At 47.7% G+C, this 57,671-nt stretch carries 54 protein-coding genes (2 of these 54 running past the window's edge); 11 read left to right on the top strand and 43 right to left on the bottom strand.

The window, feature by feature from the left end; genetic code table 11:
- On the bottom strand, positions 1-937 hold the 5' portion of the coding sequence (locus QZT80_RS22010) for an amidohydrolase (RefSeq protein WP_295127337.1). The gene continues 695 nt to the left of window position 1, outside the view; only the first 937 of its 1,632 coding nucleotides appear in the window; the start codon lies at positions 935-937; its stop codon lies off the left edge, out of view.
- Positions 938-987: 50 nt separating this feature from the next.
- Between QZT80_RS22010 and ligA the strand changes: the two genes are divergently transcribed.
- Positions 988-3,099: an NAD-dependent DNA ligase LigA gene (ligA, locus tag QZT80_RS22005; RefSeq protein ID WP_295127334.1), complete on the top strand. Its 2,112-nt coding sequence runs from the start codon at positions 988-990 to the stop codon at positions 3,097-3,099.
- Positions 3,099-3,542 (top strand): nucleoside deaminase, encoded by a 444-nt coding sequence (locus QZT80_RS22000; protein ID WP_295127331.1) that lies wholly within the window; start codon positions 3,099-3,101, stop codon positions 3,540-3,542. The genes ligA and QZT80_RS22000 overlap by 1 nt, the downstream gene beginning before the upstream one ends.
- 66 nt (positions 3,543-3,608) lie before the next feature.
- Here QZT80_RS22000 and QZT80_RS21995 read toward each other — a convergent pair whose 3' ends face one another.
- The 3 genes from QZT80_RS21995 to QZT80_RS21985 form a co-directional block, all read right to left on the bottom strand.
- Positions 3,609-4,544 carry an SPFH domain-containing protein gene (locus QZT80_RS21995; protein WP_295127329.1) on the bottom strand — a complete coding sequence of 312 codons (936 nt, stop codon included), beginning with the start codon at positions 4,542-4,544 and terminating at the stop codon, positions 3,609-3,611.
- 204 nt (positions 4,545-4,748) lie between these two features.
- Positions 4,749-4,958, bottom strand: a complete 210-nt coding sequence (locus tag QZT80_RS21990; protein ID WP_295127326.1) for a hypothetical protein — start codon at positions 4,956-4,958, stop codon at positions 4,749-4,751.
- A 262-nt stretch (positions 4,959-5,220) separates the two neighbouring features.
- Positions 5,221-5,922 carry a LuxR C-terminal-related transcriptional regulator gene (locus QZT80_RS21985; RefSeq protein ID WP_295127323.1) on the bottom strand — a complete coding sequence of 234 codons (702 nt, stop codon included), beginning with the start codon at positions 5,920-5,922 and terminating at the stop codon, positions 5,221-5,223.
- Positions 5,923-6,260: 338 nt separating this feature from the next.
- On the opposite strand from QZT80_RS21985, the gene QZT80_RS21980 reads away from it, so the two are divergent.
- Positions 6,261-6,866 (top strand): superoxide dismutase, encoded by a 606-nt coding sequence (locus QZT80_RS21980; protein WP_295127320.1) that lies wholly within the window; start codon positions 6,261-6,263, stop codon positions 6,864-6,866.
- 57 nt (positions 6,867-6,923) lie between these two features.
- Here QZT80_RS21980 and QZT80_RS21975 read toward each other — a convergent pair whose 3' ends face one another.
- From QZT80_RS21975 to QZT80_RS21875, 21 genes are all read right to left on the bottom strand, one after another.
- Positions 6,924-8,309 (bottom strand): Gfo/Idh/MocA family oxidoreductase, encoded by a 1,386-nt coding sequence (locus tag QZT80_RS21975; RefSeq protein WP_295127317.1) that lies wholly within the window; start codon positions 8,307-8,309, stop codon positions 6,924-6,926.
- Positions 8,310-8,695: 386 nt separating this feature from the next.
- Complete coding sequence (locus tag QZT80_RS21970) at positions 8,696-10,354, bottom strand: S41 family peptidase (RefSeq protein ID WP_295127314.1); 1,659 nt, start codon at positions 10,352-10,354, stop codon at positions 8,696-8,698.
- Positions 10,355-10,386: 32 nt separating this feature from the next.
- Positions 10,387-10,620, bottom strand: a complete 234-nt coding sequence (gene yidD, locus QZT80_RS21965; RefSeq protein ID WP_295127311.1) for a membrane protein insertion efficiency factor YidD — start codon at positions 10,618-10,620, stop codon at positions 10,387-10,389.
- Positions 10,621-10,657: 37 nt separating this feature from the next.
- Entirely contained in the window at positions 10,658-11,050 is a 393-nt protein-coding gene (locus tag QZT80_RS21960) for a ribonuclease P protein component (RefSeq protein WP_295128110.1), read from the bottom strand.
- Positions 11,051-11,078: 28 nt separating this feature from the next.
- Positions 11,079-11,234 carry a 50S ribosomal protein L34 gene (gene rpmH / locus QZT80_RS21955; RefSeq protein WP_012788729.1) on the bottom strand — a complete coding sequence of 52 codons (156 nt, stop codon included), beginning with the start codon at positions 11,232-11,234 and terminating at the stop codon, positions 11,079-11,081.
- Positions 11,235-11,421: 187 nt separating this feature from the next.
- Positions 11,422-11,931, bottom strand: a complete 510-nt coding sequence (locus QZT80_RS21950; protein WP_295127296.1) for an OmpH family outer membrane protein — start codon at positions 11,929-11,931, stop codon at positions 11,422-11,424.
- A gap of 29 nt (positions 11,932-11,960) precedes the next feature.
- Positions 11,961-12,470: an OmpH family outer membrane protein gene (locus QZT80_RS21945; protein ID WP_295127293.1), complete on the bottom strand. Its 510-nt coding sequence runs from the start codon at positions 12,468-12,470 to the stop codon at positions 11,961-11,963.
- A gap of 46 nt (positions 12,471-12,516) precedes the next feature.
- Positions 12,517-13,032 carry an OmpH family outer membrane protein gene (locus QZT80_RS21940; RefSeq protein ID WP_295127290.1) on the bottom strand — a complete coding sequence of 172 codons (516 nt, stop codon included), beginning with the start codon at positions 13,030-13,032 and terminating at the stop codon, positions 12,517-12,519.
- A gap of 137 nt (positions 13,033-13,169) precedes the next feature.
- Positions 13,170-15,905, bottom strand: a complete 2,736-nt coding sequence (locus tag QZT80_RS21935; RefSeq protein ID WP_295127287.1) for a POTRA domain-containing protein — start codon at positions 15,903-15,905, stop codon at positions 13,170-13,172.
- Positions 15,886-16,647 (bottom strand): isoprenyl transferase, encoded by a 762-nt coding sequence (locus tag QZT80_RS21930; protein WP_295127284.1) that lies wholly within the window; start codon positions 16,645-16,647, stop codon positions 15,886-15,888. The genes QZT80_RS21935 and QZT80_RS21930 overlap by 20 nt, the downstream gene beginning before the upstream one ends.
- 175 nt (positions 16,648-16,822) lie before the next feature.
- Positions 16,823-17,638: a DUF6089 family protein gene (locus QZT80_RS21925; RefSeq protein WP_295127281.1), complete on the bottom strand. Its 816-nt coding sequence runs from the start codon at positions 17,636-17,638 to the stop codon at positions 16,823-16,825.
- Positions 17,639-17,736: 98 nt separating this feature from the next.
- Positions 17,737-18,636, bottom strand: a complete 900-nt coding sequence (locus tag QZT80_RS21920) for an NAD kinase (protein WP_295127278.1) — start codon at positions 18,634-18,636, stop codon at positions 17,737-17,739.
- 27 nt (positions 18,637-18,663) lie between these two features.
- On the bottom strand, positions 18,664-20,088 hold the full coding sequence (locus QZT80_RS21915; protein ID WP_295127276.1) for a BamA/TamA family outer membrane protein: 1,425 nt from the start codon (positions 20,086-20,088) through the stop codon (positions 18,664-18,666).
- 39 nt (positions 20,089-20,127) lie between these two features.
- On the bottom strand, positions 20,128-20,799 hold the full coding sequence (locus tag QZT80_RS21910) for a CBS domain-containing protein (RefSeq protein WP_295127274.1): 672 nt from the start codon (positions 20,797-20,799) through the stop codon (positions 20,128-20,130).
- A 165-nt stretch (positions 20,800-20,964) separates the two neighbouring features.
- Complete coding sequence (locus tag QZT80_RS21905; protein ID WP_295127271.1) at positions 20,965-21,723, bottom strand: alpha/beta hydrolase; 759 nt, start codon at positions 21,721-21,723, stop codon at positions 20,965-20,967.
- Between the two features lie 75 nt (positions 21,724-21,798).
- A complete protein-coding gene (locus QZT80_RS21900) occupies positions 21,799-22,338 on the bottom strand; it encodes a CvpA family protein (RefSeq protein WP_295127268.1) in 540 nt (179 codons plus the stop codon).
- Between the two features lie 2 nt (positions 22,339-22,340).
- Positions 22,341-22,793 (bottom strand): GatB/YqeY domain-containing protein, encoded by a 453-nt coding sequence (locus tag QZT80_RS21895; RefSeq protein ID WP_295127266.1) that lies wholly within the window; start codon positions 22,791-22,793, stop codon positions 22,341-22,343.
- Between the two features lie 68 nt (positions 22,794-22,861).
- The gene (gene gldC / locus QZT80_RS21890; RefSeq protein WP_295127263.1) at positions 22,862-23,212 is read right to left on the bottom strand and encodes a gliding motility protein GldC; all 351 of its coding nucleotides are present in this window, start codon (positions 23,210-23,212) and stop codon (positions 22,862-22,864) included.
- Positions 23,213-23,267: 55 nt separating this feature from the next.
- On the bottom strand, positions 23,268-24,344 hold the full coding sequence (locus tag QZT80_RS21885; RefSeq protein WP_295127261.1) for a glycosyltransferase: 1,077 nt from the start codon (positions 24,342-24,344) through the stop codon (positions 23,268-23,270).
- A 102-nt stretch (positions 24,345-24,446) separates the two neighbouring features.
- Complete coding sequence (locus QZT80_RS21880) at positions 24,447-24,872, bottom strand: hypothetical protein (protein WP_295127258.1); 426 nt, start codon at positions 24,870-24,872, stop codon at positions 24,447-24,449.
- A gap of 71 nt (positions 24,873-24,943) precedes the next feature.
- On the bottom strand, positions 24,944-26,089 hold the full coding sequence (locus QZT80_RS21875; protein ID WP_295127256.1) for an ABC transporter permease: 1,146 nt from the start codon (positions 26,087-26,089) through the stop codon (positions 24,944-24,946).
- A 750-nt stretch (positions 26,090-26,839) separates the two neighbouring features.
- On the opposite strand from QZT80_RS21875, the gene QZT80_RS21870 reads away from it, so the two are divergent.
- Positions 26,840-27,835: a hypothetical protein gene (locus QZT80_RS21870; protein ID WP_295127253.1), complete on the top strand. Its 996-nt coding sequence runs from the start codon at positions 26,840-26,842 to the stop codon at positions 27,833-27,835.
- 51 nt (positions 27,836-27,886) lie between these two features.
- On the opposite strand, the gene QZT80_RS21865 is transcribed toward QZT80_RS21870, so the two are convergent.
- Both QZT80_RS21865 and QZT80_RS21860 read right to left on the bottom strand, forming a co-directional pair.
- Entirely contained in the window at positions 27,887-29,032 is a 1,146-nt protein-coding gene (locus QZT80_RS21865; RefSeq protein WP_295127250.1) for a glycosyltransferase, read from the bottom strand.
- Complete coding sequence (locus QZT80_RS21860) at positions 29,029-29,841, bottom strand: alpha/beta hydrolase (protein ID WP_295127247.1); 813 nt, start codon at positions 29,839-29,841, stop codon at positions 29,029-29,031. Before QZT80_RS21860 ends, QZT80_RS21865 begins: the two co-directional genes overlap by 4 nt.
- A gap of 83 nt (positions 29,842-29,924) precedes the next feature.
- On the opposite strand from QZT80_RS21860, the gene QZT80_RS21855 reads away from it, so the two are divergent.
- From QZT80_RS21855 to QZT80_RS21840, 4 genes are all read left to right on the top strand, one after another.
- Entirely contained in the window at positions 29,925-31,718 is a 1,794-nt protein-coding gene (locus QZT80_RS21855; protein ID WP_295127244.1) for an acyl-CoA dehydrogenase family protein, read from the top strand.
- A 142-nt stretch (positions 31,719-31,860) separates the two neighbouring features.
- Positions 31,861-33,591, top strand: a complete 1,731-nt coding sequence (locus QZT80_RS21850) for an N-acetylmuramoyl-L-alanine amidase (RefSeq protein ID WP_295127242.1) — start codon at positions 31,861-31,863, stop codon at positions 33,589-33,591.
- Positions 33,592-33,685: 94 nt separating this feature from the next.
- Positions 33,686-34,033 carry a carboxymuconolactone decarboxylase family protein gene (locus QZT80_RS21845; RefSeq protein ID WP_295127239.1) on the top strand — a complete coding sequence of 116 codons (348 nt, stop codon included), beginning with the start codon at positions 33,686-33,688 and terminating at the stop codon, positions 34,031-34,033.
- Positions 34,034-34,207: 174 nt separating this feature from the next.
- Complete coding sequence (locus QZT80_RS21840) at positions 34,208-35,245, top strand: 2-oxoacid:ferredoxin oxidoreductase subunit beta (protein WP_295127236.1); 1,038 nt, start codon at positions 34,208-34,210, stop codon at positions 35,243-35,245.
- Between the two features lie 160 nt (positions 35,246-35,405).
- Here QZT80_RS21840 and QZT80_RS21835 read toward each other — a convergent pair whose 3' ends face one another.
- Positions 35,406-35,588 carry a hypothetical protein gene (locus QZT80_RS21835; RefSeq protein ID WP_295127234.1) on the bottom strand — a complete coding sequence of 61 codons (183 nt, stop codon included), beginning with the start codon at positions 35,586-35,588 and terminating at the stop codon, positions 35,406-35,408.
- Positions 35,589-36,051: 463 nt separating this feature from the next.
- Here QZT80_RS21835 and QZT80_RS21830 point away from each other — a divergent pair, with 463 nt between their 5' ends.
- On the top strand, positions 36,052-36,357 hold the full coding sequence (locus tag QZT80_RS21830) for a hypothetical protein (RefSeq protein ID WP_295127231.1): 306 nt from the start codon (positions 36,052-36,054) through the stop codon (positions 36,355-36,357).
- Between the two features lie 3 nt (positions 36,358-36,360).
- On the opposite strand, the gene QZT80_RS21825 is transcribed toward QZT80_RS21830, so the two are convergent.
- On the bottom strand, positions 36,361-36,999 hold the full coding sequence (locus QZT80_RS21825; RefSeq protein WP_295127227.1) for a LysE family transporter: 639 nt from the start codon (positions 36,997-36,999) through the stop codon (positions 36,361-36,363).
- Between the two features lie 18 nt (positions 37,000-37,017).
- Positions 37,018-38,556, bottom strand: coding sequence for a GH3 auxin-responsive promoter family protein (locus QZT80_RS21820; protein WP_295127224.1), 1,539 nt, complete (start codon positions 38,554-38,556; stop codon positions 37,018-37,020).
- Between the two features lie 115 nt (positions 38,557-38,671).
- Between QZT80_RS21820 and QZT80_RS21815 the strand changes: the two genes are divergently transcribed.
- Positions 38,672-39,442 (top strand): inositol monophosphatase family protein, encoded by a 771-nt coding sequence (locus QZT80_RS21815; protein WP_295127222.1) that lies wholly within the window; start codon positions 38,672-38,674, stop codon positions 39,440-39,442.
- 78 nt (positions 39,443-39,520) lie between these two features.
- Positions 39,521-40,549: a thiamine-phosphate kinase gene (gene thiL / locus QZT80_RS21810; RefSeq protein WP_295127219.1), complete on the top strand. Its 1,029-nt coding sequence runs from the start codon at positions 39,521-39,523 to the stop codon at positions 40,547-40,549.
- A gap of 137 nt (positions 40,550-40,686) precedes the next feature.
- Here the strand turns inward: thiL and QZT80_RS21805 are convergent, their stop codons facing one another.
- The 13 genes from QZT80_RS21805 to QZT80_RS21745 form a co-directional block, all read right to left on the bottom strand.
- Positions 40,687-41,400 (bottom strand): SGNH/GDSL hydrolase family protein, encoded by a 714-nt coding sequence (locus QZT80_RS21805; protein WP_295127216.1) that lies wholly within the window; start codon positions 41,398-41,400, stop codon positions 40,687-40,689.
- 13 nt (positions 41,401-41,413) lie between these two features.
- On the bottom strand, positions 41,414-42,082 hold the full coding sequence (locus QZT80_RS21800; RefSeq protein ID WP_295127212.1) for a DUF4998 domain-containing protein: 669 nt from the start codon (positions 42,080-42,082) through the stop codon (positions 41,414-41,416).
- 17 nt (positions 42,083-42,099) lie between these two features.
- Complete coding sequence (locus QZT80_RS21795) at positions 42,100-43,260, bottom strand: DUF5000 domain-containing lipoprotein (protein WP_295127210.1); 1,161 nt, start codon at positions 43,258-43,260, stop codon at positions 42,100-42,102.
- Positions 43,261-43,320: 60 nt separating this feature from the next.
- Entirely contained in the window at positions 43,321-45,210 is a 1,890-nt protein-coding gene (locus tag QZT80_RS21790; RefSeq protein WP_295127208.1) for a RagB/SusD family nutrient uptake outer membrane protein, read from the bottom strand.
- A 36-nt stretch (positions 45,211-45,246) separates the two neighbouring features.
- Positions 45,247-48,675, bottom strand: coding sequence for a TonB-dependent receptor (locus tag QZT80_RS21785; protein WP_295127205.1), 3,429 nt, complete (start codon positions 48,673-48,675; stop codon positions 45,247-45,249).
- A gap of 156 nt (positions 48,676-48,831) precedes the next feature.
- Positions 48,832-49,869, bottom strand: a complete 1,038-nt coding sequence (locus tag QZT80_RS21780) for a FecR domain-containing protein (RefSeq protein ID WP_295127203.1) — start codon at positions 49,867-49,869, stop codon at positions 48,832-48,834.
- A gap of 101 nt (positions 49,870-49,970) precedes the next feature.
- On the bottom strand, positions 49,971-50,612 hold the full coding sequence (locus QZT80_RS21775) for an RNA polymerase sigma-70 factor (RefSeq protein ID WP_295127200.1): 642 nt from the start codon (positions 50,610-50,612) through the stop codon (positions 49,971-49,973).
- Between the two features lie 352 nt (positions 50,613-50,964).
- The gene (locus QZT80_RS21770) at positions 50,965-52,644 is read right to left on the bottom strand and encodes a glycosyltransferase family 39 protein (protein ID WP_295127197.1); all 1,680 of its coding nucleotides are present in this window, start codon (positions 52,642-52,644) and stop codon (positions 50,965-50,967) included.
- A 21-nt stretch (positions 52,645-52,665) separates the two neighbouring features.
- On the bottom strand, positions 52,666-53,766 hold the full coding sequence (nagA, locus tag QZT80_RS21765; protein ID WP_295127194.1) for an N-acetylglucosamine-6-phosphate deacetylase: 1,101 nt from the start codon (positions 53,764-53,766) through the stop codon (positions 52,666-52,668).
- A 75-nt stretch (positions 53,767-53,841) separates the two neighbouring features.
- Positions 53,842-54,633 carry an amidohydrolase gene (locus tag QZT80_RS21760; protein WP_295127192.1) on the bottom strand — a complete coding sequence of 264 codons (792 nt, stop codon included), beginning with the start codon at positions 54,631-54,633 and terminating at the stop codon, positions 53,842-53,844.
- A gap of 85 nt (positions 54,634-54,718) precedes the next feature.
- A complete protein-coding gene (locus QZT80_RS21755; RefSeq protein ID WP_295127189.1) occupies positions 54,719-55,180 on the bottom strand; it encodes a regulatory protein RecX in 462 nt (153 codons plus the stop codon).
- Entirely contained in the window at positions 55,180-57,525 is a 2,346-nt protein-coding gene (locus tag QZT80_RS21750) for an ATP-dependent helicase (RefSeq protein WP_295127186.1), read from the bottom strand. The genes QZT80_RS21755 and QZT80_RS21750 overlap by 1 nt, the downstream gene beginning before the upstream one ends.
- Positions 57,526-57,626: 101 nt before the next feature.
- Positions 57,627-57,671, bottom strand: the end of a protein-coding gene (locus QZT80_RS21745; RefSeq protein ID WP_295127183.1) for an HdeD family acid-resistance protein. Its footprint extends 501 nt past the window's final position; 45 of the gene's 546 nt are visible here — the last part of the coding sequence; its start codon lies beyond the right edge, outside the window; its stop codon occupies positions 57,627-57,629.

Here is a 57,671-nt window from a genome sequence, read left to right as displayed (position 1 = left end):
AATCATGTAACAGGCAGGCGCCGCGGGAGCCGAGTGCGCCATCCGCATAAAACTTCATTCCACCTATATTGATATGATCGGTTTTATACGCGCCTTTCTGCTTCAGCCAGTTCCAGTTTTCATCGTTATCACTCAACATTACGTAAGCACGCATTTGTAGTTTGCCTGCACGCTGTAAACTATCGAGCAACAGCGCCTGCCGTAGTTCCAGTCCACAGTCAGACACCGTGGTGAGACCCGCTGCGAAGCAATTACGCTCGGCCAGCTGCCAGCTTTTCTCATATGCACCGGCATCTGGTGCCGGTATAACTGACTGTACAAGCCCCACTGCATTATCCACCAATATGCCCGTAAGCCGTCCATTTTTTGTTTCTACCAGCCCACCGGTAAGGGTTTGGCCCGCTGTGATCTTTGCAGCATTGATAGCGGCCTGGTTTACGATAGCCGCATGCCCGTCTACCCGCTCCAGGAACACAGGGGTATTTGGAAACAGGCTGTCAAGCTGCGCTCTGTCAGGAAAATTCTTATCCTCCCAGTCGTTTTGGTCCCAGCCACGGCCCAGTATCCAGGGTTGAGAACTGGAGGCAGCGAAGGCTTTTAGCTTGTTTATCACCTCCTGCCAACTGCCTGTACCATCCAGCGCTACCGACTGCAGGCCCAGGGCGTAACCGGTAAAGTGGGAATGTGCGTCTATGAAGCCCGGGTAAACGAATTTCCCCGCGGCGTCCCTGGTTTCCGTGGCTTCGTATCTCTTTAAAATATCCGCATCACTGCCTGTAGCCACAATACGTCCGTCCTTAACCGCCAGTGCTTCCGCCACAGCAAAAGAATCGTTAACGGTGTAGATAACGGCGTTATGCAATACCAGGTCTGCCTTCTGTTTGGTTTGGCAGGAGGCAAGTGTAAGCAACAGGCTGCTGTAAAGAAGATACTTCATGTCTGGAGTTTAGGGCTATAAAGTTTAAATTTACGGCACAGATCTCATCTATGTATACTAAAGAAACGGAAATAAATCTATCGCAGGAGGCCAAAGCGCTTCTTAGCCTGTTGCCCGGGGAAGGACTCATGAACGATAATCTCACAGATACGGTGGAGGCCTTACGCCGTGTGATCCGTTACAACGATTACCGTTATTACATCCAGGACGACCCTGTAGTATCCGACTTCGAGTACGACCAGTTGTTCGCCTGGCTTAAAAAGCTGGAAAAGGAAAACCCGGAACTGAAAACGCCGGACTCTCCAACCTCGCGTGTTGCGCAGGGTTTGTCGAAAAACTTCCCGACAGTGCAGCACCTCGTCCCGATGCTCAGCCTCGATAACTCTTACAACGAAGATGACCTTACCGACTGGGACCGTAAGGCCCGTGAGTTTGCCGGTGTGGACGAACTGGAATATTGCATAGAACCGAAATTCGACGGCGCAAGCATTTCTCTCATCTACGAAAACGACCTGCTTACACGCGGTGCCACGCGCGGCGATGGGGTAGCAGGTGATGATATTACCACCAACATCCGCCAGATACGTACCATCCCGCTTTCTGCACCCTTCTCTAATTATGGCATTCAGCAAATAGAGATAAGGGGCGAAGTGCTCATCAACAAAACTACTTTTAAGAAATTCAATGAGCAGCGTATGGCCGAAAACCTGCCGCCACTCGCTAATCCACGCAACGCCGCATCGGGCTCACTGCGCATGGTAGATCCGAATGAAGTAGCCAAACGCGGACTGGAAGCGTTTCTTTATCACATGAGTTATCATGTAATGCTCGACGGACAAACCGAACCGGAAATACTGCAAACGCATAGCGGTACGCTCGACCTGCTGTACACCATGGGCTTCCGCAGTCCGGCGAAAGAAAAGATAGTGGTGAAAGGCATTAAAGCGGTAATCGACTATGTTCATGAGTTTGAATCGAAGCGCGACGATTTGCCGTACGAGATCGATGGTATGGTGATTAAAGTGAACAACTACGATTTGCAGGATAAAATGGGCATGACCACGCATCACCCTCGCTGGGCCATAGCCTTTAAATTCAAGGCACGCCAGGCAACGAGCAAACTGCGCAGCGTAGAGTTCCAGGTAGGCCGTACCGGCTCTATTACGCCGGTAGCCAAAATTGATCCTGTGCCCATTGGAGGCGTGATGGTGGGTTCTATGTCGTTGTTCAATGAAGATGTAATCCGTGAAAAGGGCCTTAAGAAAGGAGATACAGTGTTGGTGGAAAGGGCAGGCGACGTTATTCCTTACATCGTAAAGTCCATGGCCGACCTCCGCGATGGTTCTGAAGAAGATATTATATTCCCCACTAAATGCCCGGTATGCGACCATCCGCTGTTTAAGCCCGAGGGCGAAAGCGTTTGGCGTTGTAATAACATCAACTGCGAAGCGCAGGTGGTAGAACGTATCATCCACTTCGTAAGCAAAGACGCCATGGACATCCGCAGCTTTGGCGAAAGCAACGTGCGTAAATTTTATAACCTCGGTATCTTGAAAGATGTACCCGGCATTTATGAAATGGATTTTGGCGTGATAGGGAAGATGGAAGGTTTCGGCGCCAAGTCCATCACCAATCTTACCGCTGCCATCGAAAGCTCTAAATCGCAACCACTGCACCGTCTTATATTCGGCCTCGGCATCCGTTATGTGGGCGAAACCACGGCCAAAACACTGGCCAATGCGGTGAAGGAACTTACCGAACTGAAAGACTACACCGAAGAACAATTGCTGGCTTTGGAAGATATCGGACCTAAAGTAGCAGGCTCTATCCGCCAGTTCTTTGCCGACCCGGGCAACCTGGATATGCTGGAGAAACTGCGTTCATTAGGGGTGAATCTTTTAAACACACAAGGCAGCCTCTCCGCCGAAGGTACACTCAGCGGACAAACATTCCTGTTTACCGGTACGCTCTCTAAATTGAAACGTAGTGAAGCGGAGGGCATGGTGGAACAACATGGCGGCAAACTGCTGAGCGGCGTTAGCAGCAAACTCAATTACCTGATCGTGGGCGATGATGCCGGCAGCAAACTCGAGAAAGCGAAGAAAATTAACACCATCAAAATACTGACGGAAGACGAATTCATTAAACTGGTAGAAGCCTAATGGAAGCAAACGACGAACACTACATGCAACAGGCGCTTAAAGAAGCGCGCAAAGCCGGGGAAGATGGAGAGGTGCCTATTGGCGCCGTGGTAGTGATGAATGGCCAAATTATTGGCCGGGGCCACAACCAGGTAGAGCGCCTTACCGACTGCACGGCCCATGCGGAAATGATCGCCCTTACTTCGGCCTTCAGCACCCTGGGCAGCAAATACCTGATGGACGCTACCCTGTACGTTACACTGGAACCCTGTGTAATGTGTTCCGGCGCCTTATACTGGAGTAAAATAGGCCGCATCGTTTACGGCGCGCAGGACGAGAAAAACGGCTATCGCAGGGTAACAGGCGAGCAATCGCCCTTCCATCCCAAAACAAAAATTGAACATGGGGTATGTGCGGACGAAAGTCTCAAACTGGTGAAAGATTTTTTTGCCTCAAAAAGGTAAGTATCGCATTAACAAAAAAGTGGCCGCCTCGTTATGAGACGGCCACTTTTCTATCTGTAACAAATATTATTTAGCATGATTAGGGTCCATCAGTTTATTGAGTCCCATCAGTTGCTTCATGCTATGGTCCATCCCTTCTGACGATCCATCGAGGAACAGCACATTACCTTTAGAGTTTTCAGCGAAGTGTTTGATGGCTTCTGTCCACATCGAGAACAGGATTACCGAGGTATCCAGGTTAGCCTGCTGCATTTCCTTCGCAGCCATGGTCATACCCTTAGCTACCTCCTCCCGGAACAGGGCAACACCCTGGCCACGTAACTGGGCCGCCTGGCGTTCTGCTTCAGCAGCGATCTTGATCGCATTACCATCAGCTTCCGCAGCTTTGGTTTTGGTGATCAGTAATGCCTGCCCTTCATTTTCGGCCGCAGCCTTCAGGTTGTTAGAGGCCACTACCTGCGCCATCGAACGCATAATAGCATCATCAAAAGTAATATCGTTCATCTGCAGGTCCTGCAGGTGAAAACCCCAACTTTCCAGTATCTGGTCAATCTGCTCCTTTACATGTTCTGTAATGTCGCGGCGAAGGCCTAATACTTCCGACTGTTTCTTTGTAGCTACAAACCCACGGATAGAGCCTTCGATAGTACGCACCAGCGCCTGCATAAAACTGCGCTCGTCCATAAATTTGAACGCTACGTTTTTGATGGTATTTTCCTCCTGGTTCAGTACGGAGTAAAGCAACATGGCCTTAAAGTAAACATTGGCCTGGTCTACAGTAATAGCCTGGAACTCCAGTTCCACAGAACGGTTCTGGATAGTAATGCGTTTGAACACCTTCTCAATAAGTGGAATCTTGAAATTTAGTCCGGGGAACAAAATGCGGTTGTACTTACCGAAAATAGTAGTTACGCCAATGGTACCCTGCTGCACGGTAACAAAGGAGGTAAACAGGATAAGCACTACCAGCACGATGAGTGCATACAATAGGTAATTGTCCATGGTTATGTGTTGATTTTATTTAGAACATAAATGTAATATAAAATCCATAACTATAGTCAAATGTAAAAATCGAAGATGGGGAGAGAAGGGGTTAATTAACACCGGGATGCCAGGGCCGGACTCCATCCAGGTTTGTTGTGGGTTAACAAACAATGAATGAAAGTCCGGTATCTTAATGGCATAAGTACAGACCCAAAGGCCTTACTATATCTTTTGGCATTTTCTTAAGTATATGAACACATCGTCCAGTTCAATTTGCTTTAACTGATACGCCAGACGCGTTTTCAAGTCTTCTGTTTCCTCTTTGATTTTCTTATACTGGTCTTTTAACGCCTCATACCTGGCTATAATCTCTTCGGGTGTTGCAGAAAGTTCGAGATCCAGGATAAAATAGGCCTTTTCATCGGTTATCATAGTGATAAGTAAGTTGTACTAAAACTATCCAAAATGAACTCCTCAATAATCGAGTACTAAATTAGTGGAGATTAAGACGTGAGAAAATACCCAAGCTTGGGTATTTTTCCCTGTTTTATGTTAAAAAAAATACAAATAACATAAGCCGTCAAAACCAGCTTCCCGAGGGTATTACAGGAGTTTTATCTAAAAAAAATTAATACGAAAACAACTGATTAATGGAGAATTGTGGGCTAAATTCAAACTATAGGCCATGTCCGGGTTATTGTAATCCTGTTTGTTTGGCCAGGGCAACAAGCTCTGATGTATTTCTTACCTTTAATTTCAGCCTGATGTTCTTACGGTGGGTTTCTACCGTGTAGCGACTCAAACTGAGTTTCTCGGCTATCTCCTTATTATTGAATCCCTGGGCGGCCAGGGTAAAGATTAACTTTTCTCTGGAGGTTAACTTGTTAAGCACGTCCTCATTCGTTCTTCTAAGCACATCCCTTAAAGCCTCACTTATCTGGCTGCTGGTATCAATGGCGAATGAGAAGTCGAGGAACACGCAAATTACTTCTATTACATTTCCCTGCTCATCAAATGTAAAAGGATAACCAAGGCCTACTACCCAAAACCATTGATCGGTATCCTTCCGCTTTACGCGTAATACACCGCCAAATATGTTTTTATTTTCCCTGAACGACTGGCTGGATACTGCAGTAATCATTGCATCATCCGGATGCATGATCTGGGGAAAAAACTGCTCGCCTAACTGCTGAATTTCTTCCAGGGTATATCCAATGGTATCTGCCATCGTCTGGTTACACCAGGTAACCGATTTTTGGTCGATGTTAGAAAGGTACACCATTGCAGGCATTTGCTGTACAATGGATTGGAAGTGCTGTAACCGGCTGCTTAAACGTGCATTCTCCGATATCAGCGCATCTGGAGAGTCACTGTGTGCTGTGCCCTTGTCCTGCATATTTTATCTTTTAAACAAACAATAGTGAAACTAACGAGTTGTACTATACGAATATAGTGAAATCAATAATAACCGTTGTAACACTTATATGTAAATATAACTTTAAGGTAACGCACACTGGCCATCATCATCGGTATGGGAAGCCTCTTCTTATTTATCTTAGATTTCGGTCAGTTAACAAAAGGGGCTACATGCTCTAATTTACTACAAAAAAGCTTACGCCCGTTAAATATCCATAAGTTTCTGCGAACAAACGTTTTGTCATTTCCCGCATTAGGTACTAAATTTGATGACTTTTAGATCATAAACGAATTTTTTTAACCAATAAAAATTGGATCATGGCATTTACACTCCCAAGCTTACCGTATGCTTCCGATGCGCTCGAGCCGCATTTCGATAAACAAACTATGGAAATTCACCATGGTAAGCACCACCAGGCTTATGTAGACAATCTGAATAAAGCTGTAGCCGGCACCGAGAACGAAGGCAAATCGCTGGAAGAACTGGTAGCTGCTGCAGGCAAAATAAGCCCCGCAGTTCGTAACAACGGCGGCGGTCACTGGAACCACAGCTTCTTCTGGACAAGCCTGGCAGCTAATGCAGGTGGTGCGCCTTCGGGCAAACTGGGCGATGCTATCAACAGCACTTTCGGTTCCTTCGACGCTTTCAAGGAAAAATTCAATGCAGCCGGTATCACCCGCTTCGGTTCCGGCTGGGCATGGTTGCTGGTAAAAGACGGTAAACTGGAAATCAGCTCTACCCCTAACCAGGACAATCCACTGATGGATGTGGCTGAAGTGAAAGGAACTCCGCTGCTGGGCGTAGACGTATGGGAACATGCTTACTACCTGAAGTATCAGAACCGTCGTGCCGACTACCTCAACGCTTTCTGGAGTGTTGTTAAGTGGGACGAAGTAGCTAAACGTTTCGACGCAGCTAAATAAACCGTCAATATACGCGTAAGAAAAAGGGAGAAGCGATCTGCTTCTCCCTTTTCTATTTTACTTTGTTACTGTTTTCAGATTTTTCGGGTCCCAGTAGATGATCTTGTTATTGAAGTAACTATCGTTACACAACAACGCGGGTGCTGCGGCGCGGTAGCCGAACAACGCATCTTCACTTACCTTACCTCCCGTACGCATAGCGTTAAACAGGTTGTAGAAGTGATCGAAGTGCGCCCCTTTGTAACCTTCTTCTGCTGCATATTCCAGCTTCTCCGGGTCCAGCATTTGCTTGCGTTCGTACACGTATTGTTTACCATTAGCCTGGCTCTGCTTCGTTTGCAGTAAAGGATCGTCGGCCGCAGCGTAACTTTTATTGCGGTATAAAGTAACCTTATCCCACTCCACCGTCATGGAGCCTTCGCTACCCACCATACGCAGGTAGTTGGTACCACCGGTACCGTCCACGAAGTTTACGCGTAACGAAAGGTTAAAGGCAGGGTGAATATCGGTTTTAGGATAATCGAACATGCCCAGCATAACATCGGGCACTTCACGGCCATCTTTCCAATATCTTAAACCGCCTGTAGCCATGATCTTTTCGGGGCCAATAGAACCTGTAACCAGGTGAAGGCTCGAAAACAGGTGCACAAACAGATCGCCGGATACACCGGTACCGTAATCACGGTAGTTACGCCAGCGGAAAAAGCGTAACGGGTCAAATGCACGCTTCTTCGTGTTCGACAAGTAAGCGTCCCAGCCCACAGTTTTCTCTGAGGCATCGGCCGGAATGGGATATTGCCAGGCGCCGAAGGGCGACATACGCGCCCAGAAACCCTCTGCATAATTCAGTTCGCCGATAGCGCCTTCTTTCAGCAGCTGGCGGGCCTTTTCGTTACCGAGTGAGCTTACGCCCTGGCTGCCTACCTGGTATACCACTTTGTTTTTACTTTGGGCATCCACCACGGCAGGGCCTTCAGTTACATCGTGTACCATCGGTTTTTCGCAGTAAACAGATTTGCCTTTATTCATGGCCGCCACCGAAATGTCTTTATGCCAATGGTCGGGCGTAGCAATAATCACCGCGTCAATGTCTTTACGCTCCAATATTTCGCGGTAATCGCGGGTAGTAAAAATATCATTGCCGTACTTCTTACGTGCATCTGCCAGGCGACCATCGTACAGGTCGCAGGCAGCCACGAGTTTCACACCAGGTACAGTAATAGCAGTATTAGCATCCGCCGTACCCATACCACCGGCACCGATCAGCGCAATCTGGATATTATCATTAGGACTGTAATAGGTTTTCTCGCGCGACAGCAGCATCAGGTTTCTTTTACGATCGGCGGCAGTAATAATGTTCGGCAGCAATGTAGCGCCTACCAAACCCTTTGCCACCTTGGTTATAAAGCCGCGGCGCGACTTCTCCATTTCGTTCGCATTCATAATTCGGGTACGTTTTTCTTGGTTAATAATACATGACGTGACCCTTAATTTAGCCCAAACGTTTCGTAAATCATAATAATTAATTTCAATAGTGGGACCAGCAGTAGTAATACTCATCAGCCGCCGTTGTGTCACTCCCTTCAGCGGCATCTCCCTGATCGTCATCGCGCGGAGTGATGCCCGCTACTGTGGGCACACAATAGAAATTAGGCATCCGCTGCAAACTTTCGCGGCTATGAAACCCCGTACCGCCTGCAAACTAAAGGCCACTCCCTTCAGTCTCCGTGTATACACCGCATACAACAAACACCAAAGCCCACTCACATCAACATAAAACAAAAAAGCCCCGGCCATACAGCCAGGGCTCTCCTATATAATATCTTAACCTACTTCGCCACCGTTAGCAACGCATGGTACTTCGCCGGCTGCTGCAACACATTTACCGCTTCTATCACATCGCCATCCCAGGCCAGGCTGGTTTCTATACGGCCTTTCTGCAGGTAATAACGGTTCATTATTTCCTCCTGCAATAACTGGCGGATCTCGGTTTTATTCTTCAGCAAATCCTGCTTTTTGTCGTGCTTCATTTTAGCCTGCAGCGCTTCAAATTCTTTAGCTACTGCATCGTAATACTTCTCTTTACGGGCGGTGTTGCTAAAGCTTTCTAATGCTTCTTCGCTACGCGTTTTATAACTGTAATCCTTACCATCGAGGTAACGCACAAAGTCTTCGAACTCATCGTCGCTGAGTTTGAATTCGGCTACCAGCGGTGTTTTTGAATGTGCGTAGAAGTATTGCGTGGCATAGTCGAAAATGTATTGCCTGCGTAACAGCGTGATCGCCACCTGGCTTAATACGCGCTGCTCTGTTTTATCATCCGGCTCAATTCCCCCGCCATCTTTTACCGGGCGACCAGCCTGTGTTACAAACGATTTACGTAAGCTATCGGGCACCTCGTCTGCCTCGCCATCCTGGTTACGGTGCGAGTAGTCGATGGCCTGTATGCAACGGCCGCTCGGTGTATAATACTTTGCGGTGGTTACTTTCAGTTTGGCATTGTAAGGCAGCGGACGTGTGGTTTGCACGAGGCCTTTACCGTAAGAACGCTGGCCAACCACTACACCACGGTCCAGATCCTGCACAGCACCTGCTACTATTTCCGAAGCGGAGGCCGAAGTATGGCTGGTAAGCACTACCAGCGGCAGTTGTATATCCGAGGCCTGTTGACCGGTACGGTACTCGCGGTCCCAGTTTTTCACTTTGCCTTTGGTGCTTACGATCAGTTTATTTTTATCGATGAATATGTTGGACACGGCTACTGCTTCTTCCAGCAAACCGCCGGGGTTACCACGCAGGTCGAGTATTACACCTTTCATAGTGGGGTTGGCCGCTTTCAGTTTCTCGAAAGCTTCCTGTACGAAGTGGGCGCTGTTTTCGGTGAACTGGGTCATCTTAATATAACCTACCCCCGATTTAAGCATCCCATAAAAACTTACCGGGCGCACGGCTATCTCTTCCCGGTGGATATTTACGGTTTTCACTTCAGCGGTAAGCGGGTGGCGTACCGTCATACTAAGTGGAGTACCGGCATTGCCTTTCAGCTGGCGGCTAATATCCTCCTGCTCCCAGCCTTTTACGCTTTTATCGTCCAGCTTCAGGATTATGTCGCCGGCACGTATGCCTGCCTTGTGCATGGGACTGCCTTCATACACGTCCGTAACGGCGGTAGAATCGCCGCGGGTGTAAATAGATATGCCAACACCGCCATATTTACCCGTGGCCATAAACTTCAGGTCGTCCAGGTTTTCTTCGGGTACGAAATCGGTGTAAGGGTCGGTTTCTTCCAACATGGCCTCTATGCCCTTTTGCATGAGTTTATCGGCCTGCAGGTCGTCTACGTAGTAAGTATTCAGCTCGCGGTAGAAAGCGGCGAAAATATCGAGGTTCTTGGCAATCTGGAAGTACTTGTCGTTATCGGAGAAGGCTGTAAGACCGATACTGAGTATCAGCAGGGAGACGGCCACTATCTTATTACGATTCCTCATAGGTTCGATTTAAAATAAATAAGGTGAATGGATCAGGGTACCGGGTCGTAACCATGGCCTCCCCAGGGATTACATGAAAGAATACGTTTGGCGGTAAGGTATGATCCTTTAAAAAGGCCGTATTTGCGGAATGCTTCCAAACCATACTGCGAGCAGGTGGGCGTATACCGGCATTTACTACCTCCTAATAACGGGGAAATGCACCATTGGTATACTTTAATGAGAAAAATAAACGGGTAACCCAGCAAAATCAAAAAGCGCCTCATTGAACAGATCGTTTGTTTGGTTAAGGCCGGTGAGGCATTATTTGCCTTCGGCCGCAAATTCTTTCTGCAAACGATTTAAAATTACCGAAAATTTATGGTGCAGGGTGGGGAAGTCGGCTATTTTCTTATCGGTATAGATGAAAAAAACAGCCATCTGGCGGCCCTGGAGGGAGTCGTACAGCTCCTGCTTCTGCAGGCGCCAGCATTCGCGGCCAAGGCGTTTGATGCGGTTACGGTCTACCGCGTGGGGAAAGTTGCGGCTCGAGGCTGTAAACCCTGCCTGCACAGGATACTTTTGTGTAGGCAGGGTAGCAGGCATAAAAATCACGCGATACGGAAAAACAGAAAACGCTTTTCCTTTTCGAAAAAGCGTTTCAATCAGTTTCCTGCTCTTTAACCTTTCTTCCTTGTTAAAAGAATAAGTTTTTATGATACAGTTGTATTTATGCTAATACAGATTATTTCAGCTTGCGTTCGTCAGAAACAGTAAGTTTCTTTCTTCCTTTAGCCCTGCGAGACGCCAATACTTTACGGCCGTTAGCAGTTTCCATTCTCTTTCTGAAACCGTGAACGCTCTTTCTGCGTCTGTTGTGCGGTTGAAAAGTACGTTTCATCTTATTTTTTTATTTTTTTCCTGTACTAATTAACCCATCCACCAGGACAGGATACAATAACCCCGTTTTAAAACGGAAGGCAAAGGTAACAGAAATTATTTAAAATATCAAAGCTCTTTTGCCCTTAAAAAATAAAAAAGGGAAACGAACGGGTCCGCTTCCCTTTTTCGCTCAGTAAATGAGCTAACTATTTGATACCCAGTTTCGCTTTAACGAGGGGCATAATGTCGTCGCCAGCAGGCATAACGAGCAACAGACCCTGGTAAGTATCGATTACGTAAGTATAACCTTTTTCTTTAGCTACATCTTCGATCGCTTTTTTAGCTTTATCGATCACAGGTTTCATTACTTCGGCCTGTTTCTGCTCGATCTGCTGCTGAGCGCTCTGCTGGAACAACTGGATGTTCTGGTTCATATCCTGCAGTTGTTTGGTCTTAACCTCGATGAGGTTAGGGCTCATGGTAGCGCGTTTAGCTTCCAGGTCTTTAGCCTGTGCCTGCAGTTCTTCTTTCATCTGCGTGAAATCAGTATCCAGTGTATCTGCAAACTTCTGAATCTTTGTCTGAGCTACTTTAGCGTCGGGCATAGCCTCTACCAGTTGCTGAGAGTTGATGTGCGCTACTTTTGACTGTGCGCTCGCGTTGATGCTGAATAAACCGGCAAATGCAACGGCTGCGATAAATGCGTATTTCTTCATGGTATAAAGTTTATGAGTATAGGGAGAGATTATTTAATTCCGAGTTTCGTTTTAACGGGCGCCATCAGGTCGTCCGCCGCTGGAAACACCAGCAAAAGGCCTTCTGAATTGTCGATTACGTAAGCATAACCTTTTTCTTTAGCTACGTCTTCGATCGCTTTTTTAGCCTTGTCGAGAACCGGTTTTAATAATTCCTGTTTCTTTTCGCCGACTTTAGTTTCTGCACCGGCGTTGAAATCCTGGATCCTTTTCTGTGTTGCCTGTATTTCTTTTGCTTTGGTTTCCTGCACCGCTGGTGTCATTTTAGCAGCCAGGGAGTCAAAAGAACGCATTTGCTTAGTGTACTCATCTACCAATGCACGCTGTTCCTTCTCGAGACCGGCGGCATACTCCTCCAGTTGCTTAGACGCAGTCTGCGCTTCAGGCATGAGCTGCAGTAACTGGGACGCACTGATGTGCGCAATTTTGCCTTGCGCCGATGCCTTCACGCTAACCATAGCGGTAAACGCAACGAGAGCGATAATTACATACTTCTTCATGATGTTGTTCACTTAGTTGTTGTTTAGATAAAATATTGGTTTAAGGTTACTTTTTAACGCCAAGGGACTTAAGTATATCCTCGCTCTTATCCAGTTTAGGATCGGCAAAGATCACGGTGATACCACCCGATTTGTCGAGTATAAAATCGTACATACGGCTCGCCGCCATTTTTTGCACGGCATTGTAAATACGGTCCTGTATCGGTTTCACCAGCTCTTCTCTCTTTTTGAACAAATCCCCTTCGTAGCCAAACCTCTTTTTCTGAAGGTCTTTAGCATCCTTTTCCCTTGCTACTATTTCATCTTCCCTTTTGCGTTTCAATTCCTCTGTAAGCATTACCTGCTCGGCCTGGTAAGACTTGTACATCTTATCTACCTCCTGGAACTTCGCATCTATTTCCTTTTGCCATTGGTCTGCAACAGCGTCCAGTTTAGTTTGCGACTCCTTGTATTCAGGAATGCTTTCGAGTATATATTTCGTGTCGATCACACAGTAACGCTGCGCCTGCGCTGCTATTACAGTGGACAACAATATAGCTGCCGTGATAAAAATTTTCTTCATTGTATGCGTTTTGAGGGTCGAAATTGCAAATACCATGCCCCAAGCCTTATATCACACGTTCGTTCTAACACCGCCCCAGGGATTCGCAATATATAATAATTTGAAAAAATCAGCATTCCATTTTTCGTCCATCTTCATTATTCTGGCTCGAAGCCCAGCATGAAGGTGAATTTAGCCGCATCTTTCAATCCACCACCTGGTTTAAGCCTGTCTAAACCAATACCGTAGTCGAAACCTAGCAGGCCAAACATCGGCAGGTAGAAACGTGCGCCCAAACCTACTGATCTGCGCAGGCGGAACGGATTGTATTCCTTAAAGTCGCGGTAACCGTTGGCTGCTTCAACAAACGCCAGACCGAAGATCGTGGAGCTTGGGTTAAGACTGAACGGATAACGTACTTCCATCACATATTTGTTGAATATGGTGAAACCCTGGTAACCAGCCGGCTGACCGCTTTCCGGGTTCAGTTTCGGGTTAGAGGTGTAGTACAAAGGATAACCACGCTGAGAGATGATATCACGATCATATACCGCAAAGTTACTCAAACCATCACCACCCAGTTCAAAACGTCCGAACGGAGAAAGTGTTGTTCTGTTATTATAACTTCCGATGTAACCGAATTTGGTAGCCACTTTCAGTACCAGTGATTTGTTGTCGGAGCCCATTGGTTTGGTCAGCGGAACATACCATTCCGCATTCAGGCGGTATTTCTGGTACTCGATAAATTTAAACTGATCTTTAATCGGCTCGGCTTTGTAATTCCTTTCCTTATCAAATGCAGAGTAAGGAGGTGTGAACTGGCCGAACAGCATAAAGCTGGAACCACTGCGTGGGAAAATCTGCTGGTCTACAGAAGAACGCGCTAAAGTGATACGTAAGCTAAGGTTATTAGAAATACCGTTGTCGAAACCTGCGATATTGAAATAGTTAAAGTCTTTCAACTTATAACGCTGGTAGTTCACAGAGTACATCAGGGAGAAATAGTCATCCGGCCATTTCAGCTGTTTACCCAGTGATACCGAACCACCCAGTACGCGGAAGTAAGCGCCGGGATTGCTTACGGTTTGGTTGTAGTACTCTGCGTAAGCGTTCGGGTTTTGATAAGTGCTGTAGAAGCTTACAGAGAACGGGTTTCTCTTTTTACCACCCAGCCACGGCTCAGTGAAAGAGAAGTTATAAGAGCGGTACGCTTTACCGTTCGACGAAATACGTACAGATAATTTCTGACCGTCGCCGCTTGGTAATGGGTCCCAGGTTTCTTTACGGAAGAAGTTTTTAATCGAGAAGTTATTAAAGGTAACACCGAGTGTACCGGTAAGACCGATATAACCACCCCAGCCTGCCGACAGTTCCAACTGGTCGTTCGCCCTTTCTACTACAGAGTAGTCGATGTCTACCGTACCATTGCTGGCGTTAGGCACCGGATTAATACCAATTTTCTCCGGATCGAAGAAACCGAGGTTGGAAATCTCACGCTGCGAACGGATAAGGTTTGCACGGCTGAAATCTTCGCCAGGCAGTGTACGCAGTTCGCGGATCACCACGTGGTCGTTCGTTTTTTCGTTACCCTCGAGGCTAATGGTATTGATGGTCGCTTTCGGACCTTCCACCATCCTGATCTCGTAGTCGATGGTATCTCCACGGATGCCGATCTCCACAGGGTCGATACGGAAGAAGAGGTAACCAAAGTCCATATAGTAACCGGTAATATCACCACCCTCCGGGCTCATTTGTTTACCCAGGCGCTTTTCAAGCAATTCCAGGTTATAAATGTCGCCTTTTTTAATACTGAGGATGCGGGCCAGTACCGAGTCACTGTATACGCTGTTACCTTTCCATACGATATTACCGAAGTAATATTTCTTACCCTCTTCTACCTGGATATCGATATTGAGGTTGTTACGGTAAGAAGGATAAGTAGTATCGCGAACGATTACGGCATCGCGATAACCCTGGGAGTTGTAATAGCTCACCAGCTTCTCTTTATCCTCAAAATATTTTGCGTCGTTAAACTTAGAGTTGGCGAAAACGTGAAAGCGGAAGTAGGGGTCAAGAGCTTCGAGAGTTTTGGTAGCGGAAAGGAAACCCATTTCCTTCCAGTACTCCGGTTTAACCTCGTTGCTGTCTACATACACCGTTTTATCGTCCGGGTGAAGGGTAAGGCGGCTCATCTCCTTCGTGCCCTTCATTTTCTTTTTGAGTTTGTTATCCGCGATATTGTCGTTACCAACGATATGAATGTTATTTACACGCACCTTTTGTCCTTTGGATACATGGAAAATAACGGCTGCGCTGTTCTGTTGTTTAGGGTCCGTAATTTCTTCTACCCTGGTAGTAGCGTTGCGGAAACCTTTGTCCGCGTAGTAAATACGGATCTGGCTAACAGCGTTCTGTTTCAGGCTTTCCGTTACCACGCTTCCCTTGCGCAGGCCTATTTTAGTTACCAGCTCATCTTTCTCAGCTTTTTTAATGCCTTTGAATTCGAAGCTGCTCATACGAGGCTTTTCTGTAAGTTCTATTTCCAGCCATATTTTACCATCTTCAATTTTATTGATGTAGATAGCGATGTTGGAAAAGAAGCGTTGCGACCAAAGGGTGGAAATTGTTTTGGAGAAGTGGTCACCTGGCAGGATCACTTTATCTCCCACATTTAATCCTGAAAGTGAAATAAGCAGTTGCTTATCCAGGAACTGGGTACCAGAGATGGCAATGTCGGCGATTTCATACTGTTGAGCACTTCCAAGATCTAAGGGAATAGCCTCAGGCCGTTTTACAGGGGGAGGGATGGTATCCTTCTGTTGGGCGGACACACTCATCCCGGCACTGCAACATAACACTATGGCCAGTAAGCTTTTAGGAAACAATTTCTTCATTCTGCTGTATTTGGTCGCTTGTTTTGCCAAAACGACGTTCTCTGGTTTGAAAATTTAGGATGGCTTCGTATAGGTTCTCTTTCCGAAAGTCAGGCCAGCGCGTATTGGTGAAATACAGCTCTGCATAAGCCAACTGGTAAAGTAAAAAGTTACTGATACGGCATTCTCCACTTGTCCTTATCATTAATTCGGGGTCTGGGATTTTTGCGGTGCACAGGTATTTTTCCCAGACCTCTGGTGTTACGTCCTCAGGTCTTAATTTGCCATCGCGGGTATCTTTCGCAATGTTTTGGGCCGCGCGTACAATTTCCCAACGGGCACTGTAGCTAAGCGCCATTACCAGGTTTAACCCGGTATTTTCTTCGGTTATGCTCATGGCCTCCTCCATTTCCTGGCGGGCGTTGCCTGGAAGCATATCCATATCGCCGATTACATGTAACCGGATATTATTTTTGGAAAGCGTAGCTACTTCCTTACGGATAGTATTTACGAGCAACTCCATAATGCCGTTCACTTCATACATGGGACGGTCCCAGTTTTCGGTAGAAAAGGCATAAAGGGTAAGATACCCTACTCCTAATTCGGCACAGGCTTCTACAACATTCCGCACACTTTCTACCCCTTCGTGATGCCCATACAACCGGTCCTGACCGCGCTCTTTTGCCCAACGACCGTTTCCGTCCATTATAACGGCAATGTGACGCGGCAACCGTTGCAGGTCTAATTGATCCTTCAAACTCATGTATGTAGGCGTGTTAATACAGATTTACTAAAAGTGTGCAAAGATACAAAAATACCTTTATGACGCTACCCGCCAAGAAGAGGGAGGTGTTTTAACGTAGTTTTAACGGAAGAGTGTAGGAAACGTTAAATTTTCTTTATCTACGTAACGCGCAAAGGCCCAATGGACGGGCTTATCAGAACTTACATCTATATGAAGTAAACAGGATGCCAAATGTTATTTCTATGGAGGCAAAATGATCCCTGTCGCGACTGTTTCCCCGTTGCCTGCCAGCCACGCCGATCGTTTCTCCCACGGCTGAAGAGCGATCCTGCAAAATGGCGGCCATGGAAGGAGTGCCAGCCGGCGTAAGGGCAAAGTTCTCTACCCCGATGTAGGTGGTACTCACATCATCAAGGTAATCGGTACCTGTAAACCGGTACAGCACTTCTACACCCAGGTTCAGACGGGCGTTGATGTTATACTTTACCCCCCCGCCAATGAGGTAAGCGTAGGAAATACGGCTGTACTCCTTACGATCGGGATATGCGGCGCTTCCCTGCCCCTCCGTGTGCATAGGCTGCAAAAAATATTTTGTGCCCTGGTACATCGCGTACGGGTTATGATGGAAAATAGACATGCCCCCGGTAAAATAGGGCGTAAAGCGGTATTCGGTGCTGCCGGGCTCAAACTGGAAGAAGTTGAAGTCACCCTGGGCAGCCAGCTCGTAAATATCGGTATTGAAACTCAGGTTCCTGCTTTTCTGGAAGTCGTTGGTATTGTAAACATCGGAGTAACCCAGTTGCGCATAACGGAAGTGCAGCCTGGCACCCACGTAGTCGTTGAAGTATTTGCGGTAATAAATGCCTACGGTGGGTTTAATGGCATTAACGGCATACCGGGTGTTGATATCGCCGAAGTAGTGCGCACCGCCAACAGTGAAACCCAGCTCCCCGGTATAGGTAAGCTCTTGTTGCGCCCGGGCTGTACCGCCCGCGAGGCAAAAAATCATTATTCCCAAGCCTAAGGCCCGTAATCGCTGCAAGTGGTAATTGATCGGATGACGCATAAACAAGACTAAAAACGCAAAATAAGGGATTTTGGTATGGATTAACGACGCCTTGCCTCTCCCCGGTTACGGGTATCGATACCCCAAAGCAGTTTATTGCGCAGGGTATGCAGGAAGTTGGCCTCGTTAAGCCGGAGCAGTTTAATAGAAAAAGCTTCTTTCTTCACCGCCAGCTGCACACGATTGTCGATAATCTCCATCCGCGAGTCGAGTGTGCATATAAACTGGTCGCTACGCCCTTCTATCTCGAATGATATTACCTGGTCGTCGGGCACCACCAGGGGCCTTACGTTCAGGTTGTGAGGGGCTACCGGGGTAATCACAAAGTTGCTGGCCTCCGGAAATACAATGGGGCCACCGCAACTCAGCGAATAACCTGTAGAGCCGGTAGGCGTGGCCACGATCAGACCATCTGCCCAGTAAGTATTCAAAAACTCGCCGTTCAGGTAGGTGTGCACCTTTACCATCGCGGAAGTATCTTTTTTGTGAATGGTGAACTCGTTGAGTGCATAAGGCACATCCCCGAATAAAGGAATGCTGGCGTCGAGGTGGATAAGCGAACGTTCGTCTGCCACGTAGTTACGGGCTACCAACGCATCTACCAACTGGTGAATGTCTTCGCGGCCGGTGGTGGCTAAAAAACCCAGACGGCCGAAGTTTACGCCCAGCACAGGAATGTCCTTATCCCGCACAAAGGCTACGGTATCCAGCAGGGTACCATCGCCCCCCAAACTGATCAGGAATTCCACTTTACCGGTAAGGCCTGCCGCTGACGAAAACGTATCTACTTCACGGTCCAACTCAATATGAGGCAGCAGTTCTTTGTAAAAAGGTTCAAATATTACAGGCGTTATTTCCTGCCGCAGCAATTCTCCCAGCAATAACCTGATGTCATCTATGTCGTCCTGGTTAAATCCCCTGCTGTAAATAGCAATCTGCATGCGTTGAAATTAGTTGGAGTTTACGGTTTACATGTCCAGCTTAGCGTGTAAAAATAGTCCTTTTTCGCCTAACTGGTTAACACTGTATTCGAACCGGATGCTGGTATCGTAAAAAGTAACCAGTTCAAATCCGGCCCCGCCGCTGTACAGCATGCGGTTATTGAGAAACCCGTTGCCTGGATACCTGCTGTAAGTATAACCGGCATCGGCATACGTTTTTGCAAATATGCGGATGGGTAACTGGCTGAATTTGCGGGGCACCATGGGTAAGCGCACTTTCATGTTCAGCAGCTCCTGGCGTAAAGTGGACTTAAATATCGCAAAGCTGGTGCCATCCACTACATAGTATTCGTATCCCCTTAAATAATCTTCACCATACCCCATGGCCTTTTGCGCAAAATAGGGCTGGTCGTCCGACAGTTTGGCCTGTGCCCTGATGCCCAGTGCGCCGTAGGTTTTCGGGAACAACTGCCAGTATTTGGCGGCCCTGACGCGAAAACGTATGTAATCGATATCACTCAATGGCCCTATCCCGGTCTTCTCCACCTCGGCCTGCAGGTAAACACCTTTCAGCGGAAAGGTCCAACTGTCGGCATTGGCGTAGGTAATCCGGTACAGGAGGTTCAGGAATCTTACTTTTTTACGGCCATCGCCCAGGTATTCGGGGTTCATAAATACTACCGAATCGCTCACTGATTCTTCATTATAGGTAAGGTATACCTGCTGTTTGGTGTTGATGGCGCGGCGATAGGTGTAACTGAGGCCGGCAGAAAAGTTACGGCGCAGGAAATCGTCCTGCCGGAAAAAGTGTTGCTTGTTTTCGTTGCTGCTGTCGTTTACTTCACGATTACGGCTGTATGAAAATATAATGCCCGCCCCGTGGCGGTAACGTTTGTCGATGTATGGCAGGTCGTAGCTAAGCATCAGCCGCTGGGTGTAACCGATCTGTAAGTCGGCCTTAATTTCATCGTTGCGGCCGGTAAGGTTGTCCTGGAACACTTTTACGCCTATGTTTACCCTGTCCAGACTGCCCTTTTGCTCTACCAGCCACTGGTTAAAGTTCCTGTCGGCCAGTTTGAAAATAGGGAAGGCGAAGGTGTACCATCTTTCCCAAACTTCAAATTCGATATCGGCATCGTTGCCTGTCCAGTTTTTTACGTTGGCGGTAACGTTCAGGAAAAGAGAGGTGTTAAGTAATTGTTTCCTCCGCGATTCCAGGGTGGCAGACAATTCTTTCAGCCGGATGGTATCGCCGGGCACGGTGCCTATTTCACGAAGAATAATGGAGGTCCGTGTTTTCTTATTGCCCGATACGAGGATGTGCCGCACTACGATATACCCATCGTCGCTCACCACCTGCAGAGGTTGTGCGATTACCGGCGACTGTGCCCGGCAGGGAAATAAAGCTCCCGCCAGCAGGCATATCAAAAGAATGTAGTACACTTTGTGCATGCTGCGGCAACGAAAATATAACAGTTTGAATAAAGGGAATTACATGCTGAGATAGCTCATGAGGAGGTCGTAATTCTTTTTCACCAGGTCTTCTTCCAGTTCTTCACTGAAAGTGTATTTAATCGTGTAGTTAAAACGTTCGAAGGTGGCGATTAGGTTCTGCAAGTCCTGGCGGTTGGTTTTTAGTAAAATTTCCAGTTTGCCGGAGCCGGGATTTGTGATTGTATTTACAGAAAGCAGGGTAACGTCGTTGGATTCCGCAATACGGGCAATTTCTGCCAGGCTGTAATCACGTGGACCTACCTCCAGTACTACCAGTCCGCCGGGTTCTTTTACACCATTGTACATGGCCAGCATCGCCAGCATGTTATCTTTGGTAATTACGCCGAGGTACTCATTTTCGCGGGTAACTACGGGTAAGGCAGATAACTTAAAGTCATGAAACAATTTAAGGGCTTCATAGAAGTGCGCACCTTCGAGTACAGCAGGTTTAAACACTGACCCGGCCGCGGTTTCGAGCAACAGGTCCGGATCTTCCCAGTCGATAATATCATCTTCTTCAACCAACCCAACGTACTTGTTATCTGTTACCATAGGCAGTTGCGTAAGATGATATTCGTTCATCAAACGTAAAGCTTTGGCGCCGGTATCCATCGGGTGCAACACCGGTACTACAGATGATATGAGTTCCTGGGCCAGCATAATGTTCATTTGGATTGTACTGCAATAATAACAAAGAATATTCCAAACGCAGAAAACTACCTTGTAAAAATTACGACAACCTGCACGAAATGGCATAGCGGTAACTGATGCAGGTGTAAATGCAAAGGATAAAGCCCCTGTCGGCAAATTAATAACGGTACGGTGCGGTACTTATTATTTCAGCTTTGAAAGGAAGGTCTCCAGGATGGCGTTAAATTCGGCTGGTTGCTCCATCATAGGGGCGTGGCCGCATTTATCGATAAAGTGAAGTTCCGAATTGGGTATGAGCTTTTTGAACTCTTCGCCCACCATAGGTGGCGTAATAGTATCGTTTTGGCCCCAGATAAGACAGGTTGGTACGGTAATATCCATCAACTCCTCGCCAAGATTGTGACGGATGGCCGATTTAGCCAGCGCAATAATCTTGATCACCTTCAGCCTGTTATTTACGATATCAAACACTTCGTCCACCAGTTCTTTGGTAGCAGTGGCCGGATCGTAAAAGGTGAGTTCCGTCTTTTTCTTAATGTATTCGTAATCGCCTCTTTTAGGATATGTTTCACCCATACCGTTCTCGAATAAACCCGAGCTGCCGGTGAGAATAAGCGATTTAACGTTTTCCTGGTGTTTGAGGATGTATACAAGCCCTACATGCCCTCCGAGCGAGTTGCCCATCAGGTGAACATTCGTATAGTTACGTGTTTCCAGGAACTTGTGTACATATTTTGCCAGCCCGCCTACCGATGTATCGAGGATATTAAGATCGAATAGCGGCAAAAGCGGCACCACTACCCTGTAAGATTTCCTGAAATACTCCACCAGGTCCCTGAAATTACTCAATGCGCCAAAAAGCCCGTGCAGTAATATCAGTGGTTCGCCTTCTCCTTCCTCCACGAATTTAAACTTACCCTCTGTTTTGATTTCGTAATCCATCGCCTAAGCTTAAAAGTCAATTTTGCGCTAAAATAATTCTTTTTCTTAATTTAAATACTCTTTGAAGCGAGCAATCTATGCAGAAGTTTGCGAAGCGGCTGTTTCAAAGAATGCTTCCAGGTCGCTGAATATGCCCCGGAAGAAAGGTAATACCCTGCCTATATGCTCTACCACCCAGGGACCAATCCCCTCTATGTAAGGGTATACTACAGATTGCAGTTTCGTTTCAGGACTTAACCAGTATAACTGATTGGCTATCCACAACATTACACTGTAAATTATAATAAATATCGTTGTGTATAACAATATGCCGCCCAGCTTATTTACCCATCCTAACAGCACCAACTCCACCATCTTCTCTAACAGGTTGGCCCCCAGCCTTATAAGCAGTACCACGCCCACGAACAACAATACAAAACTGATGACAGGCAGCCAGCGGGTATGGATGTTGGCATGCTCCTGCAGGTATACAGACAGGGTAGACGATAATTTCAGCGCTGCTGCCATCCCGATCATACAGGCTACAAAGGAGAACACGGCCACAATAAGACCACGGGTAAATCCCCTGTAAATAGCAAATACCAGGATAATGGCGAAAATGATATCGATGGCCATGTTTACTTAGCCAGCAGTTCTTTTACCAGCCCGGAAACTACTTTACCGTCAGCCTTACCTGCCAGTTGTTTGGTGGCAACACCCATTACCTTGCCCATATCGCCGGGACCGGAAGCGCCTACCTGCGCAATAATGCCAGCCAGTATGGTACGCACTTCTGCTTCGTCCATTTGTTTGGGAAGATAACGTTCTATTACCGCCAGTTCCTCTTCTTCTTTCACTGCCAGGTCTTCACGGTTCTGCTGACGAAAAATATCGAGGGAGTCTTTTCTTTGTTTAGCGAGTTTTTGCAGGAGCTTCAGCTCGTCTGCTTCAGAAATTTCACCATTGGCGCCTTCTGAGGTTTTTGCCACTAATATGGCCGCCTTAATAGCACGGAGACTGCGCAGGTCTATTTCATTCCTGGCCAGCATGGCGGTTTTAATGGCGTCGTTTATGGTTTGTTCTAATGGCATAAAGATTTGTTTTAAGCTGTATCCCGGTTAACAGATGGGGAAAGTTACGTAAGATGCAATTTTTTTCCTTATTGCTTTTCCTGTTGCTTCAGTTTTTCCTCAAACTTCTTGTTGAAATCTTTGGCGAAGGCCCTGAGATCGTTGCTCATATCATGATATGGCGTTGCACGCTGGAAAGTATCGGCCATGGTCATTAACGTCTGGAAAAAGAAATCGGCCATTTCGTCCACCATCATTTGTTTTGTCCAGAGGTCGATGCGCATCGCTGTTTTTTCCTCACCATCCCAGAAAGCCAGCATCATTGCTTTGGCTTTGTTCATACGCTCCGCGCTTTTATCTGTAGCGTCCCACTCTATTTTTTCCGGAACCCGGTTATCATCCAATCCTACCTGAATCTGGATGGTAGAAGTTTTACTCATCTCTCTTTATTGATTTTGAACGGCAAAAATAGTGTTAATTGTTGATGACTGGCACCTATTGCGTGATTACCTGCCATACGGAGGCTGCAAACCCGTCCCAACTGGCGTTTTCGGGCAGCGGTGGAATATTGGCCAGCAGGCGGTTACGTAACATCTCATCTTTATAAAGCGCCCCCATCTGCTCGGCCAGCCCTGTAATGTCGTCTGCTTCGGCGTACAGTGCCGCATCACCACCTGCTTCCCGTGCAACATCGGTATCAAAAGCGACCACTGGCACCTCGGCACGCTGCGCTGCCAGAATGGGCAGGGCTACCCCTTCAACCGTGGCCACATGCACCAGGCCATAGGCCGAGGCGATCAGCCGGCTCAACTGGTGTACATTGGCGTCTTTTATCCAAACCACGTCGTCGCGGAAACGGTACGAGGCCAGCGATTCGGCAATCGCATTACCTGCAGCGGTGGCCCGCCCGGCAATAACGAGTTTTATATTGCTGTGCAGGCGTCCTTTTAGTTTGGAGAAGGCCTTGAGCAGGGGCATGATATTATTGTCCGGATGAAAAGTACCCACGGCCGCGAAGTACTCCACGCCGCCGGTAAATTCCCGTTTAAATTCCTCCCTGTCTTCCCACTGTACGGGGCGAATAGCGGAAAGGTTACCCGGAGGCAGCACCTTAATGCCTGCTTCAAAAGCGGGAAACTTGTCTACCACCGCCTGTTTCAGATAATCCGATACGGTGAAAATGCCTTTATAGTTACCCAGGAACTTCTTCGCATCGCCACCCGCTACTGCTTTCTTGTTATGGAACAGCAACAGCCAGGCAGGTACCCCGGCTTTCAACGGCAGCACATCGTCGACCACCATCACCTGGTCGGCCTGGTACTTCTTAATGAGCGAAGGCCAGGTATAATTCCGGAACCACCACCACGAAATGTAGGCGGTGCCCACGTTTTTCTCGACCAGTGTAACATTGGCGGGCAGCGGGAACTTTTTATGGTAAGGCTTGTCCAGCACCAGCACGAACTGATCGTCCGGACGCTGATTGCTGAGGGCATACAGGAAATCCCAATACACATGGCCGGTATCGGCCGGACTATCGGCTACAAGGCCGGATGCCAGAATTACAATACGCATAGTGCCTGCAAACGTACGTAAAAATGAAAAAGGATTTGATCTGCCGGTGCCAAAAAAGAAGCCCCGGCCAATGGCCAGGGCTTTATATAGCGAAATTGCTGATTACACTTTATTGAAGACGATGAACTCAAACTCCTTTTTGTTCGTGGGTTTGGTTTCGGAGGTCACGGTTACCTTTACACGCACCTCGTTCATGCTCGGCAGGTTGTTTACCGTTACTTCGGTAGTGGCGGCGGAACTTACGATCGCTGCGTTTTGCGGAACCGATACATTACTGAAGATCACCACGGCTTCTACACCAATCTTAACACCACTTGCCGGCATTTTGCTGGTTACCTTCACGGAAAAGGGGAAAGTGGGGCCCTGAGAAACGTTTGCGGTAGGGGAAGCTACCACACCAACAAGTTCAACTTTCAGATCTTCTTCAGAGGGGTTATTGGTACTACCACCCTTTTTACTCTTTTTGCAGGCAGCAAACGAAAGGGCGAAAACGCAAAGGGTCGCTATCAGATATGGCTTAAGTCGCATATATTCAGTTATAAGATTACTCTAAAATTATAATAATTATTAATAACTCGCAATTAAAAGTCGGTGCAAAACTAGGCTATTTTTCCTTTTACATCCATGGCATCGCGCAAACCATTCCCTAACAGGTTGAATGCCAGCACCAGTATCATAATGGCTATACCGGGTGCGAGGGCAAGCAGTGGGTTATGGGTAATGATAAAATTGTAGTTTTCCTTGATCATTAGTCCCCAGGATGGCTCGGGGGGCTGAACGCCAACGCCGAGAAAACTCAGGCCGGCCTCTACCACTATGGCCGTGGCGAAGTTGCTGGCCGCTACCACCATTACGGGCCCGAGAATGTTAGGCAATATATGCCGGGCGATGGTGCGGAAGTGACTGTAACCCAGCGCTCTGGTAGCCTCTACGTACTGTAATTCCCTGATACCCAACACCTGCCCGCGGATGATACGGGCCACGCTTACCCACATGGTTAAACCCACCGCGATAAATACCTGCCAGAACCCCTTGCCCAACGCCAGCGTAATCGCGAACACCAGTAACAACGTAGGCACCGACCAAATCACGTTAATCAGCCACATGATCACTTCGTCGGCCATACCACGGAAGTACCCGGCAATGGCGCCCATGAAAATACCGATGGATAAAGAAATGACTACTGCAATGCAACCCACACTAAGGCTTACACGAATACCTACCAGCAAACGGCTGAGGATGTCGCGGCCAAATTTGTCGGAGCCAAGGCGGTAAGTGCGGGTAATAACCCGCTCCCGGACTGCTGCAACGCCGGCAGCACTGGCAGCACCGGTTACTTTACCGTAAAGCACCTGCTGTATGGGATGACGCTCCTCCAGGCTGGTTTCCTCATCTACATACTTTTGTATGATAATATCTGTACCTGTTATTTTATAACTGCGGATGGGAATGTAGGTATACTCCGACTCCTGCCCATACATCATCCTATGAAAAAAACCTTTACGCTCCACTGCCTGTGGTTTACGTACCGCCAGCATCTGCACGGTAAAGCCGGGCTTTTGCCCGCTTACTTCCAACACCATTTCATTGGCAAACGGCGAGCCGTCGGGTGCCAGGAAATAGGCGAAAATACCGGTAAGGATGGCCATGCCTATCACTACCAGCCCTGCCATAGCGCCCTTGTTGCGCTTTAACCTGCGCCACGCCTGCTGCGAAAAAGATGTTTGACCCGGTGTTTCCGACATAGTTTGCAAGTTTAAATAATGCTGTCCATAATTTATAATTTTTAAAATCCGGGAACACACCAACGAACGTTCGTGTGATATAGCAGACGCATCTTATTGATCCTCAAAAGTTTTTACACTCGCATAACAAATAACGGCATCGACTATACGGCAGTGCCACTGCACTGGTTTTTAGTAGCACCACTGCAAACCATTAGCAGTGCCCGTATAATAGAACTGCTTCATTGCGGCGGCACACAAAAATTGTATGTGTTATTCTCACAAAATGGCCTAAATTAATATCATGACACAGCTATGCCATTTAACCTATAAATAATTGATCAGACACAGCCTTTTTTCTAACAGTATTTTAATGATAAGACGGCTTTACAGTAACTATTAAAAGACAGGAGACACAGCCTGCCAATTTATTTGTAACCAATAATGTAAAAATTAAAGGATGGCGCGCAGCCAGCCCTTTAGTATTCTCGTAAACAAAAGACACAGTTTGAACAGTAACTATTAAAAGACAGGAGACACAGCCTGTCAATTTTTGTTGTAACCAATGATGTAAAAATTGAAGGATGGCGCACAGCCAGCCCTTTGGTATTCACGTAAACTAAAGACAGTAACTATTAAAAGACAGGAAAGACAGCCTGCCACTCATTTATTTATCGCATAAGACAAACAACTACCCGCTTTTTATATCAAAAAAGGGACAGTAACCTTTTTGTGCAATTTTTTATTCGTTAACCATTAAAAATTAATGCTATGCCAGTAATTCAATTACCGCAGATTTTCTGCCCGTTCCCCTCTTCCATCAACCGTTTCGCTGAGGAAGCAGATAACCACGATACCATGTGGGTACAGCAATTCGGATTAGTACAAACAGAAAAGGCAAAGGAACGTTTCAGGCGTGCAAAATTCGCAGCATTATCATCGAGAGCATTTCCCACAGCAGGCCGCAAAGAACTGTTTATCGCGGCCGAGTTTAACACCTGGTTATTTTTACTGGACGACAAAAATGACGAGTCCATGTTCGGTAAAATGGATTTCTTAGACATGATCTATTCCGCTGTAATGGCCATTCTTGATAACAAGATGGTAATTGCCCCGAAGGAGGTCAGTTCGCTCACTGAGAGTTTTGCGGACTTATGGTCGAGAATGAGAAAGATCAGCAGCCCTGCATGGCAAAAACGTTTTGCCCAAAGCATGAAAGATTACCTGGACGCCTGTATTTGGGAAGCAGGCAACCGTATCAGGCAAGAAAGCCCGTCTGTAGCAGACTACATCGAAAAACGCCCATACACCGGCGCGTTGTTCGCTGACATTGAACTGATCGAAATTGTTGAAAAGATTTATTTACCCGAACGTGTGTACGCACATGAAACCGTTAAACAATTATCGCTGGCCTGTAACAACGTTGTGTGCTGGGCTAACGATATATTTTCGTTCGATAAGGAAAGGCGCCATGGAGATGTACACAACCTGGTGCTGGTACTTAAAGAAGAACGGGGCCTGTCGCTGGACGAGGCACTGGACGAAACCGCCCGCATGCACGATGCGGAAATCGAACGCTTTATCAAACTTTCTAAGGAGCTACCTTATTTCAGTGAAATTATTAATGCCGAACTGGAAAGATACGTGGTTATTTTGCGTGCATGGATGCGTGCAAATATGGACTGGAGCTTTTCTGACACCGCGCGTTACCAGGTACATGTAACCGAGTCTGCCACCGGTAAATGGACCTTCTCTGAAAAGATCTAACCCCTAAAAGGCCGGTGGTTGCGGCCGCACAAAACGCAACTGCCGGCCCCATTATTTAACGGTGCGCCCCTTCCATTTATAGGAACCAAATTTACCGAGCCAGCCCGCAGCTATTACATAAAGAATATGGAACGGCTGCCCTGGTATAAAGGAAGGAAGCAACGATACTTTATCGAAAAATTTAGCCACTGGCCCGAGGAACAAAAGTTCCACGCAGATCTTGTATATCATCAGCCAAAGTAACCACCACCATAACCCGGGTACAAAAAAAGCGGCAACAGCCAGTACCAGCAACGCTACATTCCAGAAATATACCAGCGCCAGTACACGCGTAATACGTTTGTCTTCGTACTTATCGGCCTTTGACGACCAGCGGATGCGCTGGTTCATAAAAGATGGAAAATCATCAACGGGCAATGTACGTACAATCGCTTCTTCACTTTTGATGTATACCACACCATCGGGATAAGCATGATAAATTTTATACATCAGCAACATATCATCGCCTGATGCGATCATATCTATCCCAATAAAACCACCCACTTCATAAAACGCCTTTTTCTCGTACGCCAGGTTAGCGCCGTTACACATGGTACCGCTCTTCAGATAGGCCATCGCACCGGTAATACCCTGCATGGTCATAAAGTCGAGCGACTGAAAATGTTTGAAGAAATTATCTTCTTTATAAAAACTGACGGGAGCCGCTATGAACTTAGGATAGGATGTTTCGTAACAACTCACGAATGTTTGTATCCACTTTGCACCCATCACACAATCGGCATCGGTAGTAAGTATTAGATCGCCGGAAGCCTGTTCGATAGCCAGTTCTATGGCTTTCTTTTTATAGGAATTAAGACGCTGCGTTTTATCAAGATGAGCGGATAACTGCAGCAGCTTTACATTGGAAGCGGGAAAGTTGCGCACCACGTCCGCAGTAGCATCTTCTGAAAAATCATCTATCACTATTACTTCAAAAAGATGGGCGGGATAGGTTTGCTGCTGTAAAGCGAGCAACAATGCGGGCAGATTAGCCGCTTCGTCGCGTGCGGGAATAATAACAGAAACCCTGGTGGTACCCGGGGTGGAATGAGCGGAAGGAGAAAATATTTCGAGTTGCTGCCAGCCATAAAAATAGGTAAGCATCAACACGCCATATAACAACGCCAGCGCCAGTATAGTAATCAACAATGCATTCATCTTTCGGTCTTGATATTATTTTTGATAATGGCGCCCAGCGATTCGGATAGTAACTGGTGTCCTTTGTTTAACACGATAATTTTGCACGGGAACGAGCCATCAGAAAAGTGATAGCCTAACGACGGTGGTATAACACGGTCGAACTTCCCGAAGAACATTAAGGTGTCTATCTTATGTGTTGCAATCAGTTTTTTACATCTTCTCTTATTGGGCATCATACGCCTCAGAGATGTCCATACGGTGTACACGAGTTCCCGTTTCTCCAGTTTATCCATGCTGAAAAAAGCGAACTTGTATACGCTTTGGTTTATCAGTCCGAATCTGTTCGACAGTGTGAGCAGGCGAAAGAAAAAAGCAGGATGGTACGTAGTGTGTTTAAATAATCTGTTTCCCCAGCGTGTTTGCGTAACCAACATGTGCCAGGGGTTATTCTTTAATCCATCGGGAGCTGCCAGTAAAAGGTTTTCGATACGATCAGCCATCTTCTCTACAATACATAACGCCAGTCGCCCACCCATACTATAACCCATTAAGGAGAAATTTTGTTTGCCCTGGCGCTCTAATATTTTTTTTACCAATGCTTCCAGATCGTCTTTATCGAAGTCACGCTGCTCTTTCCATTCCGTTTCGCCGTGAAAAGGCATGTTTAACGATACGATGGTAAATATATTGCCCAATTCCTCCTCCAGGCAGTTAAAGTGCGCAGCGCTTTCTCCAAAACCATGCAGGCATATCAGCAATTGCGGTCCTTTACCGGTGATTACACCGTGAAACCTGCTGTGGCCATATGGAATGAAAAATGAAGACATTGTTAAATAAGACCGCAATTTTAAACAACTTTTGCCATTTGCTACAATCTAAGTAAATTAGAAGAAGACAAAAATTATGAAAGATGGATACCGCGGTAACTAGCAAAACAGCGTTAAAAGGCGCAGAATTCCTCGTAAAAGAAAGCAATCCACAGGACGTCTTTATACCCGAAGATTTTTCCGAAGAACAACAGATGATCAGAGAAATGGCCGAACAGTTTGTAAGCAAAGAGGTTACGCCCCTGCTCGACCGGCTCGACAAACTGGAAGAAGGCCTGATGCCCTCCCTGCTGGATAAAGCCGGCGAACAGGGTTTGCTGGGTGCTGCCTTCCCCGAAGACCTGGGCGGTATGGGAAAAGATTTCATAACAGCCACGCTCATCAATGAAGCCCTGGGCTCCGGGCACTCTTTCTCTGTTGCCGTGGCCGCACACAATGGTATTGGCTCGCTGCCTATCCTGTACTTTGGTACCGATGCGCAGAAACAAAAATATATTCCCAAACTGGCCAGTGGTGAAATGAAAGGCGCTTACGCCCTCACCGAACCCAACTCCGGTTCCGACGCATTAAGTGCCAAAACCACCGCTAAACTATCCGCCGACGGTAAACACTACATCCTTAACGGCCAGAAATGCTGGATCACCAACTCCGGATTTGCCGATGTATTTACCGTGTTCGCGAAAATTGACGGCGACAAGTTCACCGGTTTCATAGTAGATAAGGGAACACCTGGTTTTACCCTGGGTGCCGAAGAGCATAAAATGGGCATCAAAGGCTCCTCTACCCGCCAGATCTATTTCCAGGACGCACAGGTGCCCGTGGAAAATGTGCTGGGCGAAATCGGTAAAGGTCACCTGATCGCCTTTAACATCCTCAATATCGGTCGCCTGAAACTGTGCGCCGCCGCACTGGGTGGTACTAAAAAGAGCATTGATATTTCCATACAGTACGCTGCCACACGCGAGCAGTTTAAACAGCCGATCGCCAACTTCGGCGCTATTAAACACAAGCTGGGCGAGATGGCGATACGTACATGGGCCTGCGAATCGGCGCTGTACCGCACCGCACAACTCATCGATCAAAAGGAACATGAACTGCTGAATGCAGGCAAACCGTTTAACGAAGCCTTACTCGGTGCTGCTGAGGAATACGCCGTTGAATGCGCTATGCTGAAAGTAAACGGTTCCGAGGTGCTGGACTATGTGGTGGACGAAGGTGTACAGATCCATGGTGGTAACGGCTTCAGCGATGAGTACGTAATATCCAAAGCTTACCGCGACAGCCGCATCAACCGTATTTTCGAAGGCACGAACGAGATTAACCGCCTGCTTACGCTCGACATGACGCTGAAACGCGCCATGAAAGGCAAAATAGACCTGATGACGCCGGCCATGAACGTGATGAAGGAGCTGATGAGCATTCCTGATTTTGGTAACGACGACGAAGGTGAGTTTGCGAAAGAGCTGAAACTGATTGTCAGCTTCAAAAAAGCAATATTGCTGGCTGCAGGTGCTGCCGCACAAAAGCTGGCCATGAAACTGGAAAGCGAACAGGAAATACTGATGAACATTGCTGATATGGCCATCGAAACATTTGTAGCCGAAAGCGCTTTACTCCGCCTCATTAAACTGCACGAACAGAAAGGTGCTGCTGCCACGGCGCTGCACACCGACATTGTTCGTACCTACATCACCGATGCGGCCGACCGCATTCATAAATCCGGTAAAGACGCCATTAACGGATTTGCAGAAGGTGACGAGCAGCGTATGATGTTGCTGGGTATCAAACGTTTCACTAAAACAGAACCGTTCAACACAAAAGACGCCCGCCGCCGCATAGCCGGCAAAATGCTGGCAGATAATAAATACAGCTTCTAACTGGTCAACAACAATATGAAAGAAGCGTTGCGTGTTATAGACGCAACGCTTCGCTATTTTCATAACTTGTTGCCACCCAAGTATTAACCATTGGAAAACACGCAGCTCACGGTTATTTTTAGACCATCAGAATTACAGACTCATGATGAAAACGACAGGATGCCTGCTGTTACTGGCTCTTATTACCAACCAGGTTAACGCCCAGGAAACCAGGACATTTATACGATTAAACCAACCGTCCAAAGACAATAACGCTGTTACGGCTCCACGCCAGTTCCTGGTAGGCAGCACCTGCAAAGGATGTACGCTTACCATTAACGACAGTACCGCAGTGGTGTACCCTACCGGCGCCTTTGCCCTACCGGTAAATCTTCGCGAAGGCACTAACACCTATCGCTTAAAAACGATCAACACCGACGGAAAAACTGCAGAAAGAAATATCAGTTTCACTTATTCCCTGCCCGAAAAACCGCAGCCGGTAACCACCTTCAGCATTGCCTCCGTTGAAACCTTTCCGGAGGGCAACCTGATGGTACAACCTGGCGACATCATCCGCTTCCGGGTAAAAGCCATGCCCGGCGGTGTTGCCCGGGTAGGCGAAACCCTGTTGTACGAAATGCCGCAGGCACCCATACCGGGTATTTACCAGGGCACGTACACCGTAAAACCCAACGACCCGCTGATTACGGGCACCGGTTTACGGGTAACACTGAAGAAAGATGCCCAGGAAACCAACCGGGTAACGAATGCCATTTTCTCTATGGCACCCTCCGGCCCGCTGGTGATAAAAACGACAGGCGATATGCCGTACCTGGAGTTCGGACTTGGCGACGATCGCCTGGGCGGCGCGCGTATGCAGGTATTGGACACGGCGGTATTGCTGAATGTATCCGGCAAAATCGGGAACGAGTACCGGGTACAGCTGGCCAAGAACCTGACTGCTTACATCCCCGCCGGTCAAACTGCTATTATGCCTGCAGGCACCTTTCCGCCCTCTTCGCTTACCAGCTCCTGGAGGGTTTGGGGGGATGATAAATATGACTATGTGAGCATCGGCCTGGCTGCCAAACTGCCTTACCGCAGTATACAGCAAATCAATCCGGGCCGCATTGTACTCGATATTTTCGGCGCCACGGCCAACACCAACTGGATCACACAGTTGCAAAATGTAAAGGAGATCAAAAACGCTTATTACGAGCAGGTGTCGGACGATATATTCAGGGTAACGATAGACCTTGTGCATCAGCAGCACTGGGGATACAAAATCTATTATAACGGTACCAACCTGGTAGTACGCGTAAAACGCCAGCCTCCAACGCCCAGCCTGCGCGGACTAACGATTACAGTGGACGCCGGCCACGGCGGCAGTAACCCGGGTGCCATGGGCCCTACCGGTGTGTACGAAAAAGAACTAACCTTACTGATTGCCAGGGAATTACAGAACCAGCTCGTAGATGAAGGCGTGAAGGTGATCATGACCCGTATGACCGATTCCTACGTAGACAATACTTACCGCATACTCAACAACCGCGAACGCGATCCCGACCTGCTGGTAAGCATTCACCTGAATTCTGCAGGCAATCCGCTGGATGTACAGGGCACCAGCACCTTCTATAAACACATCGGGTTCCGCCCCTTAAGCACTGCCATCTATAAACGGATGCTGGAGCTGGGTTTAAAGGAATACGGCAACGTGGGCAACTTCAACTTTGCGCTGAATGTGCCTACCGAATACCCGAACGTACTGGTAGAAACATTGTTCCTGAGTAACCCTTCCGACGAAATGCTGGTGCTGGACCCCGACTTCAGGAAACAGATGGCCGCCAGGATAGTACTGGGATTGAAGGACTTTATGGCCGCGGCGGTGAAGTAATTTATCCTACCAAACTGGTAGATTAATAGTATATTTGCTCATTACCGGCGAAACACCGGTTTTTGTTTAATTTAAGCGAGAAATATCATCTTTTATGAGTGAGTTGGTAAAGGAGTTTAACGACTATAGGGAGAAAATGAACGAGGTGATCCTCGGCAAGCAGAATAAAGTGATCAACCGCCTGTTTAACCTGGATACGAATACTTATGCAGAGGGCGCGTTGAGTACAAAAACGAAGGAAATGCTGGGTTTAGTGGCTTCGATGGTATTACGTTGCGACGATTGCATCAAGTATCACCTGGGTAAAGCACACGAAGAAGGGGTAACGACCGATGAGATGTACGAGATATTTGCCGTGGCGAATATTGTGGGCGGCACGATCGTTATTCCGCACACCAGGCGGGCGGCAGAGTATTGGGAAGAATTACAGGGCACCAATTAAAGTATTGCGATAATAAGCAGCATCACTATATTTGTCCTCTTATTTTGTTACGACCATCTCAATTGTTGCCTGTATGTCAGGTTTTTGTTGCGCGTTCCGTTATCCACCGGCTGCCGTAGGCGTTGATGGGGGAATTCGTAACTTTGTATCAAATCTATATATAAACACGATAAAATGTCAACAGCTACTGTTACTCCGCAACCGTTAACGGCCAAGGATTTCGCCACGGACCAGGAAGTTCGCTGGTGCCCGGGCTGCGGGGACTATTCCATATTGAAACAGGTGCAAACGATCATGCCAGGCCTGGGGATCCCTAAAGAGAATATTGTAATCGTTTCTGGAATCGGTTGTTCTTCCCGTTTCCCTTATTATATGAATACTTACGGCATGCACTCGATCCACGGCCGCGCTACCGCGATAGCCTCGGGTCTGAAAGCTGCCCGTCCTGAACTGAGCGTTTGGGTGGTAACCGGCGACGGCGACAGCCTTTCGATCGGTGGTAACCACACTATACACCTGCTGCGCCGCAACTTCGATATCAATATCATGTTGTTCAACAACCAGATTTATGGTTTGACCAAAGGCCAGTATTCACCCACTTCAGAGATTAATAAGGTAACCAAATCGACTCCTTTCGGCAGCATCGACCATCCTTTTAACCCACTGGCCCTGGCCCTGGGTGCGGATGCCACCTTTATTGCCCGCAGTATGGACCGCGATCCCAAACACCTGCAGGAGTTGCTGAAACGCAGCCATGCCCACAAAGGCGCTTCCTTCCTGGAAATCTACCAGAACTGTAACATCTTTAACGATGGTGCTTTCGAGGTATTTACCGAGAAGAGCAGCAAACCCATGGAAACCGTATTCGTGGAGCAGGGCCAGCCCCTGATCTTCGGCGCAGCCAAGGATAAAGGCATTAAACTGGACGGCCTCCGCCCGGTGGTAGTTGACCTGAACGACGGTGTACATACCGCCGCCGACCTCTGGATACACGATGAACACGATTTCTACAAAGCCCAGATACTCACCCGCATGTTCGACGATCCGCGTATTGAAGGTCACCTTCCGCGTCCGTTCGGCGTATTTTACCAGGCGTTCCGCCCCACCTACGAAGATATCATGGTGGCCCAGTTGGACGATGCGCTCAGCAAACGCGGCCCCGGTAATCTCGACAAACTGCTTGCGGGCAACGAAACATGGACAATCAAATAACTATAGAGACCGGCTACTTAGCCGGTCTTTTTTTTGGTACCCGGCCGTGGTGGTACTATCGGGCCGCCGTTGCGTCGCACACTTCAGCGGGGGAACAACATTGGGCAATGCAGCCTGCGCGGTATATACACCGCCGGGGCATACTTAATGCTTCAGATGGCTACTCCACGACCAATCTATAGCTTGTACTTCTTCCACCTCCCTCTTCTTTCACAAGCAAACCGCGCTCTATCAAATCGTGGATATCCCGTACAGCCGTATCCTGTGATGTTTTAGTGATCACCGCCCACTTTGAGGAGGTAAGCTTACCATGAAAACCGTCCAGCAGTTTATTCAACATCATCTTCTGACGGTGGTTTACCTGTTTTGTAGCAGGCTGCTCCCAAAAACGGGATTTCCTTGTAACGATGTCAAATGTATCCGTAGTAAACCTATAGCAGGACAAGACCAATACTCAAAAAACACTGGAAAGCACCTCCAAAAAGAGGTGTCAACCTCAAACAGGACTATTCCTGAAACCTGTAAACCGGCTTCAGGACAATCAAGATCTTTGTAAACCAAATTCAGTATTTCCTAACAACAGGTGTAAACCTATAGCAGGACAAGCCCCTCCAAGCAGGATAGTTGCAGGATCCTTGCCTCATCCTAGGTTCATCCTAGGCTCATCCTAGGTTCATTCTAGGTTCATCCTAGGCTTAATAACCTAGAATAAACCTAGTATCAACGAACAATGAACCTTAGATATACGTTATACGCATAAAGGATCCTGCAAGGATCCGGCATGTTTACTTAAAGAATGTTCGATTATGGCAATTTCTACCAATGTTATGTTGTTAGCGTTATCAGGAACGATCGCTAACCAGTTGACAGTCAAGAATTATAATGGCAAAGCGGTGATCTGTAAAAAGATCGGGGCGCGGGAAAAGAAAGGTACTGATAAGCAGTTGGATAATGAGTACACGTTTAAGATCGCGAATCAGGTGGTAAAAGAGCGTTATGCAGATCTTGCGCAGCGGGAAGCGGCAAGAGTACGCCTGAAGGTGCCGTACGGCAAGAACCTGTACGGGGCGATGCTGAAAGAGTATTACGAGGAACTGAAAAACGAAGAATAGGGATCAGTGGCTTCCAAACTCCATGTTAAACGCCGACCTTAAGAACAGTACCAGTCCGAAAATAATCATACAAACGGCGGCAATACGATTAAGCCATCCTACGGTGGTGAGGGTGAGTTTGTGCCTGATTTTATCGGCAATAAATACTTTGAGGATATCGAAGGATAACACCATGCCGAGGGCGGTGCCGTAAAGGACTAAGCGGTGACTGAAGGTTTCGCCGATATTGGCGATGGTTACGGGGAGCCAGAAGAGGATAACACCGGGATTAAGGGTATTCATCAGGAAGCCGGCGGTCCAGATTTTAGCGTAATCGCTGGTACGGAACATTTCGGGGCGCTCGTCGCCGGTAACGATTTTTACCTTTTTGAAGAGCAGCCCGTAAAGTCCCATACCAATAAGCAGGACGCCGCCACCGAAACCGATGCTGCGGTTATACTGTTCCATCCCTGAAATAAAAGAACTGGCTATGTTGCCGGCCAGTACGAACAGTATATCGCTCATACTTACGCCCAGCGCAAAGCTAATACCAGCCTTAAACCCATTGTTTAGGCTGTATTTGATAATGGCGAATATTACCGGTCCTACGGATACGGATAATACAACGCCAAGCGCCAATCCTTTTATTATGGCTGAATACATGCGAAGAATCTGCCGCTTTTACATTTTATGTTTCACCCCTGCTACGAATTTCTCCCAGTCTTTCAGCTTATCGCCTTTCAGTACACGGGGGAATTTATTCATCGCACCTTCTTTGCCTTTATGGCGCATGTAGTCGATGAATACGTCGTTGGGCATTACCTCCACAAATATTTCTTTAAGCGCGGCAGTTCTTTCCACCGCGTAATCGTCATTTACTTCACTGAGCGTTTGATCGATAATTTCCCTGATCTGTGCCGCGTCCGCATCTGTTGCATCAGTGCCGATGTACCAGCGGTGGGCGAACAGGTTTTCGTAACTGAAGCCGGCCACGGTAAATTCACGGATAGTGATCCCCATCTTCTTCTGCACCGTATCGATAGCCTTGTTCATATTATCCACGCTCATATGCTCGCCGCAGAGGCTCAGGAACTGTTTGGTACGGCCTACGATCACGATCTCATGTTCCTTCACAGAAGTGAATTTCACCACATCGCCAATAATATAACGCCATGCGCCTGCGCAGGTAGATAACATTACGGCGTACTCCTGGTCTTCCACCACCTCATGCACCATATACGACTTAGGGTTCGGTTTCACCTCACCGTCGGCATCGAAGTTTTCTTCGTTGAAGGGAACGAATTCGTAGAAAATACCGGCATTCAGCACCAGTTTGATTCCCTTTACACCAGGGCGGGCCTGGAAACCGAAGGAACCTTCGGAGGCCATGTAAGTTTCTATAAAGGTGATGGGTTTGCCCAGCAGCTTCTGGAAACTATCGCGGTATGGCTCGAACGATACGCCGCCATGGATATAGATAGCCAGGTTAGGCCATATTTCGTGTATGTTCTTTACGTTGTGATACTTGATAATTTCTTCCAGTACGATCTGTACCCAGGCAGGAACACCACACACCGTGCCTACATCCCATTGCGGGGCTTTCCGCACGATCAGCTTAATACGTTGTTCCCAGTTTGGTTTTTTAGAGATATTACCGCCTGGTTTATAGAAACGGCGGAACCATTTAGGAATGTTCTTTGCCTGGATGCCGCTCATATCGCCCTCGTAGTAATCGCCTTTCTCGTACAAGGAGGTAGTGCCGCCCAGCATGAGGATACCTTTTTCGAAAGATTTAGGCGGTACGTTGAAGTTAGCCATCGAGTATAGCTGTTTTACCCCTACCTTTTTCACCGTTTTAAGCATCGCGCGGGTAACAGGTATATGTTTACTCGCCGACTCGGAGGTACCGGAACTCAATGCGAAGTACTTCACTTTTTCCGGCCAGCTTACATTTGCTTCCCCTTCGAGGCACTTATGCCACCATTCGGCGTGCATCTTATTATAGTTGTGCACCGGGATGCGGTTACGATACTGCGCAACCCAGTTAGGGCTGTTCAGGATATCCTGGTAGCGGTAGTGCTCCCCGAACTGTGTATGTTTAGCTTTCTCCAGCAGGCGGTGCAGTGTCTGCATCTGGTATTGGCGGGGGGTACCCAGTTTGAATGTGAACTGCTTGCGTATGCGAAGTGAACGTGATATCAGATTACCAATAATGGCCATTAACTTTCCCTCTTATGTTTGAAATGCAAAAATAGTTCATTTATACCCTCCGGCAATGGCCTTTTCGTATAAACGACCCGGGCAGGATTTTCCAAAATCCCATTACCTTTGCTGCATGTTAAAAGCAACGTTACTCAAAGCTACACAAGCCGGTGCAAAAGTTTTAAAGGAATATTTTAACGGAACGTTCGAAATTTCCAGCAAAAGTACTACCAACGACCTGGTTACAGAGGCCGATAAAAAAGCCGAAGAAGCCATCATTGCAGCTATCCGGGAAGACTACCCCGATCATTACATCCTGAGCGAAGAGGCGGGCGACCTGAAAACAGATTCCACTATCAAATGGATCATCGACCCGATAGATGGAACGGTGAATTTCGCTCATAACATCCCTCTTTGCTGCGTATCCATAGGTGTGGAGCAGGATGGGGAAATGATACTTGGCGCTGTTTACAATCCAATTATTAACGAGTTCTTCTTTGCCCAGAAAGGTTTTGGCGCTACGTTAAACGACCAGAAAATTTCCGTGTCAAAGAAAACCGATATGGCGAAGGCCTGCCTGGTTACCGGTTTTCCTTATAACTGGGAAGATATGCCTAACGACCCGATGCAGGTGTTCGCCCGCTTTGTGAAGGAAGGCCTGCCCGTACGCCGCTTAGGTTCTGCCGCCATCGACCTTTGCTGGGTAGCAGCAGGCAGGTTCGATGGTTTCTGGGAACATAACCTCAACGCCTGGGACAGTGCCGCCGGAGCGCTGATCGTGAAGGAAGCAGGAGGAACGGTTACCGACTTCGGGGGTAATCCTTATAATCCTTTTCAGCGTAAAGTGCTGGCCACCAATGGTCACATTCACGCCGATCTATTAAACGTGATCAACAACGGGTAACCGTATCGTATACACCGCAGCCGGCCGCAGCAACAATGGCGGCCTGGTTATTCGTCACCGTTACTGAACCATTTTATCATGGAAGAAAGAACTGAAATAGAATCATTAGGCGAGTTTGGCCTCATCGACCATCTCACCCGTAATATCGAGATCCATAACGCCAGCACCGTACTGGGTGTGGGCGACGATGCCGCCGTGATCGACCACTTTGGCAAACAAACCGTTATTAGTACGGATGTGCTGGTAGAAAATATCCACTTTGACCTGATGTACACCCCGCTTAAACACCTGGGTTACAAGTCAGTGGTGGTAAACCTCTCCGACATCTGCGCCATGAACGCTGTTCCTACACACATCACCGTTAGCATAGCCTTCTCCAACCGCTTTTCCCTGGAAGCGCTGGACGAATTTTATGAAGGTGTATATGCCGCCTGCGAGCGTTACAAAGTAGATCTTATCGGCGGCGACACCAGTTCGTCACAGAAAGGTTTCTTCATCAGCGTAACGGCTGTTGGCGAAGTAGCTCCTGATAAGTTCGTAAAACGATCTACCGCACAAAAAGGCGATCTTATATGTGTGAGCGGCGACCTGGGCGGCGCCTACCTGGGCCTCACCATCCTGGAAAGAGAGAAGCAGATATTCCTCGAAAATCCAAAAGTGCAGCCCGATCTCGAAAACCAGACTTATATTATTGGCCGCCAGCTTAAACCAGAAGCCCGCCTGGATATTATCCAGTACCTGGCCGAAAAAGAAGTGGTGCCCACCGCCATGATGGACGTAAGCGACGGCCTCAGCTCGGAAATACTGCACATCTGCAAACAAAGCCAGCTGGGCGCAGTACTGTACGAAGAAAAGCTGCCCATCCACAGCGATGCTAAAATGATGGGCATGCAGTTCGGTTTAGACCCAACCGCCTGCGCATTAAGTGGCGGCGAAGATTACGAACTGCTGTTCACGATCAAACAGGAGGACTATGATAAACTGACACTGTCCGAAGAGATCAGTGTAATTGGTTACATGCAGGAGATGGAAAAAGGCGTGAACATCATTACCCGCGGCGGCAATCAGCACCCGATTACGGCGCAGGGATGGAACGCGTTTAAATAGTAACTACACAAGCTTTTAATATATCGGCCGGGATACTCTCCCGGCCGATTTTATTTATGTCATCGCCCTAAAAAAATATCCGCCACTGCATACAGCAGTGACGGACTTTCACACTCAGTTTTCTATGCATAAATAGCTTACCCTTCCAGCAACTTTTTAAGGTGAGCCGGGTAACTGGCGTTGCCGCCGCCACCATTGGTAATACTATCTCCAAAACAGACGATCTTACCTGTTTTGAGTTTATTGTATTTGATGAAGTCGTATACAGCCAGCGAAATAAAGCGGTAACCCGTTGAGGTGGGATGAACGCCATCCGTTTTTTGACTGTTAGCCTCGTTCATAATAAGACTGTCGCTGTTTTTACCAACGTTGCCTATACGGTCGAAAATAGCGCCGAGGTCGAGCAGGTAGGTTTTATGCTCAGCGGCCAACGCTTTGATCGTTTCGTTCACCTGCGCCCTGCGGCCCATAGGCCCATCATCACCATAATGCGCCGGGGGGTGCCGGGTAAACAAATACTCTTCGATAAAAGGCAGGATGGTCATGACCACCACCTGGCTCCCCGTGCTTTTAACAGCCGTAATGATCTGTGCCATGTTTTGTTTATACTGCTGCAGCGGTATATACTTCATGCTGTTCATATCATTGGTGCCGCACATCAGCACCGTGAGCGAGGGTTTATGATCAAGACAGTCTTTCTGCATACGTTTAAGCAGGTCGGCGGTATTGTTACCGCCGATGCCTGCGTTAATTACTTCTGCAGCGCCTGCATGACCGGCAAATGCGGGCACTTTAATGGTGAGCGCCGCAGCGCCGAGGAATGAAGCGGATATGAATTTTCTGCGTTGCAATGATATCTTACAATTAAAAGTTAACAGTGACCTTAGCCGATCTGAAAGTATCGATGGCGACAGCCTGTGGCTTATACAAAGTATGATAATCCAGGGTATTATTCAAGGGGATAATATCCAGTATCGTCGTTTTTTCCGCGACCGGCACATACCATGTTTTATCGGCCCCGTCCAGGTCTTTGTAAAACAGCTCCACACCTATTGCACGGGGGTCTGCATCCTGCCAGTCCAATTTTAATGTAGTGCCCACCTTCGTTTTTGTTTTCAGTAAACGGTTCAGTAACGTGCTTTCATAAAATGCGCCGTATACATCGCCGTTTATTTCCGTTTTGATAGATCGGTTTTTCAGGTTATTGTAGTTGTATACAGTAAAGGTGTAAGGGCCTTCCGCCATATTGTCGAGCATCACGGTTACCGTATCCACACCAGCGGTGCGTTTTATAAATACCTCTGCGGAATCTCTTCCGCGGTTCCAGTAAATACGGCTGGTGGTGATAGAAGCATCGCTGGTAAGCAGCCAGCGTAACTGGATGCGTTTTTTACCAGGAAACACCTTCAGTGAATCCGGTTTGCCTGCATATACTATCTCTCCTCCGGGGGCGAAATCCCGATAGTCCTCATCCGTTTTATTACAGGCAACAGCTGTTACCAGTAGTATAGCGATATATGTTATCCATTTCATCTTTTACGTTTTTAAGTTTACTTAACTTCTCCGTACAGCGTAGCTTCCGCCATCCACATATAATCCGAGTTACCCCATGTTTGCAACATTTTGATACGGATGTAACGAACAGCGGGAACATCCAGCGGCATTTTAAATTCGTGCCCTGCCTGTGCGGCCAGTATGTCATCGTTAGAGTTGGTACCAATAGGCAGGCCCGAAGGTTTCACGTTCTGGCATTCCGCGAGTTTGGTCCACCCGTTGAAGCTGCCATCTATTGCAGGTTCGTTACTGCCCCATATTTCGAACAGGTACGGATCACCGGCAGCGTACAGCAGGTTTAACTCGTCGATAGCGCCCCTGGGTACATAGTGGAAGCGGCTCAGTTTTGCATTAACACCCAGGTCAAAAGTAAACCAGTGTGGCACACCAGACCCATTTGCGGTACGGAGCCAGGAACTGTTGCTGCTGGAGCCACCTACTATCACATCGTTCCAGAGGTTACTCATCGCCATATTGCTATGCAGGTTTGCGTCGGTAGGCAGCTTTAACGGTTTAAACAGTTTCTTATCCAGTTTTTGTTCGAACATGGGTGTTATCTCCTTCCATACCGTATCGGAGTGGTTGCTCCAGCGGTCGCGAACATATAAACCGAATAAACGTGGCTGGGCGTTGAAGCCGCGTACAGAAAAGGTGCCTTTTTTCTGCGACGTGTAATACATATCGGCAGCCAGTATATCACCTACATTATCTTTCGTTAAGATGCCCACTACGATATTTGCCGAATCGGCATTTACAAAATCAACAGAAATACCGCCGAAGTCCGCATAAAAATTAAGCGATGTAAAAGCGTTTACTACCGGTGGGGCCAGTGGTTTTACCTTTACGGTAACCGGGGCCGACCTTGTTTCCGAACGACTTACAGAATAGAGTTTCACTTCCCTTTCTTCTGTATCGCCAAAGCCTTCGAGTGTAAGGGTGTTGTTGTAATAGGTGGCTATTACTTCCATCTTTTTACCCTTTCTTATTTCATACTCGGCCTTTACATAAAACAGGCTTGGATCTTTAGGAAGTGAATAGGTGAGTTTAGCCTTACCGGCCAGGTTCTCGACCTTTACATCACTTACCACCTGCGGCGTTTTCCCGCCTTCGTTAAGCGGCTCTATTGTTTCTTCCTTACAGGCAAAAAGTAAAGCCATCAGGAGAAATAAAAAATATCTTGATCGCATCTTGCTAAAAATTAAACTTGAACAATAGGATTACCAGCCCGGGCTTTGCACCAGCAGGTTGTTTACAATCAAATCGTTTTCTCTTACAGGCCACAGGTAATCACGTTTGCGGAATGATTGGTTATACAACAAACGTGGCTGATAATACACATCCGCCGTTTTACCTGTATAGTTCCAACCTCTCACCGGTTCGTTCATTACCGCTTCTGCTTCTTTCCAGCGACGTAAATCCCAGAAACGGCCACCTTCGAAAGCCATTTCTATCAGGCGTTCGCGGTGAATAATTTTCCGGAAACCATCTCTGGTAGTGTAGGCAGTAGGATTGGAGGAATAAGTGGTCCAGGATTCTTCTACAGATTTAAGTCCCGCACGGGTACGCACCAGGTTGATCCATTTATAGGCTTCTGCACCCGGGCCTTCACTTTCATTGAGGGCTTCGGAGTACATCAGGTAAAGATCGGCCAGGCGGATGAGCGGCCATGGATAAGTCCTTACAGTTACTTCGGTAGCGCTGGACACTGTTGAAGGGTTCACCAGTTTTTTAGGCCAGTAACCTGTCATCGAATATGCCCATGCGTGGTTATTGGCTATTTGTCCCAGTTTAGCTTCTACGTATACATTGTCCGAATCGGAGAAACGGCCCTGACCAAACCATCTGCCACCATCAAAGCCTAAGTCGGCATAAAAGCGGGTTTCGCGATCAAAGTTGAGGGCCGCGGTTACATAGGCGGGTTTAATAGTGAGCCTGTCTGCATTCGTGCCAGTACGTAAGCTGTAACGGTTATTGTAATCCCAGGTAACATCTTCATCGATAGGTACACCATTCTTTGTATAAAACTGCTCTACTACTTTCAAGGGCACACCGAAGCTCCCCATGGTACCAGATTGTTTATCGCTGTTGTACAGCTTGGGAAGACCTTCCAACTGCAAAGTAGATACGGTGTTATTAGTGCTTGCCCATATTATTTCTGTGTTCCATTTTTCACACAAGGCACTGCGCACACTCATTTCTGTTTTTGTTTGTTCGGAAACGATAAATGGCAGGAAGGCTGGATTATAATAGTAAATCTTAAATCCGGCTTCATGGCACTGGTCAATAGCTGCTTTGCAGGCCAGTGCAGCACGTTCCCATTTAGTAGCATCATACTGAAGAGGGAAAAGTTTTTCACCTTTCTTATTCTCGAAATCCGCATAATCGGTATTACCGTTAAACAACGGGCTGGCGGCGGTAATGAGCAGTTGTGCCTTTACGCTTAGCGCAATGGCCTTTGTAACACGGCCTGCTTCAGTAGCATCATTCAGGATTTTATCAGGCAAATCAGCCGCTGCTTCGTCCAGCAAATGCGCAATATAATTCACGCACGAATCTACAGAAGCCTGCCCTATCTTCACTTCGCCCGGACCTGCAGAAATAGGAATATTCTTTTCAATTAAAGGAATAGGGCCATACATCCGGAACAGGAAGAAGTGGTAGTAAGCCTTCAGGAATTTAGCCTCTGCTTTCCACCTTGTTTTCTCGTACTCGTCCATATCCGGCACCTTATCGATGTTATCGAGAAAGGTGTTACAATCGCGCAGTGCGGTAAACATACCACGGCCGCCCTGAGAGCCGCCCCAGTAGTTGCTGTACGGGTCTACTATGTTCTGGAAACCACGGGCTATTTGCCAGGCAGGCCTCACCTGGTTTACGTTAAAGTCGTTGGCCCACAGTTCGTCGCCGCCCAGTATGGTATGGTAGTTATAAGCGTCCGTATAACGGGGCTGATAGCTATATAGTGTAAACAAGTATTGCTCGGCCTTTGCACGCATACGGAACACATAGTCCACCGTGGCCACATTGTCGGGCACAATATCTAAGTAATGGCAGGAAAAAGCCACCGGCCAGCATAACAGTACCAGCCATAGCCTGAGTCTTTTCATAACGTTTCTTATTAGCATATCTATGAGTGCTGATTGTTAAAATGAAATTTGTGCGCCTAAGTTGATCACGCGTTGTACCGGATAACCCAATCCATTACCGCCCATTTCCACATCCCAGAGTTTAAAACGGCTAAAGGAGAGCAGGTTGATACCGCTGGCATAAATACGCGCCTTTTCGATCTTCGCTCTTTTAGCTGCGGCAGGACGAACAGTGTAACCGATCTCCATTGTTTTTAAACGAAGGAAAGCACCGTTGCGCATAAACCAGGTACTGTTTTGCGTATTGTTGTTAATAGCCCTGTTGCTCAGGCGTGGCCACAACGCGTACAGGTTGCGGTTATCTTCCGACCAATGATCATCTGCATAGGCCTTCAGCAAAGCACGATCGTTTACGAACGGCGCTGTTGCATTTGCATCTATCCAGAAAGATTCACGTGCCAGACCCTGGAAAAACGCCGACATATCGAACTGACGATAACCGGTAGAAAGACCAAAGCCGTATACGATTTCAGGTGTAGTGGGATAACCAATGGCTACCATGTCGCGGGTAGAAATAATGCCATCCCCATTTACATCATGAAACTTGATATCACCTGCGCCGTATTCGCCAAAGCTTTGCTGAGGCGAGTTAAGCACTTCTTTATCATCTGCAAACAAACGTTCGGCGATGTAACCTCTTACCTGCGATAACGGAGAGCCTACGCGGGATAGATATTTCTCATCGTAGTCAGGCTCTTCATACACCTCAAACTTGCTGGTAGAATAGGTGAAGTTACCCCTTGCCTGTACCCAGAAGTGGCGGGAGAAGTTATGGCTGTAATCCACCGAAAGGTCCAGACCTTTACCGGTTGCTTCGCCAATGTTCGCTTTCACGTCCGCATTTGCCAGCACACCCATGGTTACCGGGATAGATGCCCTTGTCATGAGGATGTTGCGGCGATGTTCGGAGTACACGTCCAGTAAGATGTTAAGATTATTGAACAAGCCAACCTCTAAGCCCCAGTTAGTTTTGGTAGCAGTTTCCCAGGTGATACTATTGTTACCGTAGCGATTTACGAACACGCCATTGCGGCCGTAACCATTATCCGTACCAAATACCGACGCACGGCTCGGATCGTTCATATTCACATCAGAGAGATAGAAGAAGCGGTCTTCCGGCGCACCGATCGCATCGTTACCCACCAGGCCATAAGTATAGCGCAGTTTAAGGTTATGCACGATACGCTCGTAAGGCTTCATGAATTTTTCGTTAGATATCAGCCAGGCACCGCCCACAGATGGGAAGAAACCAAAACGCTTGTCCTCATAAAACCTTTCGGAACCATTATAGCCAAAATCAAATTCGGCGAAGTAACGGTTATCGTAAGAGTAAGTGTAACGGCCCGACAAACCTATGTTCCGGTGAGGTAGCGACAATTGCAGGCTGCCGGCGTTAGCGGTAATCTGGTTGTTCATCAGGAACACCATCATAGCGCTTACGTTGTGTTTATCAAAAAACGTACGGTTATAGTTCGCCGTTGTTTGAATATAGGTAGTAGCGTTAATGTCCTTCTGGCCTTCGTCGTAGTTCAGGTATTCTGTACCACCATTGGGGTTCAGTTGTACCAGATCGTACGAATTGGCGTATTTATCGTACAGCCCCACCTGGTACCAGAAGGGATTGTAAAAGCGCGACACATCGAAGAACGAAGTACGTGTGGTGTTAAACATTGCGTGCAGCGATAACCCTTCTGTAATAAAAGCAAGGTTCTGCTTTACTTCGAACTGCGCCAGGATATTGGAGCGGGTATACTCTCTATACCCGCGTACCATATCGGCATAGGGATTAATAAAATTACCGGTACCATAGTTACCGAACATGATATGCTGGGTATGGGTGTGCGCACTATCCACAGGGAAGTAGGCAGGGAACAACACCGGGTTGGCGTTCATGACGCGGTTATACATTTGCGTACCCCCGTTAAGCGGACCGTTATAATCATCGAAAGTACCGTACAAACGCACACCTACTTCGGTGGTTTTTGTAAGGTTGATGTTTACATTCGAACGCAGTGCGTATGTTTTTAAGTTGATATTATTGTTGAAGTTGTTACGCTTATCTACTTTCAACACGCCATTATCCTGGTTAAAAGTAGCGGCCAGGTAATAACGCGCTATTTTACCACCACCCGATACGTTGAAGTTCGCACGCTGGTTATTTGCGTTGTTCTTAAACAGCTCTTTACGCCAATCCGTTGCCGGGTACACGTATTTATTGGTACCAGCTATCGTATTGTCGATTTTAGCTTCAGAGTAAGGCAGTACGCCCAGCGGGTCGCGGGTAAGTACGGCTTCGTTGCCTAAGCGCATGTATGTGATAGGGTCGGCCAGTTCAACGTTTTTAGTGGGGGCAGATAAGGAATTTTCTACCCTTACAGATACTTTTGCCTTGCCTTCGCTACCTTCTTTCGTGGTAACGAGTATTACACCATTTGCGCCACGGGCGCCGTACAGTGCGGTAGAAGTCGCATCTTTCAAAATAGAAAAACTGGCGATGTCATCTACCTGCAAACGGGCCAGGTCGGTGCTGGTTAATTCAATACCATCGATCAGGATCAGCGGGTCTTTTTTGTAACCGAAAGTGGTAACGCCACGGATAAAGAAGTCCGCATTATCGGCACCAGGTTCGCCGCTGCGCTGGTAGGCAATAACGCCGGCCATACGTCCGGCCAGGGCCGTAGTTAAGTTACTGGAAGGCACTTTCAGTTCTTTTGGATTGATCGTAGTTACCGCGCCTACCACTTCTCTTTTCTTCTGTTTACCAAAACCTACGATCACCGTTTCGTCCAGCTGGTTGCTGGCGGGAGCCAGTTGTACGTTAATTACATCGCGGCCATTGATCACTATTTCCTGCTTATCGTAACCGATCATGCTGAAAATAAGCGTGGTAGCCCCATCCGGGATGTCCAGGATGTATTTACCACTCAGATCAGTAGTCGTACCTACACTCGGCTTTTCCTTAACCGCGATGGTAACACCGGGCAGCGGGAAACCGGCCGTATCCGTTACCAAACCACGGGCGTCTTTACGCACGAGGGCGGCGATACTTTCGTTGTTGTCGCCTTTAGTGGTAATGGCAATAAGGTTACCCTCCAGTAATTTGTACTGCAGGTTAGCCATTGGCAGCACTGTTTCCAGCACTTTAAACACATCTTCCTCCTTCACGTTCAGGTCTACTTTTTTATCAGCCTGCAGCTTACGTTCGCTGAAAAGGAAGTGATATTTTGTTTGCGCTTCTATCGCCATCAGCACTTTCCGTATGTCAGCCGACTGGAAGGACATAGAAACCTTGTCCTGCGAGTGTACCGCTGCAGAAATGTGAAGGAAAGAAACGAGGATAAGTAAAAAGGTCAATTTCATAACGACGAATACCTTTAGCAGCACATGCGGCGGTCCGAAAGCATGCACCAGATGCTTTTTTTTCATAACTTACGTAGAATTAGTAGTAAAAAATCGGAAGCCGCGGTCGCTCAAAACTAAGGCCTCCATTAAATGCTAGTTAAGCGGGGAATGCGCTGACATTTCCCGTTTTTTATTTTGGTTGTTTATCTGTTACTTCTCTAATAATGGCTTGTTTTAGCTTTAATAAATGATAATTGTATCTTCTTCCTGCCGGTAATTAAATGACTCCGTTAACTGTAACGCCTGTAATGCCTGGTTTAAAGTTTCCTTTTTAAATATGCCGCTAAAGCGGAGTTCTTCCACTGATTTATTTTCAAAACGGATGGTCACATTGTACCAGCGCTCCATTCTTGTAGCGAGGCTGGCAAAGGTTTCATCGCGGAATAACATCTTGTTATCTACCCACGCGGTTTCTATAATAGCACTATCCTCCAGCGGATAATAGGTTGGTGCGCTGATAACCGGTGGGGTTAACTGCGCTATGGCAGAAGAATCTTTTGCGGGTACGATCAGTTTTTCAGAGGGTTTTAAGCGTATCTTTTTACCTGGCTGGGAGGCGAGTACAACTTCCACTTCACCGCTGATCAGCGTTGCTTCATAGGCCCCGTCGCCAGGGTACGATTTAATGTTAAAGATGGTGCCGAGTACGTTCACATTCATACGATCGGTGTGTACCACAAAAGGCCGGGAAGCGTCCTTAGCTACATCGAAATAGGCTTCACCGCTAAGGTATACATCGCGGCTGTTTTCAGAAAAACGGGGGGGATACTTTAGTTCACTATCGGCATTTAGCCATACAGTTGTACCATCCGGCAGTTTAATAAGCGAGCGGGTACCGCGCTGGTTACGTGCCGAGCGAAGATCGCTGGTTTTTAGCGTGGTGAAATAAATCAGCCATGCGCTCGCTACCAGTACCAGTACTGCGGCAGCGACTTTTAGATAAAGGGATAAAGGTCTTCTTTTAGGAAAAGGCGCCGTGTCGGGCCAGTTGTTTTCGTCGGTTTGTTTCATTTGAGAAACCAGCCGGTCGAAAGCGCGGGCGGTAAGTGCATGATCATCTGCATCTTCTTTATTTTTCCAGAACTTCTGCATCAGTTCCTGGCCTTTGGTCAAACTTGGGTCGGCCTTCATAATAGCTTCCAGCTCCTGCAGTTCTTCTGCAGAAATATCGCCCGAAAGCTTTTTTGATAATAGCCATATATACCTGTCTGTTTGCATAAGCATAACGTGGATTGGCCCGATTGGCGCCCTTATATACTAAAGACACCTAAACGGGTGGAGTGTACGTATTGGGATTGAAAAAAAATTTCAGGAAAGAATTATGGCGTCAGCGCGGGCAGCAGTACCGCCAGCAAACCAGCCACAGATAAGGCATCCAGGGAGCGCGACTTTTCCCGGTACTGCGAGAGGTACGGGTCCAGGATGGTGTGCAACTGCTTAACCGCCTGAAATAACTGGGTTTCTACGGTGCGGGGAGAAAGGTGGAGGATTTCAGCCACTTCTTTTGGTTTAAAGCCTTCTTCTTTAATAAGACGGAAAACCATACGGCGTTTTGGCGGCAGCATTTCTACCGCTTCGTCGAGGCGAAGTAGCAGTTCGCGCCACTCCGTAGCAGTACAGGGATCGAAAGTATTTACCAGGTTGGCTTCGCCCGCTTCGTCGGCCGGCAGCACCCGGTAACTGGAAAACTGGCGTAAATGATTCAGGGCCTGGTTACGCACGGCCGTAAACAGGTATTTATCGATGTATGCTATGTCTGTAAACTGTTTACGCCCGGTCCACAGTTTCATGAACACGTCGGACACTACCTCCTCGGCGGCTTCCGCGCTTTGCAGGTACTCGGTGGCAAACTTTACCAGGCGTGAATAACAGAGGGTAAATAGTTCCTCGAAAGCTTTTTGGTCGCTCTGTTCACACACGTATTGCCATAAGGTAGAGAGATGGATTTTATCAGTATTCATCCGGTAACATTTTTTGCCGGTAACGACGGAATCAGTTTCTGTTTTCTTTAATGCGCTGGTAAAACCCTGGTTGCTAGTTCACTAAGGCCGATCTTGTAATAACATGGAATTAGTTCCTAAAGTAGATGTTAATATTTGATTTTACAACGGGTTGATGCAAGAAACTTTTTTTAGGGAATAGGAAATATTTAGCAAAAAGGAACACATAATGGCTGCTGCCCCATAGCAGCACCGGCGATGAACGGAGCGTCGCAACGGCTGTACCATAGCGAAATACAGCCGACTAACCACTATGCTAACGCGGGCGGGTAAGGCATTAAAAAAGCCCGGCTAAAACGGCCGGGCTTGGGGATTATTTTATGGTAACTTTTACCGTTTGACTGTTATGTGTTGGCGGTAAACCGGGTACAAAAATGCTGTATTTTAACCGGTATTTGCCCGGCGCGACCGGCATTTTCACCTGCAGGTCTATCGAATCTTTGCCCAAAGCATCCTTTAAAAGCAGGTTGGTGCGCACTGTATCCAGGTATTTGTCTTTACCGGTAATGGCATACCCCACGTAAGCCGGCTTATCGTCGAACATGGGCGGCTGCCTGTCATACCCCGATTCTACGCCTAACCTGAAATGCACCTCCGCACCCGGCGCTGCTTCTATCTCATTTTCAGCCCATGCGAACTGGATGAGCGAGTAGGAGCTATAGCGATCATAATTTTCGAGATACAATTTACCGTGACTGTCCTCCAGACTATCGGGCGCGGCGCCGAACAGTTTCCGGTAGCCACCGGCCAGCAGCACGCTGCGACCATACAACGGCTCTTCCATATGCCAGTAGTTGTACTGGCTGCGGCGGTTGGTAACACTATTAAGGCTATACGATTCGCCACCCGCATAAAACATGTATTTGGAAGGCGCCTGGTAGCTGTTAAAGAATACCACGGGACGGTCGCCCGCTTTTGCCTTTATTGCCTGTGCCCATTCTTTATTATGATGCAGCTCCGGCCGTACATGGATATCCGGAATAAAATCCCAAACCATGTATACACGGAAAACAAATACCAGCAACAAAGTCACCGGCAAGGTATATATCAGCGGCTTCAGGCTGCGGCGGTTCCTGATTATGGACTGATGCGCCAGTATGACCAGCGGTGTAAATATCATTGAGGTCCAGTTAGCTTCCACCCGGCCTTTGAAGGTACTGATCAGGAAAAACACCAATACACCGGTAAGGCAGAACTTCAAAGTACGTTCGAAAGTACGCATCACCGGGCTGGTAAAGGCATAATAGAGTAACAACCATCCAACAACCGGCCCGTATACCAATATCTGGCTCACGATATATTCCGCGGTGTAGTTAAAGTCATACTGCTCCGCATTACGTTCTACCAGGTGATATTGTATGGAGGGGAAGTGATGCGCGTACTGCCAGTAAAGATGTGGCAGGAAAAGAAGGGTGGTGATGACACAGGCAATGTAGTACTTGGTCACTTTAAGCAGGCTTACATTGGAAAGCACGGTAAAGAAAACCAGTAATATGCCATGGTACTTACTATAGAACATAAGCGCCATGCTAAGTCCCAGTAGTATGGTATTTTGCCAGTCCTGTTTTTCGAGAAACTGTTTGTAGATGTAGAAGTAAAGTGTGGCAAAGAAAATCAGCGGTACATCCGGTACGGCCAGCATACCACCTATCTGCATAGCACCCATTCCGCCCATGATCAGGTAAAAAACGCGGTTGTTCTTTGGCCTTATCATCTGGTCGACGAGCATGAGGGTGAGCAGGTTCAAGATCACCATACCGATCCTTACGCCCAGTTCGTTATGAAACACGGAGTAACCCAGCTTTATCAGCAGGGCCACCATTGGCGGATGGTCAAAATAGCCCCAGCTAAGCTGACGGCTATATACCCAATAGTAGGCCTCATCGTCCAGCAAGCCGGTATAAGCGGCCTGGGTAACGCCGAGCACGAACCACAACAGGTAAAAAAGGCTCTTGTATTTATCGTTCCGGATGTAACTGGTAAGCGTAGACATAGGTGGCGAAGTTATGAAATGTTACTGGGGCAGGATCAATTGTTTTAGCTCCAGCGCTTCGTCCAACACCACAAAAGCGGCCTCATAACCGGGAGCGATTACGCCCAGCGGGGTTTCCCGCTTTAATAACCTTGCCGGGTACTCGCTGGCCATTTTTAGTGCTTCCGATAACTCAATGCCCACTTTTTCCACGCAGTTCTTCACGGCCTGCAACATCGTGAGGCAGGAGCCCGCCAGCACATCGTTTTCCGTAACGAAGCGGTCGCCGCGGCGCAGGTATTGGTAGGTGCCGCGTGTGTTCTCTTCCACCGCATCGGTAATCAGGAACAGGCGATCGCCCAGTATTTTTTTGCTGATGCGGATGGCGTTAAAGTCCACATGCACCCCGTCGGCCACCACGCTTGCCAGCACCCGCGGATGATCGTAAATAGCACCTACCATGCCCGGCTCGCGGTGCTGGAAAGGCGACATGGCGTTAAATAAATGTGTTGCAGCGGGAATACCGTACTCAAATGCCGCATAAGCCTCTCCGTAAGTTGCATTGCTATGCCCTGCGGAAATGATAATACCTGCATCCATCATCCGTTTAACCAGTACAGGATCGCAGCGTTCCGGGGCGAGGGTCATTATCTTTACAACGTCCCGGCCTTCGTCGAGTATCCAGTCAATATCTTCCGTTGTGGGCGATTTAATGAAACCTTCGATGTGCGCGCCCTTTTTAACCGGGTTCATAAAAGGGCCTTCGAGGTGCAGACCTAACAAACCCTGACCGCCCTGTGCCCAGTAATCCTTTACTGCCTGCATGGCCTCACTCATCAGTTCGGGCGAGCTGGTAGGTATGGTGGCCATGAAGTAAGCTGCACCGCCACTTTTGCTGTATTCGTATACAGCCGCCAGCGAGTGTACGCTGGGATATAAAGAAAACAGCTGGCCATTGCCACCGTAGATCTGCATGTCTATAAAGGCAGGCGCAATGTAGTGACCGTTAAGATCGACAGCGTCTGCAGGTGCTTCTGCATTGGGTACAATTGCCTTTACTTCGCCATATTCAGTAAGAATGGTGTGATCTTTAAGCCATCCATTTGGAGTGGCGATGTTTCCGTTGGTGTAAGCCTGCAGCATAACGTTTGGTTAAGTTGATCATTCACATATCCGGTTATCCAAAAAAAACGGGCCATGTATACATGGCCCGTTCTCCTAAAGGATCATAAACTTGTCCGCATCTTTGAGGAAAGGCAGCCTGCCGCGAACTTCGTCCAGGTGCTTGCGCGAGAGGGTGTAGGTAAATACATCTTCTTCGTGTTCCTTGCGGTATATAATTTCGCCGAGCGGGTCTATCAAACTGGTATCGCCGCTGTGGTAAATATTGTTGCCGTCGTCGCCTACACGGTTTACGCCAATAGCGTAACACTGGTTTTCGATAGCGCGGGCATGCAGTAATGTTTTCCAATGCACATTACGCCTTTCGGGCCAGTTGGCTACATTAATCAACAGGTCGTATGCCGGTGTGCCGTCTTCACCCATGGTGTTGCGCGACCATATCGGGAAACGCAGGTCGTAACACACCGTGAGATTTATCTTCCACCCCTTTACCTGTGCGATCAGGCGTTTATCGCCCGGCTGGTAATGGTTATGTTCATCTGCAAAAGCGAACAGGTGGCGTTTATCGTAGGTGCCGTATACCCCGTTGGGTTGCATCCAGATCAGGCGGTTCAGGTATTCGCCGTTTTCTTCGATGATCAGGCTACCGGTAATGATCACGTTCTTCTCCTTCGCCTTCTTCTTCATCCACTGCACGGCACTGCCATCCATCGTTTCGGCCAGCCTTTCGGGCTGCATGCTGAAACCGGTGCTAAACATTTCCGGCAAAATAATGACTTCAGTACGCTCTTTGATGGCATCTATCTTCGCATCAAACATCGCCAGGTTGGCTGCTTTATCTTCCCAGTGGAGATTAGCCTGAATAAGACTTACGGTAAGATCGGACATATACTTAATATTCTTTTCCCGTTGTTTGCGGGGTAACAACAAATTTACGGAGCAGGGGCTTAGAAAAATTTAAATATTTTCCCTTTTAAGCGCCTGATTTTGCGATCTGTTCAACAGTTTCGCGTACCAGTTCCTGTTCAAAACCACGTTGTAGCAGGAACTGCATGGTTTTATACTGCCTTTTCAGGTGCTGGTCGCCGCGCAAACTGGTGTATTTCTTTTCCGCCAGCTTATGCAGCGCCTGCATATAATCATCCTCGTCTATTTCCAGCAATGCCTTTTTGATACAGTACACCGACACCTGCTTCATCTTCAGTTCCTGGGTAATCTTCTTTCGCCCCCATTGCTTCATGCGGAACTTGCCGCCGGCGAAGGCGATGGCGAAACGTTCTTCGTTCAGGAAGTTTTCTTCCACCAGCTGTGCGATCAGCTGGTCGACGTGTTCGCCCTTCAGGCCCAGGTCAAAACATTTGGAGCGCACCTCTGAATGGGCGCGCTCCTGGTATGCACAATAATTCCTTAATTTCTGTAATTCCTGTTCGTTCATTAGTCTCTGACAATACGCAGTTTAGCGTAGTTGAGCATGATCTTCTTTTCTCCGCCGCCCTTAGGGAATACCACGGTGGCGATCCTGTTGTTGGAAGCGCCTTCCATGTTCATAATGGTACCGAAACCGAACTTCTGGTGTTCCACTTTCATACCGGGCTCCATTGTCGCCGGATCATCAGGTGCAAAACCGGCCGTTGGTACGTGGGTAGATGCAGCTGCTGCGGGTTTAGGCATAGGCCTCGGACCCGATGGTGTAGCAGTTTGCGCCTGACCTGGTGCTTTCTTCTGCACACGGTCGAATACATTGCCACCACCGCCAACGCCTCTGCCAGTTCCGCCACTGCCGCCAAAGCTGTTACGCATACCACCACCACCGGCATAACTACGGTCCACAAACTTCTCAGGCACTTCTTCCAGGAAGCGGCTGGGTTCATTTTGCTGCAGTTGTCCAAAACGGTAACGGCTATTGGAGTAAGTAAGCCATAATTTAGACTTGGCGCGGGTAACGGCCACGTAAAACAGGCGGCGTTCTTCTTCCAGGTCTTCGCGGGAGTTGATAGACATACCGCTTGGAAACAGGCTTTCTTCCATTCCCACAGTAAATACCACCGGGAACTCCAGGCCTTTTGCCGCGTGAATGGTCATCAGTTTCACTACATCACTGTCTTCATCGTTGCCCTTGTCTGCATCGGTAAGCAGCGTAATTTGCTGGAGGTAAGTACCCAGCGTTTTTTCCAGCAGTTCACCATCTTCGGTAGGTGTTTCAGTGAATTCCTTTATGGAGTTCAGCAACTCCTGCACGTTTTCATAACGGGCAAGACCTTCCGTCGTTTTATCGTTAAACAGTTCTTTTACAATGTTGGTGCTTTTACCGATCTGTACAGCTACATCGTAGGCATTGCTTTTTTCCAGCATCGAGCGGAAACTGCGGATCATCAGCACAAAGTTCTCGATAGCTTCCAGGGTACCACCTTTATAGCCAAACTCTTTCGCCCTTTCCAGCACTTCCCACATCGTAATGTTTTGTTCGTTGCTGGCCAGTATAGCGCGATCGATAGACGTTTTACCAATACCGCGAATAGGGTAATTGATAATACGTTTGAGGCTTTCCTCATCGCGGGCATTCATCACAATACGCAGGTACGCCAGGAAGTCTTTTACCTCTTTACGCTGGTAAAATGAAATACCACCGTAAATACGGTAAGGGATGGCCAGGCGGCGCAGGCTTTCCTCTATAGACCGGCTTTGCGCGTTGGTGCGGTATAATACGGCGAAATCGCGGTTGGCGTAGTGGTTGCGCAGCTTTTGTTCCTGCACTGTATCGGCAACGTACTTACCTTCTTCGTTATCGGTCATGGTACGTACCAGGCGTATCTTTTCACCTTCTGAGTTATCCGTCCACAGTTTCTTTTCTATCTGACCTTTGTTCTTCGAAATTACTTCGTTCGCTACGCCCAGGATGCTTTTGGTACAACGGTAGTTTTGCTCCAGTTTCACCACGTGCGTATCTGTATAATCTTTCTCGAACTGTAAGATGTTTTTGATGGTAGCACCGCGGAAAGAGTAAATACTCTGCGCATCGTCGCCCACCACGCAAATATTTTCGTGAACAGCACCCAGCAGTTTAATGATTTCGTACTGTGCGGGGTTGGTATCCTGATACTCATCGATCATGATGTACTTAAACTTGTGCTGGTACTTGGCCAGTACATCGGGCACCGTTTTAAGCAGTATATGGAATTTGTACAACAGGTCATCAAAGTCCATTGCACCGTTCTTAAAACAGCGTTTGGCGTACATGTCGTAAATCTTTCCCGTCATAGGACGGTTTGCGCGCATGTCTTCCTGTGTAACATAATAATCGTGCTGGTACGACTCCGGGCTCATCAGGCTGTTTTTGGCTGCGGAGATGCGGTTGTATATCAGGTTGGGTTTGTAATGTTTATCGTCGAGGTTCAACTCGTTGATAATCGTTTTTACCACACTTTTGGCATCGTCCGCATCGTAGATGGTGAAGTCGCGGGGATAACCGATTTTATCGGCATCTGAGCGGAGCAGGCGGGCAAATACGGAGTGGAAGGTACCGATGTAAAGGTTACGGGCTTCGTTGCCGCCCAGGATCTTTTCCACCCTTTCCTTCATTTCCTTGGCGGCCTTGTTGGTAAAGGTAAGTGAGAGTATATTAAATGCGTCTACACCGTTCCTCATGAGGTGTGCAATACGCATAGTCAGTACTTTAGTTTTGCCGGAGCCGGCGCCGGCCACGATCATCAGGGGACCGTTAATGTGCATTACGGCTTCCCGCTGCCTTTCATTCAGCTCGTTTAAGTAGTTTGGATTCATTCCCGGGTTTGGTGTTAAATCGTAATTGTTAGAACTTCTTTCCGAAGCGTGTAAAATTACGATTTGCTGGCGGGATCATGAAATCATCTGTGAACTATTCGCTACCGCAGGCTCCTGTTGTGTTTGCGCAGGCGAACGGCAAGAGA

The organism is uncultured Chitinophaga sp. (genome assembly GCF_902168175.1).
GTDB lineage: Bacteria > Bacteroidota > Bacteroidia > Chitinophagales > Chitinophagaceae > Chitinophaga.
Note: the sequence above shows the minus strand (reverse complement) of the source record. Positions and strands in the feature narration are given on the sequence as shown.

Excerpts from the sequence above, each read along its gene's own strand:
- QZT80_RS21980 (WP_295127320.1), top strand. The coding sequence starts at position 6,261 with ATGGCATTTACACTCCCAAGCTTACCGTATGCTTCCGATGCGCTCGAG.
- QZT80_RS21865 (WP_295127250.1), bottom strand. The coding sequence starts at position 29,032 with ATGAATGCATTGTTGATTACTATACTGGCGCTGGCGTTGTTATATGGC.
- QZT80_RS21775 (WP_295127200.1), bottom strand. The coding sequence starts at position 50,612 with ATGAATACTGATAAAATCCATCTCTCTACCTTATGGCAATACGTGTGT.
- QZT80_RS21875 (WP_295127256.1), bottom strand. The coding sequence starts at position 26,089 with ATGTCGGAAACACCGGGTCAAACATCTTTTTCGCAGCAGGCGTGGCGC.
- QZT80_RS21915 (WP_295127276.1), bottom strand. The coding sequence starts at position 20,088 with ATGCACAAAGTGTACTACATTCTTTTGATATGCCTGCTGGCGGGAGCT.
- QZT80_RS21885 (WP_295127261.1), bottom strand. The coding sequence starts at position 24,344 with ATGCGTATTGTAATTCTGGCATCCGGCCTTGTAGCCGATAGTCCGGCC.
- QZT80_RS21840 (WP_295127236.1), top strand. The coding sequence starts at position 34,208 with ATGTCAACAGCTACTGTTACTCCGCAACCGTTAACGGCCAAGGATTTC.
- QZT80_RS21920 (WP_295127278.1), bottom strand. The coding sequence starts at position 18,636 with ATGCAGATTGCTATTTACAGCAGGGGATTTAACCAGGACGACATAGAT.
- QZT80_RS21870 (WP_295127253.1), top strand. The coding sequence starts at position 26,840 with ATGCCAGTAATTCAATTACCGCAGATTTTCTGCCCGTTCCCCTCTTCC.
- QZT80_RS21845 (WP_295127239.1), top strand. The coding sequence starts at position 33,686 with ATGAGTGAGTTGGTAAAGGAGTTTAACGACTATAGGGAGAAAATGAAC.
- QZT80_RS21780 (WP_295127203.1), bottom strand. The coding sequence starts at position 49,869 with ATGCAAACAGACAGGTATATATGGCTATTATCAAAAAAGCTTTCGGGC.
- QZT80_RS21835 (WP_295127234.1), bottom strand. The coding sequence starts at position 35,588 with ATGATGTTGAATAAACTGCTGGACGGTTTTCATGGTAAGCTTACCTCC.
- QZT80_RS21770 (WP_295127197.1), bottom strand. The coding sequence starts at position 52,644 with ATGTCTACGCTTACCAGTTACATCCGGAACGATAAATACAAGAGCCTT.
- QZT80_RS21985 (WP_295127323.1), bottom strand. The coding sequence starts at position 5,922 with ATGCAGGACAAGGGCACAGCACACAGTGACTCTCCAGATGCGCTGATA.
- QZT80_RS21925 (WP_295127281.1), bottom strand. The coding sequence starts at position 17,638 with ATGATTTTTTGCCTCGCGGGCGGTACAGCCCGGGCGCAACAAGAGCTT.
- QZT80_RS21930 (WP_295127284.1), bottom strand. The coding sequence starts at position 16,647 with ATGAGTTTGAAGGATCAATTAGACCTGCAACGGTTGCCGCGTCACATT.
- thiL (WP_295127219.1), top strand. The coding sequence starts at position 39,521 with ATGGAAGAAAGAACTGAAATAGAATCATTAGGCGAGTTTGGCCTCATC.
- QZT80_RS21935 (WP_295127287.1), bottom strand. The coding sequence starts at position 15,905 with ATGAAGAAATTGTTTCCTAAAAGCTTACTGGCCATAGTGTTATGTTGC.
- QZT80_RS21830 (WP_295127231.1), top strand. The coding sequence starts at position 36,052 with ATGGCAATTTCTACCAATGTTATGTTGTTAGCGTTATCAGGAACGATC.
- QZT80_RS21800 (WP_295127212.1), bottom strand. The coding sequence starts at position 42,082 with ATGAAATGGATAACATATATCGCTATACTACTGGTAACAGCTGTTGCC.
- QZT80_RS21990 (WP_295127326.1), bottom strand. The coding sequence starts at position 4,958 with ATGATAACCGATGAAAAGGCCTATTTTATCCTGGATCTCGAACTTTCT.
- QZT80_RS21815 (WP_295127222.1), top strand. The coding sequence starts at position 38,672 with ATGTTAAAAGCAACGTTACTCAAAGCTACACAAGCCGGTGCAAAAGTT.
- QZT80_RS21785 (WP_295127205.1), bottom strand. The coding sequence starts at position 48,675 with ATGAAAAAAAAGCATCTGGTGCATGCTTTCGGACCGCCGCATGTGCTG.
- QZT80_RS21900 (WP_295127268.1), bottom strand. The coding sequence starts at position 22,338 with ATGGCCATCGATATCATTTTCGCCATTATCCTGGTATTTGCTATTTAC.
- QZT80_RS21940 (WP_295127290.1), bottom strand. The coding sequence starts at position 13,032 with ATGAAGAAAATTTTTATCACGGCAGCTATATTGTTGTCCACTGTAATA.
- QZT80_RS21790 (WP_295127208.1), bottom strand. The coding sequence starts at position 45,210 with ATGAAAAGACTCAGGCTATGGCTGGTACTGTTATGCTGGCCGGTGGCT.
- yidD (WP_295127311.1), bottom strand. The coding sequence starts at position 10,620 with ATGAGGCGCTTTTTGATTTTGCTGGGTTACCCGTTTATTTTTCTCATT.
- QZT80_RS21910 (WP_295127274.1), bottom strand. The coding sequence starts at position 20,799 with ATGAACATTATGCTGGCCCAGGAACTCATATCATCTGTAGTACCGGTG.
- nagA (WP_295127194.1), bottom strand. The coding sequence starts at position 53,766 with ATGCTGCAGGCTTACACCAACGGAAACATCGCCACTCCAAATGGATGG.
- ligA (WP_295127334.1), top strand. The coding sequence starts at position 988 with ATGTATACTAAAGAAACGGAAATAAATCTATCGCAGGAGGCCAAAGCG.
- QZT80_RS21750 (WP_295127186.1), bottom strand. The coding sequence starts at position 57,525 with ATGAATCCAAACTACTTAAACGAGCTGAATGAAAGGCAGCGGGAAGCC.
- QZT80_RS21975 (WP_295127317.1), bottom strand. The coding sequence starts at position 8,309 with ATGAATGCGAACGAAATGGAGAAGTCGCGCCGCGGCTTTATAACCAAG.
- QZT80_RS21755 (WP_295127189.1), bottom strand. The coding sequence starts at position 55,180 with ATGAACGAACAGGAATTACAGAAATTAAGGAATTATTGTGCATACCAG.
- QZT80_RS21895 (WP_295127266.1), bottom strand. The coding sequence starts at position 22,793 with ATGCCATTAGAACAAACCATAAACGACGCCATTAAAACCGCCATGCTG.
- QZT80_RS21760 (WP_295127192.1), bottom strand. The coding sequence starts at position 54,633 with ATGTCCGATCTTACCGTAAGTCTTATTCAGGCTAATCTCCACTGGGAA.
- QZT80_RS21945 (WP_295127293.1), bottom strand. The coding sequence starts at position 12,470 with ATGAAGAAGTATGTAATTATCGCTCTCGTTGCGTTTACCGCTATGGTT.
- QZT80_RS21880 (WP_295127258.1), bottom strand. The coding sequence starts at position 24,872 with ATGCGACTTAAGCCATATCTGATAGCGACCCTTTGCGTTTTCGCCCTT.
- QZT80_RS21855 (WP_295127244.1), top strand. The coding sequence starts at position 29,925 with ATGGATACCGCGGTAACTAGCAAAACAGCGTTAAAAGGCGCAGAATTC.
- QZT80_RS21850 (WP_295127242.1), top strand. The coding sequence starts at position 31,861 with ATGATGAAAACGACAGGATGCCTGCTGTTACTGGCTCTTATTACCAAC.
- QZT80_RS21970 (WP_295127314.1), bottom strand. The coding sequence starts at position 10,354 with ATGAGGAATCGTAATAAGATAGTGGCCGTCTCCCTGCTGATACTCAGT.
- gldC (WP_295127263.1), bottom strand. The coding sequence starts at position 23,212 with ATGAGTAAAACTTCTACCATCCAGATTCAGGTAGGATTGGATGATAAC.
- QZT80_RS21950 (WP_295127296.1), bottom strand. The coding sequence starts at position 11,931 with ATGAAGAAATACGCATTTATCGCAGCCGTTGCATTTGCCGGTTTATTC.
- QZT80_RS21905 (WP_295127271.1), bottom strand. The coding sequence starts at position 21,723 with ATGGATTACGAAATCAAAACAGAGGGTAAGTTTAAATTCGTGGAGGAA.
- QZT80_RS21995 (WP_295127329.1), bottom strand. The coding sequence starts at position 4,544 with ATGGACAATTACCTATTGTATGCACTCATCGTGCTGGTAGTGCTTATC.
- QZT80_RS22000 (WP_295127331.1), top strand. The coding sequence starts at position 3,099 with ATGGAAGCAAACGACGAACACTACATGCAACAGGCGCTTAAAGAAGCG.
- QZT80_RS21820 (WP_295127224.1), bottom strand. The coding sequence starts at position 38,556 with ATGGCCATTATTGGTAATCTGATATCACGTTCACTTCGCATACGCAAG.
- QZT80_RS21795 (WP_295127210.1), bottom strand. The coding sequence starts at position 43,260 with ATGGCTTTACTTTTTGCCTGTAAGGAAGAAACAATAGAGCCGCTTAAC.
- QZT80_RS21825 (WP_295127227.1), bottom strand. The coding sequence starts at position 36,999 with ATGTATTCAGCCATAATAAAAGGATTGGCGCTTGGCGTTGTATTATCC.
- rpmH (WP_012788729.1), bottom strand. The coding sequence starts at position 11,234 with ATGAAACGTACTTTTCAACCGCACAACAGACGCAGAAAGAGCGTTCAC.
- QZT80_RS21860 (WP_295127247.1), bottom strand. The coding sequence starts at position 29,841 with ATGTCTTCATTTTTCATTCCATATGGCCACAGCAGGTTTCACGGTGTA.